Here is a 57,671-nt window from a genome sequence, read left to right as displayed (position 1 = left end):
AAGGGCAATGTAATCACCCACGTAATCACAATGTTCAACGCCATTCCCCAGTTGACGCCTTTAACCCGTTCCGCAGAGCCAACACCTAGTATAGAAGAAGTAATGACATGCGTTGTGCTGACTGGAAAATGAATGAATGTAAATCCAAAAATAATCGTAGCCGATGATAGATCGGCGGCCGCTCCATTTATCGGTTGAATTTTCATAATTTTGCTGCCTACAGTATGAATAATACGCCAGCCGCCTACTGATGTTCCCATCGCCATAGCAAACCCGGCAGCAATACGTACCCACATAGGTATTTCAACTTTTGTCAAATAGTTTGAGGCTACCAAGGCCATGGTAATAATCCCCATCGTTTTCTGAGCATCATTTGTTCCATGAGCAAACGACTGAAGCGCTGCTGTAAATATCTGAAATATTCTGAAGTGTCGATTTGTTTTTATCAGTGAAAAGTTATGAAAGATGACTGTAAAGACTTTCATCACAATAAAACCAATTGTAAACGCCGCAATCGGTGAAAAAATCAACGCTTCGAAAATCTCAATAAATCCTTTGTAGTTTAAGGCACCGAATCCAAGTGCCGATATCCCCGCGCCCGCCAAGGAACCCACAATTGCGTGAGACGAACTACTGGGCACACCAAGATACCATGTAGCGAGGTTCCAAAGAACCGCACTGATCAGTGCCGCCATAACAATGATCAGCCCCGTCGTCTCATCTTTAATAGTAAAAGGGTCAATGATCCCTTTGCTGATTGTCTGGGCAACACCGGTAAATGTGATGGCCCCGAGAAAATTCATCGATCCAGCCAAAATAATGGCAACCCTTGGACGCAGGGCACGCGTGGAAACAGAAGTGGCGATCGTATTTGCCGTATCGTGAAAGCCATTAATAAAATCAAACATAAACGCCAAGAAAACAATCATCAGCGTTAGCGCAAACAAACTTTCCATGATCATATAACCCTTTCCTCGTAAAAAATGAATGCGTGGTTTCCGGAATTGCTCTGTTCTATTCATTGATCTATTGAATCAAGCGCAATTAATACGGAAAGATTTCTCCAAAAAAAGGACACAAAGGGCGAAATCAGGCGTTTCGCATCATGATCGTTTCCAAAGTGTCGGCAACATCTTCACAACTGTCGGCGACGCTTTCCAGCATCTCATATAATTCTTTATACTGAATAATTTTAATCGCATCTCTTTCATTTTTAAATAAATTGGTAATACATTTAACAAGCAGATCATCGCATTGAGTCTCATAATCATTAATTTTTATAACGCTGTTACGGATACCCGACAAATTCTTTTTACTCATTAATGTAATGGCCTGATTAATTTCCTTACAAGATTCGTATAAAATACCGACAAACTCAACCATATATTCATCTGCATGAGAAATACCGTATATTTCAAGCCGCATCGACCATTCTTCAAATCCGTCCAGAACACTGTCCATTTTCATGGCTAATTCTAGGATATCTTCACGCTGCAACGGTGTAACAAAGGTTTTGTTCAAAGCAATGATCAGTTCGTGAACATAGGAATCTCCCTTCCGTTCGTAATTCTTCATTTTCTGGGAAAACTCGTGCAAATCCGCTTCATTCTTAATTTTGCTTTCATCAAAAAATTTAGCAGCATCCTCCAGATTAATTGAAATGATCGAAAGCATATTCAAAAACTTGTCATTTTTCGACAAAAAATGCACAAAGTCCACCTCTCCATATCCTAATTATAATTATTCCTTCAACAAATCGCACACAACCAAGATTCATTACAATCAATTTCAGTGCCTCTGCGACTGAAAAAGAGCCCAAATTCCATTTTAACAGAACACACTGGATTTACAATCCGTTTTCAAATTGTTAAAAAAAGATTAACACATTTTTCGACGTGTTTCACGCACCAAATAGGTTACAGCTAAATCATGTTTTAGATCTTCCCTTTGAACATGTGATCAATACTCAGTTAAATTTCCAATCCATGGACTGAAATCCATAACAACTTCATGGTTGAATCCATTCAATTGACCGTATTTAAAAAAGGTCAGAGTGGAAATGATGGAAATTAATTACAGACCTTTCGTTCAGCACAATTGGAATGACTCTTTACACCGTTTCATTAATTTGATCTATTTACCACCTTACTGAAGCGATGATGCGCGCATTATTGGAAGAAAGCAACATAGAATTTGAGAATTTTGTCAACTCACTCATCAAGAAACACGCGAGCATGTGGGATGCGGTTCAAGATTATTTAGACGCATTAACACATGAGGCCGGTACCCCTTTTTCTATAGCTGTCTATGAATACTTTGTCACCGGATGGCGCAATGAAGAACGAAAAGAATATTTAAAGAATCGTTACTTGAAAGGGCAAACGATATTCTCTCGCCTCTTTAAAGAAGGCGTTCGTCGCGGTGAGTTTAATCCACAGCAGCCCATCGAAGCAATTACTCGTTTTTTCATTAACACAACAGATGGAATTGCACTGGAATCAGCACTGCTCGGGCACAAAACAATTGGCGCCGCTTCTCAAATCAATTCACTCAGTCTCTATCTCAGAGCGGTATTGGGTATTCAATAAAGCAAAAAGGTTCGTTGCATACGAAACATGCAAAGAACCTTTTTTATTTGTGAGCAACTGTAAATCATCGCGTGATAAGCGCCTTTCGCTGCATAAAATCAACGTCTTTATAATAAGTATTTTTCACAAGCACATTTGGCCCAAGGCATTTTACTGCCGGACAATGACAATTCAACGACTTGGCAAGAGGTGTTGTCAGCCAATGCTGGTAGGCATCCTCCAACATTGTTGATTTAATATTGCCCAACGCCGGTGCATCGGCAAAGTCAGTGACAATAATATTGCCATTGAAAATATTGACATTGAGACGAGACCGTCCATCCGGATCATTACGAACCGTTACATTTTTCTCATGATACAAACGTTCCAGTAGTAGGAGATCTTTCTCATTTTTATTGCATGGGTAAAAAGGCAGAGTTCCAAACAGCATCCAGACATTCTGATTACGGCAATCAAGCAAACGGTGAATTCCAGCTCGGATTTCATCAAGTGAGGCAATCTGGAGGCTGCTCGCAAAATCGCTTGGATACATCGGGTGTACCTCATGGCGCTGGCACCCCATTGCTACAACCTGTTCGTGAATACGTTCAAGATGCGGCAGAGTTCGTTTATTAATCATCGTTTCTGCTGAAACAATCACTCCGCGCGCGGTCAATTCTCGCGCATTCTCAATCATGCGATCAAAAAACAGCTCTTGTGCTTCTATTTTCGGCTTCTTCTCCATCACCGCAAACCCGATGTTGGAATAATCCTCAAAACCCCCATAATTAAAGGAAATATGCAGTACATCAAGATAGGGGATAATCCATTCATAACGCGCAAGATCAAGTGTCAAATTCGAATTGATCTGAGTTCTCAAGCCGCGCTCATGCGCATACTTTAAGATGGGCACCACATACTCCTTCACCGACTTAAGTGACAGCATCGGTTCACCGCCTGTAATACTTAACGCGTGAAGATCATTCGCTTCGTCAAGCCGTTTGAAAATCAAATCTAATGGAAGTGCATCCGGATCACGTTTCTGTAATGTATATCCCACCGCGCAATGCTCACATCGCATGTTGCAGAGCGTCGTCGTGGTAAACTCGACATTCGTCAGCTTTAAGTGTCCATAATGCTCCATATCAAAGTAAGCTTCCCACGGATCATTTTCAGGACTGACTGGTGCTGTTCTTATCTGTTCAATTGTCGTCATGCAACTCCTAGCCTTTCAATATGAATTTATACTCTCATACTATACCATATTGAAAAGTTATTTCACCAATTTGTCACATTTTCATTGGATCATCTTCTGTTGGGGCGGCCTTACTCACGCAGTCTGAACACCAGATAAATGCTTTGAGATATAGTCCCTTGTTTCATTGATTCCGCTGCCTTCAATAACAATCAGACATTCATGATCATGTGAAAATAAAATAAAGGAGAGAAGCTCAGACAGGCGATGAACCTTTTGCGCTTCATTTTTCCCATACACATAAATATTTTGATTCCATTGTGTACAGTAACCATAGAAGTCAATAAATTTATTCAGTTTTAGTTCTGTTGGATTAAATTTGAAAGAAACGATGTTTGGCATAGCAGCTGGCACTCCCTTTCGCTTTAATAGGATACCTTTATTGTCACACATTTCGCGTAAATTCTGAACGGGGTTTTTTTGTCGACTGAACACTAGTTTGGAAGAAGCTGTTCACAAAAAATTTATTAACAACGTTTTGTCGCTGCTCTGTTAGAAAACCGGCATAAAAAAAAGCCAGAATTTCACTTTTAAATGAACACCGGCTAATCGTTAAATCTCTCCTTATTTAATAGAAAAGACCAACGATGACAAGGAGAATAAACATGACAACGATGAGAATAAACATACTGCATCCTCCTCTATTTTTCTATATCCTATTCGGTCATGTCCACTTCTGAAACGGCCTTTGCACATTTTTCGACAAAAATTCAGATGTATTTCATTCGGATCGAGAAGTGCCTAGCAGACAAAAGAAATTAAAGACAACACCTTTATTTCGCTGGCATGTCGAAATTTGAGTTCGCCACCTTTTTCGGACATTACTTTAAGATTCCACCATTTTTGAATACGCACGCACTGTGTAGAGATAGTATATAAAATAAATGAAGGCATAGATCCCCATACAGATCACAACCGGTACGATTAAATTTGATTCAATCATTCTAGATAGAGCAAGTAAAGCAACCGAACTGTGTGCGACCCCGACGACAAACGGCAAGGCAAAAATAAATCCGATCTGTTTTGCAATCGTTCCTCTTATTTCCATGTTTGTCAAACCGATTTTTCTTAAAATAGTGTACTGCGTTTTTTCCTGTGCTGCTCCGTTCAGCTGTTTAAAATAAATAATGCTGCCGGTGGCAAATAAGAAAACGAGCCCTAAAAAGGCGCCGAGAAACATCATTAATCCATATGCAACGACAAGATCATGGTAAATACCGTAAAAGCTAAATACACCGGCGTCATAGTACCCATTCTTTCCCTTGATATTTTTTTCCAAATGAGTCATGGCATTTTTAAATTGGTCATCCGATTTTCCTAAATGCTCCTGATCAGAGACATCGATTTGCTCCAGCATCAATGGATTACTCGTCTTTGACAGTTTCTTAAACAGTGTGTCACTAACGACAACAGTGTCTGAGCACGAAAAATTCACCCTTTTGTATCCGATATAATGCACCGTTGTTCCCTTTCCCCGTTTTCCGTAGCTTTCAATGGATGCCAGCTTGCCATTGTGTCCCATGTAGCTTCTGTTAAATTCTTTCTTATAGAATTTGGCCAGCATTATCGCCTCATTTTCGTTAAGCTGTATCCGATCATTTTTTTCATAACGGGCAGCCAATTCATTATAAGAGGAATTGGAAATCACATAAAACTCAGCCGCCCCACCATCCAGCTCCAATAGCTCAACTTCTAACTGGAGTGCCGGAACGGACGCGCGAGACGTTATCTTATGCCGTTTACCTTCCGAACGCAACGTATCCCTCAGTAAACTTTCTGCGCTTTTCTGATACTCCGCAGGTATGAGATATTCATAAGTATGGGGAAAACTATTCTTTGCCCATTCGCCAACCATGTAATAGAAGCTGTAACTCGCTCCTACAGAAACTAAAGTCACCGAACTCATTATTGCAATCACGATCAATATTCGTGCGTTCGCTCTAATTCGATAAGAGAGCTGTGAAATGCCGATAATATTGGTACCTTTATAGTAAATGCGTTTACGTTTCTTCATATTATTAATAAAAAAAGCTGTCAGGAAACGAATCATCAAAATTGTGCCTATGATGACACAGAGTAAAATTAAAAAAGCTCCTTTAGAAAACCCAAGATTTTTCCAAATGACTGAATTCGGGCCCAGAAGCACAACCCAATAACCCACACCGATAAACAGCAATGACGCTGCCGCTTGGATGACCGGCACTTTAGGAATGCGTTCCTTTTTCTTCTCATCATGAAATAAGGCAACAAGCTGAATGTGATAAATTAAACGGTAGCCATAAAGCGATGCTATGGCAATAATGACGAGAAAAACGATCACGGTTTCAAGAACAGCTAGTAATGAAATCGAAAAAGGAACGGTCACAGCACTATCCAACAGCTTCATCAGAACCATGATGAAAAATTTAGAGAGCAGCATTCCGATAAAAATACCAACAACAAGTGACAGCAACCCGAGAAATAAATTTTCACAAAAGAACATCCGTGCGATTTGTTTTTTTTGCAGACCCATAAGCGTATAGAGACCGATTTCTCTCTTACGACTCCTTATAAAAAAACTGTTGGAATAACCTATGAATAAGGCAACAAAAATAAACAGAACAATCGAGGCCAGCTGAAACACGGTGCTGATTTTCACATAGTCTGAGACGGCTGCCTGTGTCTTGTCGTTGTATTGGATGGATACAAAGGTAAAGAAGATCAGAACGCTGAAGATCATTGATCCGAAATAGAGAAAATAATGAAAGAAGTTTCGCGTCATGTTTCGGCGGGCAAGCTTAAAAAAGGTCACTTGCCTCACCTCCTATGGCTGAAAGTACATCGAGAATTTTCTGAAAAAATTCTTTTCGAGACTGGCGCCCACGGTCAAGTTGAGTAAAGATTTCCCCATCTTTTAAAAACAAGATCCGATGGCAGTAGCTCGCGGAAAACGCATCATGTGTCACCATTAATAAAGTGGCCGTCTCTTCTTCATTAAGTCGTGTCAGCATTTGCAGCAGCGTCGTAGCAGATTTCGAATCAAGCGCCCCGGTGGGCTCATCAGCAAAAATCAAATCCGGTTTTACTATGATTGCACGTGCGACGGCTGTACGCTGCTGCTGACCTCCCGAAGCTTCGTAAGGATATTTGTTCAGCAGTTCGTCCAGTCCCAGAATTTCTGCTGTCTGATGCACTCTTTGCTCAATTTCATGCACATCAACCTTTGAAAGTGTCAGTGGCAGTGCAATATTTTCTTCAATGGTTAACGTATCAAGCAGATTGTAGTCCTGAAAGATGAATCCTAAATGATTCCGCCTGAACATTGTCAATTCTTTCTCGTTCATTGCGCCAATATTCTGTCCATTCATTTCAACCGTTCCTCCTGATGGCTGATCAATCGTCGACATGATATTCAGCAGCGTCGTTTTGCCGGATCCGGAGGGTCCCATGACGCCGACGAACTCACCTCGATCAATAGACAGATCAATCGCTCGAATCGCCGTATACATTTGTCCTTTCCGTCCATAAACTTTCTGCAGTCCCTTCGCATTCAGCAGCATGATTATAAACCCCTTTACCGTTTGTCTGTTACTCTCTTACAGTGTAAGTAACAGTGTACCGGAGTTCCCTCGATTTAGCTTACAGTTCAAGCGGAAACCTTACACTTTTGTCACCATGACGCACCGCGTCCAATCTCGGTATAGTCAACATGATCCGGAAATTCAAGTGTAACCGTTGTCCCAGTGCCTGGGACAGAGGCTAGCGACAATTGGTGACCCAGCTTCTTCATCAGCGTGTCGGATAGATAAAGCCCTATACCCGTTGCGTGCTTCGTTTGCCTGCCAAGTGATCCCGTAAAACCTTTTTCAAAAACACGCCGAATATCTTCGGGAGCAATGCCGCATCCGTTATCCTTGATGATCAGCACGCTGCTTCTCGTTCTTCGTTCTCCTGTAATTTTCAAGGATCCCTGTACATTCATATACTTCAATGCGTTGGAGAAAATCTGATCAATGATAAACAGCAGCCATTTTTTATCCGTAAGCACCTGAATCCGCAAATTGTTCATCTCAACTTTTATTCTCTTTGCGATGAACAGCTTGGCGTTTTTCTTGAGCAGCTGACTAATGATCGGCTTTAACTCGTACTCGCTGATGAAATAATCATTCGAAAATCTTTCTGTTCGTGAATAATAGAGAGCACGCTCCACATCACGACTAATCTCATCAAGTTCATCCTCAAACTTGTCGATGAGCTGGTCCTTTGTTTTTTCCGAGCTCGCAGCGAGTAGCATTTTTCCTGCGGCAATCGGCGTTTTCACTTCATGAACCCAGGCAAGGATAAAATCCTTATTCTCTTCAATTTCCGCATGCAATTGATTTATATAATGGTGATGATCCTGATCAATCTTGTGTAACAAATGATGAATCAGCTGCTGTTCTTGTGTTTGCGCGCTTGGAAGAGACAACAACCGATTGTTCGCTGAACATTCGACCGCATCAATGAGTGCCGAAAGATATCGTGATCGCCGACAATAACCGATGAGTAGAAAAAGGATAAAGAAAAAGAAAAGCACAGCATGCAGATAAAATAAATCGCCTGGTTTCATACTCAATGATGGAACGACGATCAGAAAAACTGTGAGGAAAACGGAGGACGTTATATAATAAATAAGCCATGTTCTTTGATCCCATAAATAGCTGATTATTTTCATTGCAGCTGATATCCCTGCCCTTTTTTTGTTTTGATCCAGTCTTTCATTCCAAGCATGTCAAGCTTCCTCCGTAATCGCACCATATTTACAGTCAGTGTGTTGTCATCGACAAAGCTTTCATTTTCCCATAAATCGCGCATGATCTGATCTCGAGAGACAATCGATTCTGCATGTTTCATAAGTGTGTGCATCATTCTGAATTCATTTTTCGTCAACTCAATTGACCGATCGTGATACATAAGTGTATTAGCTGTGAGCTGCAGGAGCGCGCCATGAAACTCTAAAACATGAGGAACGCGTGTTCTGTACGAATAAGTTCTTCGCAGCAGCGCGTTAATTTTTGCTGTTAATACATCCAGATCAATTGGTTTGGTAATGAAATCATCGCCGCCCATATTCATCGCCATGATTTTGTCCATGGCCGTATCACGTGAAGAAATAAAAATAATCGGTACCTTCGATAAGGCACGAATTCGTTGACACCAATAAAAACCGTCGTATATCGGCAAATTAATGTCCAATAAAATTAATTCCGGTTGATAAACAGCGAAACGCTCACTTATTTGTTCAAAATCAAGGACTGACTCTGATTCAAATTTCCATTTACCCAACGCTTCCGCAATCATCTCACGCATGGTCGGATCATCTTCAATGATCATGATTTTGAACATATTTTCACACCTTTCATTTAGATCCATCCGTTCTCTTCCGCTTTTCTGGCGGCTTCCTGCCTCGAATGCGCATCCATCTTCTGAATGGCGGTAGATAAATAATTACGAACCGTTCCATGTGATAAATGAAGTCTGCTGGCGATCTGGCGTGTTTCGAAACCTGAAAATGCTTGGCGCAGAACCTCTTCTTCCCGTTTTGTTAAGGGATTTGTTTTGGAAAAGTAGAGAGCTGAAGCCAATTCAGGGCTGATAAAATGGCCGCCATTGTGAATCAGACGAAGATGCGCGATAAGCTCGTTAATTGGCTCATCCTTTAAGATGTATCCGGCTATCCCGGCCTTCATTGCACGCTCAAGATAGCCAGGACGTGCAAAAGTCGTCACGATCACCGTTTTACATGGCATGTCCGCATCCTGAAGCTGCTCGGCAACTTCGAGTCCGCTCATCCCCGGCATTTCGATATCCGCGATGATCAGATCCGGGTTCCGCTGTTGAACGAGTTCTAATGCTTCTTGACCATTTCCTGTCTGACCGACAATCTCGACATCTTCCTCCATTTCAAGCAGCTGAGCAAGCGCGCCACGAAGCATTCCCTGATCCTCGGCAATCAACACTTTCATTTTTCTTTACCCACCTTTTTTTCATTTAACGGCAGAGAAAAACAAAGCCGTGTTCCTTTATCCTTTGTCTGTAAGTCCAACGTAACCGTACCTCCAATTAAACGCATCCGCTCCCGCATCGTATGCAGGCCGTTTCCTTTTGAATCCTTGCCGCAAATGCCGATCCCGTCATCGTTAATCTCAAGAAATAATTTATGGTCATCAGTCACCGCACGAATGGCACACTTCCGGGCGTTACTATGCCTGACCACGTTGGTGATTCCTTCGAGGAAAGCAAGACTCAGCATCGTTTCATCGTCAATCCGGAGCTGCGGCCACGTCTCAGGTTTATGAATGGTCACTGAAATCCCTTTCGTTTCAAGAAAATGCTTGGTTTCGTTCAGTTCCTCTGCTAAAGAATGGTGACGAGTGGACGCAACCAGCTCCCGCGTCTGATTCAAAGCCGATCGACTGATCTGTTCGATTTCTCCAATCTCCGACTTGGCACGGTTCGTATCCTTCTCAATAAGCCGCAACGCAAGTTCGCTTTTAAGGATAATCATTGTCAACGTATGTCCCAAGGTATCATGAAGATCACGTGCAAATCGACCACGCTCTTGTTCCTTAACAAGGGCGACAATCTGTTCATTTGCCTGAGCAAGCTGATCATGTAGATTTCTTGTCCGATTGTGGCTAAAGATAGCGATCGGAATGGCAATTTCTATTAGAAGAAAGAAAAACTGATCATGAGAAACAAAGGCTAATAAGTTCCCATCAAGAATTTGCGCCACAAACAGAAAAGCTGCGGCAAGTCCCACAATCCCAATTACCAAATCTCTTACACGTTCAATATAACCGAAAAGAAATACAAAACCAATTAAAAAAAAGAGCATGGTTTCGGAGTTCAAAGTGACTGATAGGGCGGCAAGTATGGTAATCGCTAATAAAAAATGAATTAGCAGCACCGTATACTCCAGCCAGTACATTTGGCGAAAGATATAGATAAGGCCGATTCCCGCAATCAATCCAATGACCTGTTCTAGTCGATGATCCGCATAGCTAACAATAATAAAGAATTGAGGAAAGATAATTAATAACCAGAGGTAAGGATACGGGCCCGTTGCTTTTGGAAACAGCTTCAAGTTTCACGCCCTCCCTTCTCTGAGTGATTTTTCTCTAGCATACACAGAAACAGTATTCTCGTAAATAGGATATAGCAACCGCGAGAGAATCCTAACATTTAAATTAAATTACTTGATGAATTTTCCCACAACGCAACAATGCGTTTGCAAAATGGACCTTTTTCTTTTTTGCACGCTTGTAACCAATGCTGCCCATCCTCGTTGACAACGATCTTTCCCTCGTCCAGTACAAGTACCCGGTAATCCTTGAAGCCGTTTAAATCTTGAATCTTATGGGTGGCGTATACGACTGTCTTTCCTTTTTTCTCCTGCAGTCGACGAATAAACCGCGCAATTTGCATTCCGGAATAAGGATCAACACCGGCAGTCGGCTCATCAAAAAGATATAAGGATTTATCGAGCATACAGTAGAGCATAATAGTCAGCCAGCGCCGCTCACCCGGTGACATTTTACCGTATTGCTGATCCCATAAATAAGTAATTTTTTCCCATTCACGATGATCATTGAACAGTTCGCTACACATTTCCGGTGATAAGTCTCGACTTTTATATTGACCGCTCGCGCATAAAATTAATTCAGCAAGATGCTTTCCTTTAATCGTACTTAAAATAGGAACTCCTTGAATCTGATAAAGTATTTCATTTTTGGGGATCGGATTCAGAATAACCGCGTCAACTCTGAGCAAACCTGACAATACATCAAGGAGCGTTGATTTACCCCCGCCATTACGTCCCAATAGAATGTGTATTTTTCCCTGCACGAGATTAAATGATAGATTATCAAAAACCAAACGGTCACCCTTTTTATACTTAAAGTTCAAATGTTCTATTTTCACGCGTATTTCACCTCAATTTCTGAAAATCGGCAAGAACCGCATTTTTTTCACAGCAAAGGCACCGATAAGCAAGTAAAATAACGTCACGGTGATCGGAAGCCACAGCCGGACCGCATGGAACACTGTTACCCCAAACAAAAACCTTGCAATCTGAAATGTATAATCAATCGGATTAACGAATATGAGCAAATGATTGATTTGACTGACCGACAGGAAAATGAAGCAAAAAATCAAGACATTAATTAACGGAGTTATTGTTTCCTGCCGCAACGGCAATGCCGCAAAGAAAAGAAAAAGAGAAAATATGGGCGGACTACAAAGAATAATCAGCAGAATAGATTGAATAAATAGTCTTATTATCGGAAGCCCAAATAAAAGACAACTAAGAATGTCGAGGATGAGTACTGAAATCGAAAGTAAAAGAAACTGAGAAATGAATTTAGCGCAAAGAATTGAACGGACCGATCCCGAGATGAACAGAAACATTTTCAAAAATTGCTCTTCTCTCAAAATAACTAAAGACGGGCCGCTGTTCATGATGGCATAAAGAACAACCATATAGCTGATCCAGTAACCGATATGAGTTTGGACAATCTGTTGATTCGACATATGGAAGATGTAGCCGCGCATTGTATAAATGATTGATCCGACAGGCACACCGAGGGTAAAGATAAAATTAATTTTGTAATACATCAGAACACGCAAAAAATGCTTGATCATCGCGAAACTGTTCATCATTCAACCCTCTTTATTATTGAAATGATACCGCTATACCAAGAATAGCGAATCATCCCCGAAGCGCACAGTCCCAACGATCATCATTTTTTTATGACAGATATCATAATGTCATGTATTATCGATTTTATGAAAAACAAAAAACACAGACCGCTAAGCCTGTGTTTTAAAATTTTTCAATTGGGAATGAATTAGTTAAGAATTCTGCGAACGACACCGCGGAAATGAGATTTCCAATATGGGTTGTTCATGCTCACGATGGCAACACCGGTACTGCTTTGAGAACCTATGAAACGACCGCCGCCAAGATAAATACCAACGTGACCATTCGTTTTATATGTATCAAAGAAAACAAGATCACCGGGACGTGCAGAACCAAAGCTTACTGCACTGCCCTGACTGACCAGCGCACCGGTTGAACGGCCTACGCCGATACCATTTGCGGCAAACGCTGCGTGAACAAATCCAGAGCAGTCAAACTGACCGGCTGCGGGGTTGGAAGCTCCAAACACGTAAGTTGATCTGCCAATAAAACGATTGCCGTATCCAAGAATACCAGAAATTCCACCCGTTGAAACCGATGCCGACAAACCGACAGGCTGAGACTGTGCAGAGTCATTTGACGAACTGCTGCTGTTATTCGACGATTGATCATTTGCAGAAGAATTGTTCGAACTGCCTGAATTACTCGAGTTGCTTGAATCAGCAGAATCATTGGATTCACCGGATGGAGTATAGGACACCGGCTTGATTGATGCACGTTTCAGTTCTTCTGCTGCATTCGTCAAAGAAGCGAGCTGATCAGATACGCTTTCTTGCTTACGATCCAATGCCTTAGAAGCAATTTTTTTCTTTTCCTGCAGAGCGACAACTTCAGTCAAAGTTTTCTTCAATTTTTCCAAGCGCGCGACATTAGCAGCCTGCTTTCTCTCAACACTTGCCTTCTTCGTCTTCACAGCAGCCTGATCATTTTTCTGATCAGTAATAATTTTTTGATCCTGATTCGTAATTGTTGTCAGTGCAAACGTACGATCAATGAAATCCCCAAAATTTTTGGAACCAAGTAAGACATTCAAGTAGTTGACAGATCCACCGTTCTTATAAATTGAAACCAAACGATCCTTCAATAACGCCTTACGTTTTTCAATCCGTTTATTGATTTCCGTTATTTCTGCCTTCAAAGCACCGATCTGATCATTGTTCTGATTAATTTCAGCCTGTCCGTCACTGATTTCACCTGTCAGTTTCAATTGCTTCTTATTCATTTCTGTCAATTCATTTTGAATCGCCTGCTGCTGCTTGTTCAGCTGATCTTTCAATGATTTCTGAGCGGATGTTTTACTATTAATTTCACTTAATGATGGTGATGCATATGTAACTGATGGAGCAATCGAAGTATATGTCAGTCCGAACGTCAGTGCCAGTGTCACGGTTGCCTTTTTCTTATTCATTTTCATGATCGGCCTAGTTCCTCCCCAAAACAATCATTCTCTTTTTTTTACCATACATTTTTATATGATCCTATTATTTTCTCTTTATCGACTTTTTTATTATAGCACCGTACCTTTTCCAACTGATATTAAACTTATATGTCGTAATGAAATATAATTGTAACATTAGCTCGGTTTTTCCCGAATTAAATCATTTATCCTTTGTAATGAAATTGTCATTTAAATAAATTTTTCAGAAAAGCAACTATAGCATCAGCAAAATGAGTGGAATAGGACAATTTAAACACGACATACATTAACTGAGTAGAACAAAATGTGCAGAGGTGAACGCCATGTTCCTTATTTTTGGTTCTGTTTTACTGACAGCAGTCCTGTTCAACCAGCTTAGAGAAAAGCCCTTAACCGGACGACTTTATCGGCAGCCATTAGCCTTATTATTTTGTGCCGTCTGTGCATTATCCACAATGCAGACGTTACCGCTTATTGATTGGATCATGCTCGGCACAACACTTTCACTTTCATTTGGTCTCGGATTGATTCAAGGACGGTTCACCCCACTGCTAAATCATGATGGTGCCTGGTATCTTGCCGGATCCGTCATGTCGGTATTCGTCTGGTCGCTGTCCATACCGGTTCGCTTTGCGCTCAAATTCCTATCCATTCACTACTTATCTTTGACGCCTTCATTAAATGGCTCTTCCAGCTTCATCATTTACTTCATATTTATTTCCGGATTTTTATTTGGCCGCTATACAATGTTAATGGTTCGCTATCCTTCATTGCTGAAAAATGTTGGGAAAAATGAGCAGAAATTAAAACGTCTCCGCAGCGCACGATAAACTTTAAATGTTAAGGCAGTAATTACAGTAACATACCTCAATCTGATGTTCTCGGGTTGATTTTTTTAATCTGTGGATTAGACAAGATTCCACTTCTTTCCTATATATTGTATAAAATTTGCTGAAGGACAAGTTATCACTTCAATTACTAAACATAAGATTAAGTGCACGCAATTCTTGACTTTTAACTAAAAAGATATAGAATTATTGAAGGTTTTACGTGTCTTTTTTTTTTACACATTTTTAACATAGATCATATTAATCCGTATGATATTATTTGGGATTATAACAATTTTATATTCAGATTTGAACCTTACCTTATTTAAATCAATTTTGCCTGATTTCAGGAGGTTGAACAAACGTGAAGCGATTACTTACTGTCGGGCAGCGTATGCTGACAAAAAAATATGCGTTTTTCTTGCTCACAGTCATTTTATTCTGGCTGAAAACTTACTTTGTCTACTTAACTCAATTTAATCTCGGTGTTAATGATAAGATGCAGCAATTCCTGCTCTTTCTCAATCCGGTAAGCTCGGCACTCCTATTTTTTGGTATTGCTGTTATCTTTAAAGGACGTCTGCAGCAATGGCTGCTTATCATTATTAATTTCGTCCTATCGTTCTGGTTGTACGCAAATATTGTCTACTATCGTTTCTTTAGTGATTTCATCACATTTTCAACGATGACTCAATCAACAGGCAATGCCGGTGATTTAGGGGGAAGCGTTGCTTCGCTGATGAATGGGTATGATGTTTTCTTTTTCATTGATACTTTAATTGTTTTTAGTCTTGTTCTCTTTAAAATCGCACGTCCATCTGCTGAACGCTGGAGTGTTCGCACAATTTTTACTGTATTTGTGTCAGCAGTCATGATTTTCATTGTAAACCTAAGCCTTGCGGAAACGGATCGACCTGAGCTGCTCAGCCGAACATTCGACCGCAACTATATTGTCAAATATTTGGGCGCCTATAACTTTGCGATCTATGACACCATTCAGAATGCCCGCTCAAATGCTCAGAGAGCAATGGCAGACAGCAGTGATATTAATGATATTCAAAACTTTACCAAGTCAAATTTTGCCGCTCCAAACCCGAACTACTATGCGAAAGCCAAGGGAATGAATGTTATTTATGTGTCCCTGGAATCCTTGCAAAGCTTTGCCATTAACTATAAAATGCCGAACGGTCAAGAAGTTACGCCTTTTCTAAACAAGCTGACAACCGGTGCTGATGACACTACGTATTTCAAGAATTTTTATCATCAGACTGGTTCAGGCAAGACGTCTGACGCTGAATTCATGATGGAGAATTCGCTCTTTCCTCTTTCACAGGGGCCAGTTTTCCAGATGAAAGGGTTTAATACGTATCAAGCCGCACCGGCAATGATGAATCAGCGCGGTTATGAGACTGCGGTGTTCCATGGTAATGTCAAATCATTTTGGAATCGCGATCAAATGTATAAAACACTTGGTTATGAACGTTTCTTTGATTCTAAGTATTATGATATGAGCGCTGAAAACACAAAGAATTACGGCATGAAAGATAAGCCTTTTATTAAAGAAACTCTCCCTTATCTTTCGAATTTGAAGCAGCCATTTTACAGCAAGTTAATCCTTCTGTCCAACCATTTCCCATTCGGGATGGACAAAGAAGACACAACTTTTCAGCCCGGAGATTTCGGTGACAGTGTTGTTGACAACTATTTTCAGTCTGCCAATTACATGGATCAAGCTGTTGAACAATTATTTACCGACTTAAAAAAAGCCGGTCTGTTTGATAACACAGTAATTATTATGTATGGAGATCATTATGGCCTTTCAGAAAATCATAACGATGCCATGGCGAAAGTGCTTGGCAAGGATGAAATCACACCTTTTGACAATGCCCAGCTGCAGAAAGTACCTCTTTTCATTCATATTCCAAAAATTGCAGGTGGCACTGTTTCGACCTATGGCGGAGAAGTAGATGTAAGACCGACGCTCATGAGTCTTCTTGGCATTAATACCAAGAATTACATTCAATTTGGTACAGACCTTTTTTCAAAACAGCATCGTCAGATTATTCCCTTCCGTAACGGTGATGTTATAACGAACAAGTACTCAATCGTCGGCGGAAATGTCTATGAAAACAGTGACGGCAAACAAGTTGAAGCGTCACTTGGCAAACCATACGAAGATATCGCTAAGAAGATGCTTGATTACTCGGATAAAGTCATTTACGGCGATCTGTTGCGCTTTTATCAGCCTAAAGGATTTATCGCACCTGATGTTTCAAAAATCAATTACAACACAGATCAGAAGATTCCGCCTGATTCGAATTATGGTATTTCTTCCGACGAAACGAAAAAATAACGAAAAACCCTTTGTTAATGTAAATCCTAAAAGTTAGACTTAGTATTAATCTAGTTGCTCGGTGGTTGAAATCCGATAGTCAATCGGACTTTGATTGCCGAGTTTTTCTTTATTTTTCAGCGATGTTAAGCCATAGTGTTAATTAATGGATCATTTGCTGCCTGTTTGATGAATTTTTAGAAGTGAAAGCAAGATTCACTCCGTTTCATCAAACAGACGATCCTTTTGACAAGCCAAAAAGTGCGAAAAGCCTAAGCCTGTCACCACTGAGGCAATAAAGGTGACGAAAAACATAATCTTTTAGCGCAACTTATTTCTTAAAAGTATTGAATGATCGATAAAATGAGTTTGTATTTCTTTTTATTGGTAGCCTGATCTAGTTCTCTGTAGTCGTCTATCGATACTTGCATAATCATTTGTAAGTTGTCTATGATAGTTATAGAAAGAGAGGTTATTGGTTTGCAGACTGTCAAACGCTTGCTTGTAATCAGCGATATGCATGGACAAATCAATGCGTTCAATGCGTTACTTGATAAAATTAACTATCAATCAGAGGAGGATTTGCTCTTCTTATTAGGCGACTATGTTGATCGCGGACAAAATCCAAAAGAGGTAATTAAAAAAGCACGTGCCCTTGAAAAAACAGGCGCAATAACTTTGAAAGGCAATCATGAAGACATGATGGAAAAAGCACTGATCGGACAAAACACAGAAGCTGTTTCTCATTGGGCTGCAAACGGCGGTGCACAAACCTTATCAAGTTATGGCTTATCCATCAAGAATGTCTACAAGGACGTTCAAAATGGAACGCTGTCTTTGCCTGATGAGCTTCAGGACGATTTGGAATGGATTCAGCGCTTAAATGTTTATGCAGAAACAGAACATTACTTTTTTGTTCACGCAGGAGTCGATCCTGAAAAAGAGTTGAAGGATACTGATGAAGCAACCTTTTTATGGATTCGCACACCGTTCTTTGAAGGTTATCAGGGAGATAAGACCGTTATTTTCGGACATACCCCAACTATGAATCTTCATGAAACAAGTGATGTTTTTTTTGGAAAGAACAATATAATTGGCATTGATGGCGGTTGTGTTTTCGGTGGCCAGTTAAACTGTTTAGAACTTCCTTCCAAAACAACATACTGTGTAAAAGAAAAGTCAAACAACAGATTTACGCGCTGACAAAGATCCTCCAGCTAAAATGTTTAAAAAGAGCTTTTCATGCGGATTTATATCCTTTGCATGAAAAGCTCTTTTATCAGTGATTCCGACTCAGCTGAATGGCTCATCATCTTTATGAAGCAGGCTCGTTGCCACTTGTTTTACTTTCTCAACACCGCTGTCCACAAATTCCTTTACAGAAAGATCTCTGCGCATCTCAACCCCGGATTTTGGAGCAAACAGCAACGCAATGGAGGCGCCAATGGCACCGCCAATAATTCCACCAAGCACTAACTCTTTAACGCTGGTACCGCTGCATGAACACTTCTCATTTTCTGAAGACATTAGTATAGCCCTCCCTAACTGCATAAGCTGAATTGGCAGCTGTATACCTACAACTGTAAAGCATGTATCAACTACATCTAGTATACCATGGGATACAATCTCGATCTTAATATTTAAATTTATTTTGTATGGCACAGGATAGATTAGAATTGTATTAACGTATACTTTTTCTTGCCCCGGCGGACGATGACATATTCATGGTCAATTCGATCATCCTGCGTCACCAGTGCATTCAAATCTGTACGGCGCGCTCCGTTAATATAGATTGCCCCATTAGAAATGTCTTCACGTGCTTGACGTTTCGACGATACGACATCGGCTTCAACGAGTAAATCAAGCAGTTTGATAGACACTTTCGACGCTGCATTAAATGTAGGCACATCTTTAAAACCCTGTTTGATTTCTTCTCCGCTGAGCTGAGCAACATCGCCGCTGAACAAAGCCGTTGAAATATGTTCCGCCTGCTTTAATGCTTGTTCGCCATGTACCAGAATCGTCATTTCTTTCGCAAGCGTTTTCTGTGCCTTTCGTTCCTCCGGGTGTTCCTTAACCTCTTTAGCTAATGCCTCAATTTCATCTTTCGTTAAAAACGTAAAGTATTTCAGGAAATTAACAACGTCATCATCCGACGCATTAAACCAGAATTGGTACCATTCATACGGGGTTGTTCGCTCAGGATCCAGCCATATCGCACCGCCCATTGATTTCCCGAATTTAGTACCATCGCTCTTCGTGATCAGAGGGAAGGTCATCGCAAATGCCTGTTCTTCATGACCGCGCTTCCTGATTAACTCCAATCCGGCAGTGATGTTGCCCCATTGATCACTGCCTCCGACCTGCATACGGCAATGCCTTTTCTCATAAAGATTGAGGTAATCAAAAGATTGCAGCAGCATATATGAAAATTCGGTAAACGAAATACCGGCCTCAAGCCTTGTCTGAACCGAATCTTTAGACAACATGTAATTAAGTGTGAAATATTTGCCGACATCCCGTAAAAATTCAATCGTTGACAGTGAATTAAGCCATTCGGCGTTATTAACAAATGTTGCATTTCCTTCGTCAAAGTGAAGAAAACGATTCAATTGATTCTTTAAGCTTTCCGCATAGCTGTCCACGACCTCTTTCGTATTCAATTGACGTTCCGTCGAACGGCCGCTCGGATCGCCAATCATACCTGTACCACCGCCGACAAGAGCAATTGGATGATGACCAGCTTTCTGCAGACGCATCATGATCACAATGACAAGTAAATTTCCCGCATGCAGGCTGTTTGCGGTCGGATCAAAACCGCAATAAAAGGTCAGCGGTCTCTTCAGTGCCTCGCGCAATGCTGCTTCATCCGATACCTGATTAATCAGCCCTCGGTACTTCAAATCATCAATAATATCCATCATTCGTTCAACCTTTCTTGATTAAATTGAATTCCTTCATGCTTAAAAAATAAAAAACGCTCCTCAAAAAGGAGCGCTGATCGCACGGTACCATCCTCGTTAACTGATGAAAAACAGTCACTTAATTAACATTAACGGCTGCAGCCGTCTTCTGCTACTGATCAACTAAATGTTCACAGAAGATACTCAAGGAGGTAATTCGCTGCGTCGCTTGCTGCAAGGCTCGCACCAGACCGCCCGCTCTCTTAAAAGCTGTTTCGACCGCTACTTATTCCTGTCATCGTTTTTCACTATATAATGTATTGTCATTCTGCCACTTTTTTCGATTCCTGTCAAATCTAAAAACAGAGCACTGACTGATTTTTCTCAGTTGCGCCCTGTATAAATTCTTGAAGCCGCAGTACTCTGATAAAAAGAAAAAAGCACTTGCAAGGCAAGTACTAAGTACTTCTTCTCCGATTTATTTATGATTTATGCAACCGTGACTTTGATTTCTCCGTCAACCTCGTCAACATTCATTTTTTTCGCGTCACCATGATCAATCAACAGATCGGATATTTGATCTTCGACCTTTTCTTCAAGAACTCGGCGTAATGGACGCGCACCGAATTCCGGATTGTAACCGAGTTCTGCTAATTTCTTCTTTGCAGCATCTGTAACACTCAGTTCAATGCCCTGTTCAGAGGCTGCCACGCGGATGTCACCTAACATAAGATCGACAATGGAAAGCAGATCTTCTTTTTTCAATGCATTGAATTTGACAATTCCATCCAAACGGTTCAAAAATTCAGGCTGGAAATAGTCTTCTAGCTGCTTGATCATATCTTCACGACTGCTTGTTGTACCAAATCCGACCGATGCGGATTTATTCTTAATTCCGGCGTTGCTGGTCATGATAATAACCGTATCTTTGAAGCTTACCGTTCTTCCCTGGCTGTCTGTCAGGCGGCCATCATCCAAGATTTGCAGGAAGAGATGCATCACGTCTGGATGTGCCTTTTCAATCTCGTCAAGCAAAATAATGCTGTATGGTTTGCGACGGACTTTCTCAGTAAGCTGTCCGGCTTCGTCATGTCCTACATAGCCCGGAGGTGCTCCGATCAAGCGGGACACCGAATGCTTTTCCATATATTCACTCATGTCCAAACGGATCATCGAATCACGTTCGCCAAACATTTCTTCAGCAAGTGTTTTGGCAAGTTCAGTTTTACCAACACCGGTTGGTCCGACAAACAAGAACGAACCAATTGGGCGTGTTGTTTTGCGAAATCCCGTACGATTGCGGCGAATCGCGCGCGACACTTTTTGTACGGCTTCGTCTTGACCGATTACTTTAGCATTAAGACGATCAGCCAGATTGCGCATTTTATTCTGCTCATCAGCCTGCAATTTACGAACTGGAATACCTGTACGTGTCTCAACAATTTGCTGAATCAGTTCATCGTCAACAACCGCATCTTTACCGGTAACCGGCAGTTCAGAGCCATTGGCTTTGATTTTCTCCAGCTGCTCCAACTGTTTCTGATAAGCATGTTCCTGATCACGAAGACGTGCAGCCGTTTCAAATTGCTCATTTTTTGTCGCTTCTGCCTTAGCCGCAGAAATCTCTTCAATTTTCTTCTTAACACTCTCTGTATCTACGGGAGTAAGATTCAAATTAACCTTAGATCCCGATTCATCCATTAAGTCAATGGCTTTGTCAGGGAGGAACCGATCCTGGATGTATCGTGCCGACAGTGCCACGCATGCCTTGATTGCTTCATCCGTATACCGAACATGATGATACTTTTCATACTTCGATTGAATGCCTTTTAAGATTTGAATGGTCTGTTCCTGAGTCGGTTCATTGACAATAACCGGCTGAAAACGGCGTTCCAATGCTGCGTCTTTTTCAATCTTACGGTATTCATTCAAAGTCGTCGCGCCGATAATTTGCAGCTCGCCGCGAGCAAGTGCCGGTTTCAAGATATTTCCGGCATCCATCGATCCGCCTTCTGCAGAACCGGCTCCAACGAGTAAGTGTACCTCGTCGATGAAGACAATGCAGTTCTTGCGCTTTACAATTTCAGACATCAGCTGTTTCATTCTCTGTTCAAATTGACCTCTGATTCCTGTACCCGCAACTAAAGAAGCAACATCAATCAAATAAATTTCTTTATTTGCCAGCTTTGCGGGTACTTTCCCTTCGGTAATCTTTAAAGCGAGTCCTTCAGCGATCGCTGTCTTACCAACACCGGGCTCCCCGATAAGAACCGGATTATTTTTATTTCTTCTGTTTAGCGTTTCAATGACTAATTGTACTTCGCGCTCACGACCGATGACCGGATCAACTTTTCCCTGCCTGGCGGCCTCAGTCAGATTTCGTCCCACCTGATCAAGAAATCCGCCACGGCGGCCACCACCGCCTCCTGTTGTCTTTCCATTCATACCGTCAAAGTTTAATCCATTTTCCTGAGCTCTATTTTCACCGGAAGCCATCGATGGCTGAATGAGACTGCGGAATAAATCATCAAATGCTGACCCACCGCTTTGATTAAAGAAGGATGGCATATTAAAATTATTTCTCATTTTTGCATAACACTCCTCACAAAGATGAAGATGTTTTTGCTGTCCGTTAATCATCACATTCATTTCAACAACTGCTTGATTTAATTTACATTCATCACAAAGCATAAGATCAAACCTCCTTCAGTTTGATTTAATGTCAATTTGGCTCTGTATTTTTCTGACCTTTTTTGACCTTATGACTATATTATAATCTGACCTTCTTTGACTTTCAAGTATAACGAAAAAAAATATTAGAAAAAGTGGTTTTGGCAATCCTTTGGCGCAGGTGAAGCCGCCGTCGCGAAGTCTCAGATGGCCTGGTTTGGTTGGCTCTGCATGCGGTGGCTTTCGTATTGCATACAGGGCGATCCGGATGTCACCTCAAGCAGGCCAGTAGTACCTGCCTCTTTCATGTTTCGCGGTCAACAAAGTGCTTCGTATATATCTCATCTCACTGTCTGTTTTACACCTTTTACTTTGTCGAAAATCATATACTTAATTCTTTACTTGTTAAAAAACCCTTGCAAGGTTACCCCTGCAAAGGCTTTTACAAAATCAGTAAAATTTGATTATTTGACGATCATAACCGGACATTGGGCGAGCTGAAGCACTTTATTGCTGACACTTCCTAAAATCATCTGTCCAAAAGCGCCCATTCCTCTATTTCCCATAATAATTAAATCTTTTTTTGTATCATTTGCATAGTCACAAATTTCTTGCGCCGCAATTCCGTAAAGATGTTTTTTGCGGAAAGTAACAGATGTACCCTTTGACGCTTTTTTTATGGTGTCATCAAGCATCTGATTCCCTTCTCTTTCTTCAACCTCTTTGACATCCGCGTCCAATGACGGACCTACCATGGAATAGAAAGGAAAATAGACTGGAGATGGGCTCACATAAAGTAATGTGATCTCGGCATCCTTCTTTCCCGAAGCGATCGAAACAGCCTCATTTACAGCACGGTTTGCCGGCTCTGAACCATCAACAGGAACGAGAATCTTATACATAGTCACCACCAACCTTCCCAAACTCATTAACTCACTACACTTATACTATACCACCATTCCAAATTTGTAAGCGCATTTTAAGATAAAAATTGCCTAATATTATGACATTTTTTTTACACTTGTAAAATTGATCGCTACTGCTAATTATCAAGAAGAAGCTGCCTCTGTCATTTTTCAGACTTTGAGGCAGCTTCTTTACCAATGTTTATTGCTATTAAAATAAACAATCTCTTATTTAAAAACCGTTTGCACTACTTTCTCCGAAGAGTGACCGCTCTCAAGCGAGCAGAACTTTTCAAAGAATGCGTCAAATCGATCCGAAACTGCAAATTCTGAGGCTGCAATCTTTTGTATCGCTTGAATCACTTCTTCAGTCGTCAGTACAATCGGTCCCGGGGCTTTCTTTTCAAATTCAAAATAAAACCCACGCAAGTGATCACGATAATCGGCAATATCATAGGTGAAGAAAATCATTGGCCGTTTCAAATTCGCGTAATCGAAGAAAACAGATGAATAGTCTGTAATCAAGAGATCAGCGATCATGTAAAGCTCACTGATATCCTCATAGTGCGAATAATCAAAAGCGAATCCTTCATATTCGGACAAATCGAGATGATCGGCAATCAAGTAGTGCATGCGCATAATGATGATGAAATCATTTCCAAGCTCCTTCTGCATGCGTCTTAAATCCAGATCCAATTCAAAACGGTAACGGCCTTTGCCATAGAACTGGTTATCACGCCATGTCGGTGCGTATAAAATAACTTTCTTATCTTTCGGCAAACCGATTCGATCCTTAATTGCATCCATTGCCTCTCGATTATTCTTCTGATACAGAAAATCATTACGTGGATAACCAGATTCAATCATTGTGTTCTCAAAGCCGAATGCGCGAGCAAAAATTTCCGATGAATACCGGTTCGGTGATATTAAATAATCCCACCGAGCAGATTCTGCAAGAAAATTTCGTTTGTATTTCTCGGTATTGGTTCCCGGCATATGCACTTCGTCCATATCCAGAGCTAACCGTTTTAATGGTGTTCCATGCCATGTCTGGAGATAAATCGTATGTTTCGGTTTCGACATCCAAAGTGGCAGCCGCACATTTGTCACCCAATAAGTGGCTCGAGTCATGAACATGAGCCATTTCCATGAAAAACGTTTGACGTAAGGTAACTGATGCTGTTCAAAAAGCTCCGTATATTTTGCATTGGCACTCCAGATCAATTGATATTCCGGACAATGCTCACGCATATACTCATAGATCGCGCGCGGATTGCAGCTATACTGGCGACCGAAAAAGCTCTCAAACATCACTAAGTTCTTTTTCATCGGCAGATGGGAAAGGACTTGAAATGTTCGATGATAGATGGAGGTAAATACTTTGCTTCTTTTAACACGATTCAAACCGCGTCTCACTTTTCCTTTAAATGCACCAGCTATTGTGTATGGTGCGATGCGGAAAACGAGGCTGTGATTGCGATTTCGCTTTACAATCAGACTCTTCTTCAAACCATTCAATTTAATAATATGGCGGCCGGTGATCACTTTATATCTGGCAAGAATTCGTACCGGACGTTCCGAATACAGCATTCCATTCTTCTTGTGAGTCAGCTCCAGCCTGAAATAAAAATATGCAGGTTCTTCGATATCAGCAAACTGCATGGCAATCGGTTTAAGATCAATGGCAAGAGAGAAGCCCGCCCAATCATAATTTCGATTTAAAGATGCGGCAGCTTCCGTTAAATCCGGACGTTCAACATTCTCAGCTCGCCATTCTGCAATGACTTCCTCTTCACTGTTTACAAGCATGACTTTCTTTTGGATATCAGGTCGAGAAAGCACATCAGAAAATGGGAAAACAACATGGCCCTCGAGAGTAAGCATATACGTTCTGCTGATTTCAGCACGATCAATTCGGGCCATCACGTGAACTTCTTCAACACGCAATGAAAGACATTTTCTTTTCGTATAAAACGGAATGAGCATTTTGTCTTGTTCTTCATTATAGAGACTAAACAAATCAAGCGGTTGCAGCGGCCGCAGCGCGCGCAAACGAACAGTCAGGCGAAAACCTTCTTCGAGTTCATTTTGATCAACACGTTCCATCTCCTCAGTTTGGGCTTCATCCAAATCCGAATAAACTTGATCTAATAATGATTGGTCAACAGGTACCGATATGAAAAAATCCCAATAATCGCGTTCAAACAAGCGATCTTGAATGGCCTGAAGTTTGATTTTGATTTGTGCAACCCAATAATCGTTTTCGTCCTTTGTGACGGAATGAACAGGAAATGTAAACGCAGCATCGCCAAAACGATCACATACGTGTATTTCCATGCGTTTTATGTACGTTTCATCTGCCATTGAATTGAAACGAATCGTGACGTTCCATTCTCCCGTACTCGCCTCAAAACGTAAAATTCGCGGTTTTATTAGTTTTTTTATCTGTTTTTCGGCTTGCTCACTGATCATTTCCCCTGCTCCTCCTAGATGTAGTAGGATCTATCCATTCACTTTTACTATTCACGTGTTTTTATTGTTCGTAGTCGATGTGACCGTTATCCCCTTGCTTGTTTAAATAAGCAATAAAATAATCAACCACTCGACTGCTGGACTGACCTGTCGAATAACAATTCCATTTCTCAGAAAAAGCTGCAATTTGACGTGCATTAAACGAATCATGCTTAATCATTTGAATCACTTCCTGAGTCGAGTGTGCAACAGGACCTGGAACCATTTGTTCATAGTTTCCCCATAGTCCCCTGTTTTTTTTATAAGCATTCAAATCGTATGGGAAAAAAATCATCGGTCTTTGCAACAGGGCAAATTCAAAAGGAATTGATGAATAATCAGTTACTAAGAGATCCGTACCGAGCAATAACTCATTCACACTGTCCCAACGGGAACCATCAATGAAAAACTCATGATCCCAACTGAAATCAATCATTTTCCCCCGATCAGAAGGATGCAGACGCAGAATCAGCACATAATCCCTACTGAGCTTCTCTTCCATCATCGTCAAATCGAGTCCAAGCTTCTTCAGAGGCTGATCCCTAAAAGTCGGTGCATATAAGATGATTTTCTTACCTGAACTCATCTTACTCATTGATTTCTTTATCTTCGCCTGTTTCTTTAAATCAAAAAAAAGATCGGTTCGCGGTATCCCCAAGTGAAGAAAATGGGCATCACCTAAACCGAAGGACTGCCTGAAAATTGCCTCCATGGCGTCGGAACCGACAATAATTTTATCAAAGTGCCGATATACGGTTGAAAACCGTGCACGTGCACGCGCAGACCTGAAGGTAACTGAGTGATCTTTTAAACCGAACGTCTTAAAAGCACCGCATGCATGCCAAAGCTGTATGCATAATACACCTTTTTTAAAATCTGCCACCGAAAGAAAGCCGAAATAATTATCAACCACAACCAGCTTCGCTGTTGCCAAATGATATGCTGAACGCGTAAGCTGCCATATATTCGCATTTTCAAACGGGATAACCGTTTCACCTGTTCTGCCGAAATGAACCGTGGCAGTTCTTCCGCGGCACAAAAAAACAATTTCTGCTTCAGTCCCTCTGCGCCTCAATTCATCATAAACAAATTGACCATTGTCAGTATAAGAACAGACAAAAACAATCTTTCTACGCAAGGTAAAAATTTTAAACAGTGTAAAAAGGACTTTAAAAAAAACGAGATAGCAGTTAATCAGAACTTCCTTAGCCATTTTTCACTGAAAACAAATCATGTTTGATCTTTGTAGTTGAGATACCGACCGTACGCGGCAGATAAACAACTTCGCAATAATCTTTCAGAAAATCAAATTTCCCCTTCCAGTCGTCACCCATTACGAAGATATCCACATCATTATCTTGAACGTCGGAAATCTTCTGATCCCAATCTCTTTCAGGAATCACCTCATCGACGTAACGAATTGCTTCAAGAATCAATTTTCGGTTCTCATAGCTGTGGTAGGCCTCTTTATGTTTCACCGCATTAAACTCATCTGTCGAGAGTCCGACAATCAGATAATCGCCAAGTTCCTTTGCGCGTCTTAATAAATTAATATGTCCATAGTGCAATAAATCAAAAGTGCCGTACGTTAAAATTCTTTTCATTTCAATCCGCTCTCCTTAAAAATCACAATGTGCGCAAGCTCATCAATCAACACAGTACCCAGATGTCTGCATCGCATCTATTCTGCCCCAACGAAGTATATCAAATCAAAAATTCAGAGACTATATGATATATGACCTGTCAAACACACTCGTCTCAGTAATTTAACAGAAACTTTAGATCAAAAGCACGTATGAATACAAGCATTCTACATTTTGCGTACCTAAATGTCAATGAGTGCGATCTATTTAAGCCTTGAACACCCACAATTTGCTTAATAAAAAATTGACACTTAAGCCAATGAATGTGCTGATTAATTTGTTTATGTACAAAGGCAGAAACAGCATGCTGCGCATAGCCAGCAAAGTGATGCCCAGTACGGCAAGATTCAGTACAATAAATCGAATCAGTCGTGAAAGCGACCGTTCGGATGCCGAAAAAGTGATTCTGGAATTCCAAACATAACTATTCAGCATGCCGGCGCCATACGACAGAATCTGTGCAGCGGCGTAAAAGATGGAGAAGAAATGTGTGAGTAAAAGAAACACAATAAAATCAACCGCTGTGTTGCTCACACCGACAGCGCCAAAAACAAATCCCTGCTTGATCCACTTCCACTTTATATTCTCTTTTTTTATTTTCTGACTCATGTACTGATCACTGTTCTGAGTGCTCATGAAACGTATCCTTTTCTTTTAATTTTTATCGTTCAGCGTATTGATCTCTATAGTATACCGAGGTCTCTTTTTTGTTTCCGTGAAAATCTTGCCAATATATTCCCCGATGACGCCAACTGCAATAAGCTGCATGCCGCCGATCATCCAAATCGACAAAATCAGTGACGTCCAGCCGCTAATTGTATGATCCAGAAACCAATTAATCAATGCATAAACGCCGATCACGCCTCCAATCAATACAAAAAGAAAACCGATATTCATAACTAATTTAATAGGCACGATGGTGAATGAAGTGATCCCATCAACTGCAAATGCCAGCATTTTCTTCAACGGATACTTTGATTCACCCGCATATCGTTTCTGACGGTCATAATATACTTTGGCTGATTTGAAGCTAAGTAGAGGAATAATGCCTCGAATGAATAGGTTCTCTTCCTGGTAGCGCATGAATTCCTGCACTGATCGCCGGCTGAGCAGGCGAAAATCCGCATGATCCGGAACCAGGTTAACCCCCATCTTAGCCATAAGTCGATAAAAAATACGTGCCGAATTCTTCTTGAAGAATGTATCCTGATCACGCCGTTTTCTTACTCCGTAGACAACATCAAATCCCTCTTGATACTTGCGAATAAACGCAGGAATCGCCCGGGCATCATCCTGCAAGTCGGCATCAATAGTGATGACACAATCCGCTGCTTCATTCACCGTTTCAATACCCGCGATAAGCGCATTCTGATGTCCAAAGTTTCTGCTCAGCCTTAATCCTTGAATGGATGAAACGGTTTGAGCACGTTCACTTACAAGCTGCCAAGTTTTGTCCGAACTGCCATCATCGACAAAAAGAATAAAGCTTCTCCGGCTGATCGTGCCGGTTTCAGACAAAGAATCGAGGATTCCAGTCAACACCTTCATTGTCTCAGGCAGAACCTCTTCCTCGTTGAAACAAGGAACAATAATACTGAGTAGTGGTTCTTCGTTCATAAATATCCGCCTGTCTTTTTGGCAATCATACCGTTTAGCATCGTCATTCCTATGCATTTGCAAACCGTTATTTGTCGGTCATTGCCATTTTAGTATAGCGCTGCACGCGACTTCCAAAAGCAAAATGAAAATCTTTTCATATAATTAATTATTGTTCGTTCGCCGCTCATACATGGGACAATACATCAATTGCAAAGCCGGACCAGCTTTCCATACGATTATAAACATCAGGCTTTCTTAACTCATCAAGTGTATTCCAGCTTCCTTCCAATTTGTCCTTTTCACGAACATCAACACGAGCACCATTCGGCAAATCAATGATGACAAGAACGCCGATGTGTACTCTGCCGACTTCGGATGTATCATCATTAATTAATCCAATTGTTTTCATGTCTGCAGTTTCTGCATCCTGTACAATTAATTCCTCATTGATTTCTCGATCTAAATTACGAGCAAGGACTTGCTGAAAGTCAATTTCACCCTTGACTTCATTCATATGTCCTCCGACACCGATCGATAATTTCCCGTAAAGCCGTTTTTCTCCGCCTCCGCCTAGACGCTTGTATGTAAAGTAGCGTTCGCCTTTCTTCAACACTGCATATGGAATAGGCTGCTTGTATGACGGGTTCTCTTCCGCATCGCCTCGCCGCATAACCAAAAAGTGATCGGACATTCTTTTCTTTAACGTGGCAACCGATAGATCTGACTGCTCCGTTCCTTGAAAAACAAGACTGCTGTCTCCCACTCCGAATAAATCAGATCTTCCTACAACAATTATTTGTTCATCCATTTTTCCCATCAATCATGCCTCCAAATGACAACATACTCAATCACAAGATTGGGGGAATCCTGCGCTCTTGTCAAGCTGTCGACAATGAAATCTTGTGCAGCAACGAATTCAAGCACGAAGTAGGCATTCGTATAGATTCAAGGATTGGGCGTTATTTTCATCGCCAAATACCCTCGGTCAACATAGAATATCATATCTCGTGATAAAGGAGTGACTTGAATGGGCAACTTTGGTTTCGGCGGATATCCGTCAAATGCTCCATATGGTGGTGCTAGTGAAGGCTGCGGCTGCGGTGGCGGCTACCCTTCTTATCCTGTAGGTGGCGTATCCTGCGGCAGCGGGTTCGCGCTCATCGTTGTATTGTTCATCCTGTTAATTATTGTTGGCGCTGCATTTGTTTGCTGATTAACTGATCATGGGAATGCCCGACGGTATCCAACCGCCGGGCATTTTTCGATTCATCAAGTAACCACTTACAAAGATTGTGTTTCTCCGTACAAAGAAGTCCATTTTTCGTGTATAATAAAAAAAGTATAACTTGATTATCTATTTGGAGGTGACACCTGAGTGTTCACAGCAATACTCAGGGCTCATTTGGACGATACCATCGGTTTATTAATCGTCATTTTTTTAATTTTATTAACTGCTTTTTTCGTAGCCGCAGAATTTGCTATTGTTAAAATCCGTTCAACCCGCTTGGATGAATTAATTAAGCTTGGCAACAAGCGTGCTATTGCATCAAAGAAAATTGTAGGAGAGCTGAATGCCTATCTGTCAACAACCCAGCTAGGCATTTCGGTTACCGCGCTCATTCTCGGCTGGATTGGAGAACCGGCAGTTGCCCATCTCTTCAACCCTGTCTTTAAGTGGTTTGGACTGAATAATGCATTAATCCATACCCTTTCCGTGCTGACCGGCTTTTTCCTTATCACGTTTGCCAGTGTGATTCTCGGTGAATTGGCCCCGAAAGGAATCGCGATTCAAAAAGCAGAACAAATCACATTGAACATTGCCTATCCTCTGATCTGGATACACCGCTTACTCTTTCCGTTTGTCTGGCTGCTGAACACATTGTCAAACGGAGTCATCCGTCTGCTCGGCGTCAAACCCGAGGATCAGCACGACAGCGCACTAACTGAGGGTGAATTGAGACTGACGCTTGCAGACAGCTTTAAAAATGGGGAAATCACTCAAGGTGAACTGCGTTACATGACCCGCATTTTTGATTTCGATGAACGAACCGCTCGAGAAATTATGGTGCCGCGAACCGAAATCATCTGCATCTACAAAGAGGATCCTTTCGAGGAGTCGCTTCAAACTCTGCACAATGAGAAGTTCACCCGTTTTCCGCTTGTAGAAGAGGATAAAGACCATGTTGTAGGCATGATAAATATTAAGGATATGTTCACTGATGTACTGAATAAAGATCTTCAGCCAATGGAGAACTATATTCGCCCGATACTTTCCGTACTTGAGACCACGCCGATCCGTACACTTTTTGAACGGATGCAGAAGGAAAGCATCCATATGGCCATTCTGACCGACGAATATGGCGGCACGTCAGGCCTTGTCACGGTTGAAGATATTCTGGAAGAAATTGTCGGAGAGATTCGTGATGAGTATGACGAAGGCGAGGAGCCATTAATTAAGCGCATTAATCCTGATCAGGCGCTTGTAGACGGCAAACTGCTGATCTCCCATGTGAACCGGCAGTTCCAAATCGACATTGAAGAAGAAGGAATTGATACAATTGGCGGATGGATCCTTGCTGAGGACCCCAATGTCAAAGTTGGCTCTACCCTTAATTATGATCAAGTCACTTTTGAAGTGAAGCAAATGGAAGCCCATCAGATTCGAAAAATCATGATTACTAAGGTTAAAACAATTTCAAGTAATTCTTAATCGTTACTTCTACAAATAATAAAAAGAGAAGCAGCAGTCCTCGCTTCTCTTTTTGTTTATTTGTTTTGTTTTTCAATTGCCTGTCTTAAATATATGGGTACATCCAATTCATAGAGACTGCGGTATCGTTCCGATTGGTTGAAGAGCTGATCATGTCTGCCTTGCATGTGCACCTTTCCGTTGTCCATAAAAATTACTTGATCCATTTTTTCGGTTCCGGTCAAGTGATGCGTGATCCAAATTAATGTTCTGCCCTCAAGTGTAGCAAAAATTTTATTTAATAGTGACCGTTCTGTAATCGGATCTAACCCGACCGTCGGTTCGTCCAAAATGACAATCGGCGTCTTTCTTAAGAGTATACGCGCAAGAGCGAGCCGTTCTTGTTCCCCACCGGAAAAGATGGACCCAGCTTCATGCATTTGAGTATGGTAGCCGTCCGGAAGCTGTTCAATGAGCGTATGCAATCCTACCTTTTTCGATACGTTGATGACTTCATCCATCGTTGCGTCCGGACAACCGAGTGTCAAATTATTCAGCACGGATGTGTCAAAGAGATGCGGATTCTGGCTGAGAACCGATATTTGTTTTGATCGATCCGATCCAATTTGATAGGCAGGCACTCCATTTAAAGTCACCGTTCCCTTCTCAGGAACAAGAGTACCGTAAATTAAATGAGCAAGTGTCGTTTTTCCAGCTCCGCTTCGTCCAATAACTGCAAGCTTTGCCCCTTGAGACAGTCTCAGAGATAAATCATGAACCGACCAATCGCCATCCTTTGCATAGCGAAATGAGACATGGCAAAGATCAATAACAATCTTCGCAACAGTCCCTTTCCAATTTTCCTCCGTTTGAATCTCCCTCATCTGGGCCTGAGGCTGCTCAATTTTTTTCAAACGATTCAGTGCATGTTCGTAATGCGGCACTCTTTCGACCGCCTCTGAAAGTGGAATAAGCGCCTCAGAAACTGTAAAGATTACAAGTGCAAATGCAGCAATTAACGTTGGATCAATCATTCCTTCATGAGCAAGACGCCCCGACCATAGAACCAGAAGAACAACACAAAGACCGACAATTAATTGGGCGGCAAAATCGCGCCATTTTCTGAAAGAATGCAAAGAACACTCCGCCGACCGCGCTTCTCCCTCCAGCTGCTCATATTTTTCAAGAAAGCGTTTCTGTCTGCCCGACATCATCCAATCTGCGGCACCCAAAACGGCATCCGTTAACTGTTCATAAAGTTTATGTCTGCTCTGCGAGATGAGACGATGCCTTTTTCTCATCCAGATCAAGGACACCATCGGAAAGATGAAAACAAGGAGAAGAAGATACAGCGCCATAAAACACGCAAAGCCTAAATCAAACAGGCCAAGCAAGGTAATCCATAATGCGTAAACAATAAGCGCAATGCCACCGGGCAGCACGGTTCTTAAAAAGAGATCTTGAAGGTGCTCAATATCATCCGACAGAACACTTAAAAGATCGCCCGTTTTGTATTTTGCCTGAATAAACAAAGCGGATCGCTCAAGTTTTTCATACAAATGCGTGCGCATTTCAGATAGTACTTTTAAAATCGTATTATGGCTTGTCAGTCTTCCCGCGTAATTAAATACCGCTCGAAAGGTACCAAAGGTTCGTACACCAACGATTGGAACGTAAATCATCAGTATATTTTCCGGACGCAGAGCCGCTTTGGAAATCAGATATCCGGACGTAAACAGCAGCCCCGATGCGCAGAGGATTGCCATGAGACTGAGCAGACCGGCAAGAAGCAGGCCTCTCCAGTGTTTTTTTATTGATGGTATAAGCCACTCATTCATCAGATCCCCTCCAGTTGAGCGCGAACCATCGCACAGTATACACCGTTTACTTGAATCAGTTCGTCCTGCCTTCCGGTCTCTGCAATTTTACCGTCTTGAAGGACGATCATCCGATCCATCTGCTCCATCCAGTGCAAACGATGTGTCGCCAGCAGAACCAGCTTATGCTCAAACAAGCGCAGCATCGGTTTCTTCAGCTCGTACTCGGTTTCAATATCCAGATGCGCCGTCGGTTCGTCAAGCAATAAGATCGGACGATCGCACAGAAAGGCCCTCGCCAGCGCGATACGCTGTTCCTGGCCTCCACTCAGCTGCCTTCCTCCATTGCCTATTCGTTCATACAATCCATTTGGAAAACGGCCTACAAGGCTGCCTAGCCCGGCCTCCTCTACAGCACGTATGATTTGCTGCTGCGTTGCTTCCGGCGCATAGAAGGCAATATTATCACGAAGCGACGCACTGAACAGATAAGGATGCTGAGGAAGATATGTCACTTGCTGCCGCCATTCATCAGAGGTAAATGCCGCAGGCTTTCCATTTATCGTTATCGTGCCTGAATCAGCATGTATAAAACCGCCGATCAAGTCAATCATTGTGGATTTACCTGCCCCGCTGGCCCCGATTATTCCTACTTTTTCAAAACCTGAAAATTGCAAGTCCATGTGGTCAAGCGCCCTTTTACTCGAACCCTGATAAACGACCGAACCATTTTCAATAGCCAAAATTGATTGATTCGACCATCGATCAATATGAATTTCACCTGTTGTTATTTGATCTTCTGGTTCTTCTTTAGCATAGGCATTTAATTTTTGTGCGGCTTCCTTGCCATCAAGTGTGGCATGGTAGTCCTGCCCAAGTTCTCGAACCGGCAGAAAATATTCAGGAGCAAGAATAAGCACGATCAGTGCCGGCTCCAGTAGGATATGACCGTCAACCAGCCGGATACCAAGTGCAACCGCGACAAAGGCGATTGACAGCATTGTGAAAAAATCCAGAGCAAATGAAGAGAGAAAGGCGAGACGCAATGTACTCATTGTCATGACTCGGTACTTATCGCTGACGCGATTAATCGTTCGTTTGTGCCTTTTGCTGATGCCTAAGTAGTACAACGTTGGCAGTCCTCTCAATGAATCAATAAAATGGTTGGAAAGCACACGATAGGATGCCCAGCGATCATCCATTTTTTTCTGTGCAGCGAGTCCGAGCAAAATCATAAAAATAATCAATATCGGCATAGTCAGGAGCAAAATAACAGCGGACATTCGATCCTCCCAGAAAACATACGCGAGAATCAACAGCGGAATAATTCCATTCGCCGCCATTTTAGGGACAAAAAGTTCAAGATAGTTTCGGGTTTGAAGCACGCCTTCAAGTGCAAGTGACACCATGGATCCGGTCCCTTCTTTTTTTACCGACCGGGGCCCGGTTTCAAAAAGCTTTTTCAGAAATGACTTTCTTAATTCAGAGCTTGTTCGATCTGCAAAATGATAGCAGGCTTGTTTAATTATGAAGATAATTAAATATCTTAGAACCAGTACACCGAAAAAAAGGAGCAGATCGGAGCTTACACTCGCAATCTGTTTCCCTGAAAAAAGGCCGGATACGCTCCGGCCTAAATATATGGCTTGCAGAATAATACACAATCCTTGAATGGTCGTCAGCAGCGCAGTTAATGCGAAAAGCGGCTTGGCACCTTTATAGGACAACAGTTCCCGATCCATAAACAGGCTTGGCAATACCACCGTCTTCTTGTTACGGGGGCCAAGCGCTCACATCCTTTCCTTTTCCCTCTCTCAATATTCCATATGTTCTTCTTTCGAAACTCTCTTTCTAAATACATAATAACTCCAAATCGAGTAGCCGAGAACAAATGGAAGCAATGTAACCGCAACAATGGTCATTACAGTCAGTGAGTAGGATCCCGATGCTGAATTATAAACCGTCAAATCATAGGCTTTTTTGACGTTGCTGATCATCAGTCTTGGGAACAAACCGATAAACAACGAGCTGATCGTCAGCACAATAACTCCCGCGTTCATTCCAAATGCCCATCCGTCACGCTTCTTACTTAAGAAAAATGCCGAAAGAATCAACAGAATGACGTCCAGCGCATAGATCGGATACAGGACCAGGCCACGTTTCGTAAACAGATCCGTGACAAAGAACGTCACCACAACAAAAGCAATGGCTGCTGCTGCCAATACCCAGAATATTTTTTTCGCCAGTGCACGCGTGCGCGCTTGAATGACATCAGTCGTTCGAAGGCAAATATAAACAAGACCGTGATAAAGACATAAAAGCGTGATTAATACACCGCCAAGGGCTGAGTATGGATTGACAATGCTCGTAAATGTAGCATGCATGTTCATGTTTTTATCAATGGGGAGCCCATAAACGAGCGTTGAAAAAACCACACCCCATAAAAATGGGCAAAGCAGACTGGCAATAAAAATTGCCCAGTCCCAAGTACCCGCCCATTTTGGATGATCGACCTTCGCTCTGTACTCAAATGCAGTTCCGCGTGCAATCAGGAGCAACAATAAAAACACGAGCGGAACATAAAAACCGCTGAACAGCGTTGCATACCAGTTTGGAAAGGCCGCGAACATCGCACCGCCTGCCGTAATCATCCATACTTCATTTGCATCCCAGAACGGTCCGATCGTATTGATCAACACGCGCCGTTCTGTCTCATCCCGTGCGACAAATCGCGTGGCCATGCCGACGCCAAAGTCATAGCCTTCAAGGAAAAAGAAACCGATAAACAAGATCGCTATTAGAAGAAACCACAATTCATTCAGTAACAATGTGATATCCCTCCCCGTCAAACGGATCGTTTGATTGATTCGTTACTTTATTGTCAAGTGAAGGTCCTTCCTTAAACGTGCGTACAAACAGATAAATCATGACAACTGCCATAATCGAATACATCCCGATAAATGCAATGATCGAGAAAAGCAGTTCCCCTGCTGAAACATTAGGTGACACACTTGCTGCCGTCTGCATGTAACCAAAAACGGTCCAAGGCTGACGACCAATCTCTGTCATCAGCCAACCGGTTGTGCTGCCGATAAAAGGGATGGCGATCGCTGCAACCATGGTGCGCAAAAACCATTTGTTGTTCAGAAGTTTCTTTCTCCAAACAAGAAATACACCGACAATACCGAGCAGACAGAGCAGCCCGCCCATAACCGTCATGATCCGAAACGTCCAAAACGTTGTTTTAACTGATGGGATATAATTGCCAGGACCATATTTTTCCACGTATCTCTTTTGAAGTGTTTCGATTCCTTCTACACTCCCACTGAATTTTCCGTATGACAGGAAACTCAATAAATAAGGAATTTTTATTTCTCCCGTGTTTTTATGATTCTTTGTATCAATATTTGCAATAACCGTCCATGGAGCCGGATCTGCCGTATCTTTCCAAGTGCCTTCACTTGCAGCCATTTTCATCGGCTGCGTCTTTACCAGATACTGTGCCTGCGAATGTCCGACAAGTGAAAGCAGAACACCGGACACGAGCCCGATCACTATGGCAATTTTAAATGATTTTAAGTAGAAATCCACACGGTTTCTTTTCAACAATGCAATCGCACTGATGCCGGCAACAACAAAAGCACCGGTCGCGAAGGAGCCGAAGATTGTGTGCGGAAATTCTACCCATAGCTGAGGATTTGTGAGAAGTGCCAGAAAATCATTCATTTCCGCCCTACCATTATTAATATGAAAACCGACCGGGTGTTGCATAAATGAGTTTGCAGTCAGAATCCAAAGGGCCGATAAAGTCGTTCCAGCCGTAACCAGCCAAATGCAGGTAAGATGAACTTTTTTCGACAGTCTGTCCCACCCGAACAGCCAAAGGCCAATAAATGTAGACTCCATAAAGAAGGCCAGCAACGCTTCAATCGCAAGAGGCGCTCCGAAGACATCCCCCATAAATCGCGAATACTCGGACCAGTTCATCCCGAATTGGAACTCTTGCAGAATCCCCGTCACAACACCGATCGCAAAATTAATTAGAAAAAACTTTCCCCAGAATTGAGTCATTTTCTTGTAAATTTCATTATTCTTGACAACATACATGGTTTCCATGATTGACACAATCAGTACTAGACCGATGGACAACGGAACAAAAAAGAAGTGGAAAATGGTTGTTGCCGCATACTGAAATCTCGCTAAACTCAATACGTCCATACTCTCTCCTCTTTTCAAGTTGGTGACCTTTCACTCACGTCACCATTTATCTATAAGGACATAAAGCTTATTCCCGACTTTTTCAATCGGGTTTAAAAATAAAAAAGTGTAACAGATGTCACATTCCACCTCTTACTTTACAACTTCCATAGCATACTTTTCGTATTATTTCATGACAATTTTGTGAACAAAATATGGCACATTTTTTGCTGTTTTGTGACAAACAGGACTAACGTTAAGATGAAATTTTTCAATTACAGGCGTTTTTTCAACAAGAATAACGCTTCTATTTGGCCCTTATAACGACAATTTCCGATCTAAAATCTGTTTTTCGGTAATGCAAAAAGATCCGGCATAGTGCCGGATCCTGATAAATTCAAGATTCATTAATCTCTTTTGTTAAAATAGGCATTCAATTGTCCACGAATCATGCGTTCTCTCAGCTTATTATCATAACGCTTGCTCTCTTTTTTCTGCATTTCTTTGCGCAGCTCGGAGGTCTGCATACCGTCTTCCATTTTATTAGCTATGTCCATAAGCGCTTCCACATCGGAAAAAGAATACTTCCGATTCCCCCGCTCTGTTCTCTCAGGGAAAATCAATTTTCTTTTTTCATAATAACGGATTTGACGTTCGCTGAGGCCTGTGAGCTCACAAACAGTTCCGATCGTGATGACTTTTTTGTATAAATATGCGTCCTTTGGAGAATGCGTCACCATTCATTTATCATCCTCTCTTCGCAACCAACATGACTCATTAATCACGAAACATTTTGTAAGATAATATTACATCATTATTTCACTTACATCAATCAATATGTAAGAATTAATGACAAAATATTGGACGAAATCATGCATTCCGTTTAAAATAATAATTAAGTTCTGTACTGAGAATGATCTTAGGAGGCATCCCAATGGAACAAGATAAAGCAACAAATTTAGCAAAACGAATTATTCAGTTGGATTTGAAACGTGATGAATTACTTGAAGAATTGATCATGGTTAGCGGTAATGACGCACTTGAACTATTGAGGCGGGTCCAAAACGCATAAATAGATTTTTTTATACAAAAATGAACTATAAAATCCTAAAAAGTCAGAGGATGTTAGTATAAGCCATTCGGCAAATGAAGGAACTTTTGCTAAGCACGCGTATGTCCGAACCTAGACTATCCGCAACCGTCGCAAGGCGCTTTTAATCTGTTTCCATGCGATCATTTTTATGAAAAACAAGGGGTGTGGGTGATGTCCAATACGCTCACAAGAAGCTATGAAGAAAAAAAAAGTGATCTTATCAGCAAGATGCTTGATCACGGTATTTTTAAGTTCAAAAATCATCAACTTTACGAGCTTTCCTTAACCGAGCTTGAGAACGTTTACCAAAAACATTTGAGAAACAACTAAATAATTAAGAAACAAGCCAGAGGATTTGCTGCCTCTGGCTTGTGTTGTTCAGACCGATACGCACGGCCAGTATACATCATTCTCTAAGCAAAAACGAAGCATCCATGGCCATGGTCCGTAGCCAGATTGGATATTGATATGCCCTTGCTCTGGGAAAACCAAACAAGGTACATGAAAATCAAAATACTGTTTCATTTTGTCTTGAGGCAGAAAATGATCATTTGTTGATAAAATTAATAACGATTTCTTTGCGACTTTTTGCAATACAGTCTTATCCTTTGGAAGCGGAAAAAAGTTCTGAATCTCTGGTTTGTCCAAATGCTCAGATGGCGGACAGACCATGATTAATCGATCCACCTTCCTTGCATCATGCCGTGACGCATAATGAAGCCAGAGAATACAGCCTAAACTATGTGTTACCACAACCAGAGGTTCATCCCTAGGAATCTCGTTCATTGTCTCTTCAAGGCAGTCAAGCCACGCTCCTCTTACCGGATGCTCCCATTGAGGAAGCTGCGGAAACCAGACACGCGCTCCCCTTTTCTTCAATTCTTCAGTCAGCCACTCTTGCCAGTGCCCGCTCGTACTGCCGCCAAGCCCATGTAGCACAAGAAAACAGGTCATATTCAGCACCTCATCAGTTAATCGCGTTACCTTATTCGAAAACTTGGTTTTGCCAATCCTCTGGCGAAAGCAAAGCCGCCGCCGTGGCGGTCACTGATGACCTAGCTTCATCCCACCACAGGACGTATTTCACAGGATGATAACTTTCGCGTTGCGTATGGGACATACATGTGCTCAGCAAAAGTTTCTTTATTTGCCAGGCCACTTGCACTCGATTCCGTTCATATTTTATACTTTTTATTTGTGTTAAAACCAACTTTATAACATTATATCATTAGAAAACATGGCTTCGTCAAGCCACTGAGCGGCGAATCCTTAATTGCACTTCCACATTCCTCTAAATTTTTATATTTTCTTATTTGTACCAAAAAAGCGAATCTACAAGATCAGGATTCGCTTATTTACAGTTGGATTGAGAAACACGTTTTTCTTCATCATCCCTCACTCGATGAGCAAGCCGGCTTGATGCGTCAGCCGCAATGCTGGCAATCAAATCGTCAAGGAACGTGTTGACTTTCCCCTCTTTTTCAAGATCCAGCCGGCCGATAATCTTAGGCTTTACCTTATCCAGATAGCCAAAGGTCGTCGCCGCAATACTGCCAAAACTGGATACAGCACCTAATGCAATCGTTTCATCCACACCAAATAGGCCTTCATCTTGATCTACAAGTGACTGCAGAGGTTCAGACAGCAATTTTTTTTCAGCCAGCCGATCAAGTTCTATTCCCACGAGAATTGCGTGCTGCAACTCCCTTTTGGCAAGTACGCCCTGAACATTCTCCACACATGTATCAATCGTCAATCCGGACATAAAGGGTTTCTGTAAATCTAAAACAATTTCTGCAATATCCTCAATGGTAACACCGCGCTCTTCTAAGGCCGCTTCAACGGCATTTGCGATGGCCTCAGAAGTTACTCTTTTTTTATTCGCCGAATAAAAAGTTGCACCTTTTGGCAGACCAGGTGCGTAGGTCATACTTTTCGAATAGGATTGTTCACTCATTCATCTTTTCTCCTTCCAAAAACAGATCAAGACATAGTATTGACCCGTCATTCTGTACATTATTGTATTTTCATATACAACTGATTCAAAAAACTGCACAAAAACAGGATGCAGCTGAAAAAATACATAAAACTCAGGTATTGATCATCTAAAATAAGTTGCTTTATTCCCCTGCTTAACGCCAAAAATTGCACAAACTGCCTTCTTCATTTTATGCCAAAAAACGAAAATAAATGACGGAAGAATAGAAAAGTCACAAAAGTATCGCAAAAAACACGTCAAAATGGGGCGCCCGCGATCAAGACTCCGCACCGTTATCATAGCGCAATCACCTCGTTTCAAGCAAGAACGAATATCAGTGCTTACTTTTTACATAGAAAAACGCAATTTTTCTTTATTCAGACATGCGCACTATTTATCCTGTATAAAATCTGCTTCATTCTCAAAAACTAAATGAAGTTTGCGATTAACACAACGGCTCGGCATTCGAAAGGCGGCATGTGTACATGAATGAATTTATCTCTATTTGCGTTGAATTAAGTGTCGGATTATTCGCCCTGCTTCTTCTGACAAAAGTCATGGGTCGGGCGTCACTGTCTGAGTCGACGCCATTTGACTTCATTTCAATGATTGTTGTCGGCGATTTTGTCAGTGATGCAATCTATGATCCTCAAACCCATGTCTTCAAGGTCATTTTCACCATTCTGTTCTGGGGCATTTTGATCTATCTTATTGATATTATTACGCTGAAATACCATCAGTCACGTGGCTTCTTTGAGAGCCAGCCAGCTCTAATTATTAATAAAGGTCAAATAGATCGGGAAATCATGAAGAAAAATCGTGTAGACATGAATCACTTGCAGATGCTTCTGCGCGATCGGGATATTTTTTCGTTACGGGAAATTGAGTTTGCGATACTGGAGCCGAACGGCAAAATTTCTGTTCTCCGAAAATCAGAGTATGAACAAACAAAACGCAAGGATCTGAAGCTCGCTAATCAGGCAGTTTCTCTTCCAATCACATTAATCAGTGACGGAACGATTATTGAGAAGAATTTGCGTTTAATCGGTAAAACAGAAGCGTGGCTTATTGACGAACTGAAAAGGCACTCCGTCGATGAGCCGGATCAAATTATGGTTGCCGAATGGCGAAATGAGGATGGACTGTTCATTCAAAGGATACGGTCGTAAACAAAAAACACTGATCCGAAATTTAATGCGAGCAATGCTCATCATCCCAGATGTTGAACCTGACCACCATGTCATCTGCCATTCAATCAATATCGCTTTTCTGCTCATGAAATGATGTATTTACAACGATTTCATTGCCACATTTGACCTTATATACATCGTCACCAAAGAAAACAAAGCACTCAATACGCACAGAATCCAAGTAACTGTGATCAACAGGAATTTGAAAATTAGTAAACGCCGTCGATTGTCCCGGATTTATAATTATTGGATCCGATGGTCTCACCCATATTTCTCCGGACTGATTCTTCTCGCTTCCTCCCTCCATGTCCAAAATAACCCATACATTTTCTTCTTGCTCGCTTTGTTCCAAAGGTGCATCTTCTTCATGAATGACATGCCCTTTTAATGCCGCAATATCTCCCGGATGAAAACGAAAACAGATTGTCGGTGTATCCAAAGACAGCGCGCCGGTATTTTCAATGAGCACATCGCCTTGAATTAAACTTTTCTTCCCGCTAAGAATCCAAACGTAATTGATATAGGAAATTGCTCCGTACTTTTCCTGTTGATGACCGTCATTGCTTGGGGCGGGAATGGGTTCTGTTTTTTTGTGTTCGTTCTTTAACCGATGTTCCAGAATAGCAAGCCGTTTTTCATAGACTTCAATACGTCTGTTTTTATCGTTAATTTCTGTTTGTACTTCGCCAAGCAAACGTTCATATCCCTGGACACGATGTCTATATTCATCACTTGACAAGTCCGATGCTGCGCGCTGATTCTGTTTAAGCAGTTCAATGGTTGCTTCGGCGGTATCAAGCTTTTTTTGAATCTCTTGTTCACGCTGCTTCAGAGCCACATAATCCTTATTCAGAGCGGCTAGTTGGTTCTTGAGTTTCTCATAATTCTTATCTATATCCTTCGTCTTTGCCGTCTTTTCACTCAGCTCTTTTTTTAACTGCGCGACTTCTTCCTTAGCGAAGATCATGCTTTGCTCCAATTTCAGCGCCTTATTTCGATAAAATTTCTGCCTGTCTTCCAATGAAGCCATTGCTAACATGTCCTTTTGGCTGGTCATGGTCGGCGCCTCCCGAAAAATGTCATCACTGAAACCAGTATATGAGGAAAGAACTCGTCCATTGCTTGTTCCTCTTTTTTTCTCTGCATGAGCCGCATTTAGTTGAAAAATAAGAAAAACCGGGCAAAAAACGCCCGGTTCTGAATACACTCCAGTTGCTCGCGGGCAGTCCGGGAGCCTCCTCAACAAGTCAAATGTCTGCGGGATCTCCCCTGACCTGCACTGAGACCACTGAAAACTGCCGATTTTAAAAAAATGGACTTTTTTGGGGTCACAATAGTCTCCCCATAAAAAACGTCGCTTAGAAGCGAATCTGAGCGCTCATTCTTCATCTGCAAATTTTTGATTTTAAAATGTTGGACTTTTTCAGTAGCTTCCCTTCACTCCCTCAAGAGTCCTGCGCCCCTCAAGCGAGTCAAGAATGTTTCTTAACTTTTTAGAAAACTTGGTGAGGCCAAGTCTCAGCTCATCCGCTAATCGTTTATCTTTGTCACTCTGTACTTTCTTTTTGTACAAAAAAATAGAGAGTGAACAAATCACTCCCTACGTCCGATCATGCTTAACCGAGGTCTATTTTAATCGTTCCTTCATCAACTTCGACTAATCCGGTCGCAAACGTTACGTTTCCGCTCTTTTTACTGATAATCTTCAGACTGAATTTATCTTCACCGTTTCCGTCAGCCAGATCAAGTTCAAATCCTACTTCTTTGCTGTCGGCATGACCGACGCCGGCAATCTTTAAAATTGAATAGCCGTTTTTCTCAAAAACATCAAGTGAAGAAGGATCGAATCGGTCGGCCTCAAATGTAAAGTCCTTATCATGCTTGTCATCATCCGGATCTTCATATTTGAATTTCAGACTGCTGTCATCTAGATCATCACTGTCAATCGCGACTTTTATAGCTGCGCGACCATCATACTCGCACTCATCCGTTACAGGTCCGGATGCTTCTCCTCGTGCAATAACCTTATGATTCTTTCTTGGGAAAATGTCGTCACATTCTTTCGGAAATTCCGGTGTCGGGCACGGATCATCAAAATCCGGATCATCGACACGAATATCATTGCCGCGCGGTTTGCAGAATTTCGCCTGAACGGACAGCTTAACTTCTGCCTCAACCTGAATATCCGCACAGAAAAATACTTTCAATTTAATGAACGGCGGGAATGGTCCATTGAGAATAACCGAATTATCCAGGATGCGCGCAGAGATTTTCGATACTCTGCAAAGAAGATCTGTTCCTTTCGGATAGCAAAGCGCAAATGGTTCAAGAGCGCTGACATCCGTTTTCAGTTTCGTGACCACTTCTCCCTCTCTGTCGACGACAAGAACAGTAATGGTTGCCGTAAACAGAATCGTGACAAGCTGAGCGTTCACTTCTTGCCCATAAAGATGTCCTTCAACAGATTGTTTCCCACCAACCTGCTCACAAAAGAAATCTTTATGCTCGCCTTTTTTTACCCCACTGTCATCGAGCGGAAATAATGGCGGAGTTTTCGGTGTTTTAACCACCACACGCAGTGGTCGTCTGCTTGGGTCGGCCAAAGCGCATTCAATGTCTTCGAGCTGCGCGTCGGTAAACTGAAGTTTTAATTTTGTACCGATTTTGTCCGTTACCCAGTCGTAGACCTTGGGAACTCTGATACATTCATCCTTAAGCCTGCTTTTTGGCTTGGAGATTAGTTTACTTCCCATGCAAAACCTTCCTTTCTGTCAAATATAAAAAAACATGGTTGGTTGTTTCCCTACATAGTATGGGTATGGTACGGGGATTGGCACAATTATGGCTGCCCATTTTTTGTGCGGATAACTAGAAAAATTCAACGAACGGTTGTTGGAGCAGATTCTCATCTATAGTGAACTTTTCTTTTTTGAGCACATAGTGCGGAGGTGTCCGAAAAATATCGGAGGTGAACGAATTGAATGAAAATCATGAAGCACGGGAAAAGCAGGAATTAACTTCTGCCCGGCACATAAAATGGCCGGCATGGCCGAGTAAGAAAAAGACTGTGTCTCCGGATCAGAGGCAGCGGGCAGAAAAACAGGATCCGATCGAAGACCGGAAAAATCATTTTTCCCCCGCATTTGATGAACAGGATGCAGAGCCGGATGGTGAGTTGATTCAGCCCTTTCATCATGAGGAGGATGATCCGAATTCTGTTGAAATTGATCCCTTCCATATTAACAGTGGTGATCGCCCGTACGATCCACCGCATTCTGAATAAAATGGTGAAGGCCAAAGAAAAAGGAGATGTGTTCGGTGAGTAGAGAAGAAGCTGATGGACGAATTGATGAAAATCAGTCGAAGAGCAAAGCCGATGATTTTTTTGCGAGGCCGAAGAAAAGAAAAAGCGGCTGCAGCACTTGCGGTCGTGTAACCTGGCGGCCGAAAAACAACTAAAGAAAAAAACGGCACCAGTCCTCTCTATAGAGAAGCGGGTACCGTTTTTTTCTGTTCCACAAATGAAAACATGGAATATGGAATTAGTGTAATAGAATCATGAATTCGCCCAGACAAAATCATGATGCTGCTATTTAGATGCTGATAATGTTGAACCCGGCGTCAACATGGATGGTTTCGCCGGTAATATTCTTAGAAAGATCGCTGAATAGGAAAAGTGCGGTATTGCCGACGTCTTCAGGACTAATCGAGCGACGAAGCGGTGCTTTCTCCTCAATAACTTTCAGAACGCCATTGAAATCAGAAATTCCCTTTGCCGACAATGTGCGGATCGGCCCTGCAGAAATGCCGTTTACACGAATATTATCCTTGCCAAGATCACTCGCCAAATACTTTACGCTTGCGTCCAAGCTGGCTTTCGCCACACCCATGACATTATAATTTCTTACGACGCGTTCGCCTCCAAGATAGGTCATGGTAACGACGCTCCCGCCTTCCGTCATCAATCCTTTCGCTTCTTTGAGCACGGCGGTCAATGAATAAGCGCTGACATTCTGTGCAAGCAAGAAGCCGTCCCGCGTCGTGTTCATATAATCTCCGTCAAGTTCTTCTTTTTTGGCGAACGCGATGCAGTGTGCCAGGCCGTCAATCTTGCCGATGTCTTCTTTGATTTTTTCAAAAGTCGCTTTGATCTCTTCGTCAACCGTGACGTCGCACGAATAGAAAAGGCTATCCTTTCCATCAAGCGTTGCCGCCAGCTTTTCCACAGGTTCGCGGAAACGTTCGTTATTGTACGTAAAAATGAGTCTGGCTCCAGCACGATCAAGTGCCTGCGCGATGCCCCACGCAATACTGCGCCTATTGGCAACGCCCATAACCACATATGTACGCCCTTTAAGAGTTAATTCCATGTCCAATCCTCCCTCGTAGATCACGTCAATCCAATCGTTATTATATCATGAAAGAACGCCCGCGTCCTTTTACGTACAAAAGGGCGCACCCATTGATTTGCAAAATTCGTTAGAAAAAGGAATGGGTAGGCGAATACTTTATGTGGCCATCGTTAGAGAACAGTATAGCCGCACTTTACTTGATCCATCTTAATGTTTCTTTTTTTTATGCTTTACGCTATCATGATTAAGTATTACTCATGAATCACTATGGTTACCCCACGAAACTTTTTAGAAGAAGGACAGACTCATGTTAAATAGAGATTCCCTTGCAAAAATAGATTATACGTTATTTTTTATTATCTTCTTGTTCGCCTGCATCAGCTATTTATCAATCTCCATGGCTCCGCTCAAATCCGGAGCGCCTGCTCTGGGCATGGCTCACCGCCAGATTGCATGGTATATCTTCAGTACAATTGTCGCCATTGGGATCATGTTCTTTGATTATGACCGTCTGAAACGGATGCACTGGATTTTCTATGGAATCGGCATGGCGCTGCTACTCGGTCTTACTTTCGCACAACTGGGCGTGCCGATTCCGATGGTTGATAAATCACACGGTGCCATGAGCTGGTACGCGCTTCCGGGCATCGGACAGCTGCAGCCTTCCGAATTCATGAAATTATTTATGATCGTCTCCATAGCAACAACGATTGATAAACATAATGAGGAGTATTCGATTCGCGGATTAAAAGAGGACATGTTACTGCTCGGCAAAATTGCGCTTGTATCCTTTCCGCCCTTTTTGCTGGTTTTTGCTCAGCCGGATCTTGGAACCGCACTCGTCATGTTCAGCATTATTGTTTCCATGACTTTGGTCAGCGGAATTAACTGGAAACTCATTGTCGGCATTTTGGCAGCGATTATTTGTGGATTAGCTTTTTTCGCCATCAGCTGGTTCCACTTTCCCGAAATCGTTAATATTTTTCTTCAATCGCATCAAAAAAATCGTTTTTTAGCTTGGCAGGATCCTGAAAAATATTCCGATGATTTTGGCTATCAGCTGATCCAGTCGCTTAAGTCAATCGGTTCCGGAGAATTCTTCAATTATCGGTTTAACTCGGCAATCACCTTGCCTGAATCCTATAATGATTTTATTTTCGCTGTGATTGGCGGAAGCTTTGGTTTCGTGGGTGCGGTAACGGTCATTCTGCTGTTCTTCTTGTTTATTTCCCGCGTAATCAAAGCAGCAGTTGAAACGCATGACCCATTTGGAAGCTATATTTGTACCGGGATCGTCGGCATGGTCATGTTTCAAGTATTTGAAAACATCGGCATGACCATTCAAGTCATGCCGGTTACCGGGATCACCTTGCCATTTCTAAGTTATGGAGGAAGCTCACTGCTTTCCAGCATGATCTGCGTCGGCATTGTTCAAAGCGTACGCATGCAGACACAAAAGTTCATGTTTTCCTAACAGCCGCAGTCAGTGGCTGTTTTTCTCACAAATAGAAAACTGCAAAAGATTGGCATTGAGAGCGATTCATTAAAAATAAGTTGGGGAAAATAATACTGAATACATTTATCGAGGAATGATGCACATGTATGACGTGATTGGAGATATCCATGGCTGTCTTACAGAGTTTATGCTATTGACTGAGAAACTGGGTTACCAATGGGACCATCATCTGCTCATCCACCCTGAGCAACGAATGCTTGTTTTTGTCGGTGATATCACGGATCGCGGTCCGGCTTCCGTTGAAATGATTCGAATTGTCGCCCATTTAGTGGAACAAGGTCTTGCCTTGTATGTCCCCGGCAACCATTGCAATAAGCTCTATCGGCTCCTCATGGGACATAACGTACAGGTGACTCACGGCCTTGAAACAACCGTACAAGAACTCAATCGATTGGACAGCCAGCAGCGGGAACAGATCTCGGCACAATTCATTGCTCTTTACAGAAAATCGCCGCTGATTCTCTACCTCGATCAGCAGCGATTAGTTGTCTGTCATGCAGGCATGCAGGAAAAAAATTTGTTTAAGCCGCTCACGCGCGCGATGAAATCGTTCGCTCTGTACGGCGATACGACAGGAAAGAAAGATGCGAAAGGACTCCCCGAACGACGTGATTGGGCAAGAAAGTATCATGGAGATCCTTTAATCGTATACGGCCATACTCCGGTGTCAAGGCCGCGCTGGAAAAATCATACACTGAATTTAGATACCGGATGCGTGTTCGGCGGCATGCTGAGCGCGCTGCGCTACCCGGAAATGGAACTGGTTGCCGTTCCATCCTCCATGCCGCAAATCTCGGATCGCTTCAGATCATTTCCAGATTGATCGGCTTTGCTAGAAGTGTCAGCATATCGTCTGGGCACTGTTTGTGCAGGTGGATGAGTTCGCCGGTGAACGGATGGATAAAGGACACTTCAAAGCTATGCAGCGCCTGACGATCCAGCCGTTCCAAGCTGCCGCCATACAGATCATCACCTAGGAGCGGGTGCCCGATCGAGGCAAAATGAACACGGATCTGGTGTGTTCTCCCTGTCTGCAGCTGCACAGCAACGAGTGTCCAATCATTAAATCGCTCAAGCACCTTGTAATGCGTGATTGACCGTCGACCATTCTGCCAATCAACCATTCGTTCAATTGCGCTTCCGTCCCGGCGGCCAATCGGTGCATCGATTACGCCTTGATCCTGTTGCATGATTCCCTCGACAAATGCTAAATATCTGCGATGAATCTCTTTCTTTTTCTGCATTTTAAAAAAACGTTCATGACTGAATCGATGCTTCGCAACCAGCATCAAGCCGGAGGTGTTACGATCCAGCCGATTAATAATATGAACGGTAGACGCAAGATTCTCGTCTTTAAAATAACGCAGCAAACCGTTTGCCAATGTTCCGGACGGATACTGATGAGACGGAATAACAGGGATTCCTGCCGGTTTGTTTACAATCAGGACCACATCATCTTCATAGACAATATCAAGCTGCATGGACTCATCAGAAAGAAATTCACTTGGAGTCTCCGGCGGAAAAACAATCGTCAGCTGCTCACCCCTCTGAAGCACGTGACGCACAGAGCGTTCCCTGCCATCCACGAGTAATTTGCCGCCTTTATATTTAATTGCAGACAACGCACGCCGCGACACTTTGATTTCTTTTTTTAGATAATCGCGCATAACCATTCCCTGTTCGGCAGAACTGATGGTTTTTACGATGGTGTAACATTGCTTCTCCATTTTATTCGGAACCTGCTGTTCCTCATTCACGTCCTTATCTTAAATAACTAGCCAATAAACGAATCGCGCACACGCCGCCAAAATGGAAAGCGTCGAAAACGTGCGAAGCGGATTTTTTCTTCTGCGACACCAAATTCGATCTGTTTCACTTGATCGTGAACGCCTGATAAATAATCCACTGAAAGTGTAAAGGATCGGTCAGTGACCGGCATCACTTGACAGCGGTGGTGTTCAGGCAATATAAGCGGTGAACCCACAGTTCGGTAAACTCGATTATTAATCGATGCAATTTCCGTCAGCTGAATCGAAGAAAGCGAGGGGTGAATGATTGCTCCGGAAAGTCCTTTATTGTAGGCAGTGGAGCCTGTTGGTGTTGAAAAACAGAGCCCATCTCCTCTAAAGCTCTCAAACTTTTCACCCTTGATCATCACATCCGCAACAAGCAGCCCTTCAACACTTCGCACCGTACATTCATTTAATGCCAAAAAATGTTTTGACTCTGTGCCATCCACAAAATCAACAGCAATACGCAGAAGCGGGTATTCGACCATGTCGAAGGTTCTTTCAATGACCGATTGAATAAGATCGTCAACCTCCTCAGCAGTCCAATCGGCATAAAAGCCCAAATGTCCGGTATGAAGTCCTACGAATGCCGTTTTACTTAAGCGATCCGAATAACGATGAAAGGCTTGAAGCAGCGTACCGTCACCGCCAACTGAAATGACGAGATCGGGTTCCATGTCATCATAAATGAGTTTGTGCACGGTCAACTGCTCGAAAATACGCTTCCGCAGCGCAGACGAGAGCTCATCCCCTCTTTTTTCGATCGCAAATTTTTTTAAGCTGCCGGCAGGAACACTCTTTATGTATCGCGGTGTTTGTTCCATCTCACCATAACCTTCTTCCAAGTTATTCATTGCGGTCCCATATGCCGCTCCATGACTTATTCTTCATTAGCATTTTTCTGAAGAAAGCGCAGCTGAGCAACACGAATTTCGTCTCTTATTTGGGACATTTCCTCATCCAGACGAAAGGCAGCTTCAGCAGCACGAAGCAGCCTTTTTTTTACATCAATCGGTATTTTACCATTGTATTTATAGTTCAGCGAATGCTCAATCGTCGCCCAGAAATTCATTGCCAGCGTGCGTACCTGAATTTCAACCAGAATTTTCTTCTCGCCGCTCACTGTCTGCACAGGATATTGAACAACAACGTGATAAGAACGATAGCCACTTTTTTTCTTTTCATTAATGTAGTCACGTTCTTCAACGACAACTAAATCCGTACGGCTGCGAATCAGTTCGACTACCCGATGTATATCATCTACAAATTGACACATGACACGTATCCCCGCAAGATCCTGCATTTGTGTATTCAACTGAGTCAGCGGCATTGCTTTTCGCCGCGCTTTTTCCATAATACTCGGTATCGGCTTCACTCTGCCTGTAACAAATTCAATCGGTGAATTTTCCGAGGTCACCTCATAAAGATCACGATAGCCGCGCAATTTAATTTTAAGCTCGTCTACCGCTTGTTTGTAGGGCGCAAGGAATATATCCCACTCCATTCCAATCACTCCATCTGGTCAAAGACAAGAACAACGTGTCGTCATAATGCTGTTCTTCCACCTGAAAATTTACTACGGTCAGTTGTTTCTTCACACCCATTATGTCATAATTTAGAAGAAGTTACGAGTATCTGCTTTAGCACCATAGATGAAGGCGGGGAGTAAGAAAAATGGCTCAGGAATTGGAAATTGAATATAAAAATATGTTGACAGGTGACGAGTTTGCCAAACTTTGTACGGCGTTTGGATTAAAAACATCCTCGTTTTTCAAACAAGTCAATTATTATTTTGACACCCCCACCTTCGCTTTGATGGACAAAAAAACGGTTCTGCGTATCCGAGCGGTTGGAGCGCAGTATGACTTTACATTAAAACAACCGCATAACGGCGCCATTCTTGAAACCCATCAAGAACTTGATGATGAGGAAAGCCGGTCCATGATCCAGCTTGGGATCGTCCCTTCCGGTGAAATCGAACAGGCGGTCACAAAGATAGGCGTGGATGCAGATCAGCTTGTGCTCATTGGCGAATTGACGACGAAGCGCTGTCAATTCCCTTACCGATCCGGTAAGTTGTTTTTAGATCACAGTCTTTACTTGGATCATAATGATTATGAATTAGAATACGAAGCGGCAGGACAAGGTTCAGGAGCGGACAGCTTCAATGCATTGCTTCTTGAACACTCAATCCCCCGCAGATCTTCGAAAAGTAAAATGATTCGTCTTTTTCAAGCAACACAGGAAAAAAGGAGCTGAACCGACAATGTCTCTTGATTCAAACACAATTGCTCAACTTCTATCAATGTCAGTGATGTCCGGCAATCAGATTTTCTCTGATCAATCAAATTTATCGTCCGGACAAACGAATAATCAATACACCAATCTGTTCAGCACATTACTTTTATTGATGATGAATAGGAACAGTACAAGTACACTGGGCAGCAGCCCTTTAGAATCAGCATCCGCGGCTTCTGATTCGTCACTGTCCACAAATTCAAATGCAGCAGCTGATCGTCTGTTGTGGCAGCAGCTTTCCTCCTCTGTCTCGCCACTAGCAACACAGGGCACCTCTTCCACTGATGCATCTGATTATAATGAAACCATTCAGAAGATGAGCAAAAAATACGCGGTTGATGCAAAATTAATTCGATCGGTTATTGATGCCGAATCCGGCGGCAATCCAAACGCCACCAGTGTGGCAGGCGCGCAGGGTCTCATGCAGCTGATGCCTGCAACAGCAGCAGGACTGGGAGTGACCAATGCCTTTGATCCTGTTCAGAATATCGAAGGCGGAACCAAGTATCTGCGCCGGCTGCTTGATCGTTATAATGGAAATTACTCGCTCGCTTTGGCTGCTTACAACGCAGGATCAGGCAATGTAGAAAAATACGGCGGAATTCCTCCATTTGCCGAAACACAAGCCTATGTGAACAAAATTATGAGCAAATTCCAAACTGCGAGCGTGTGAAAGGCGGTATCCTCTCATGGATGAAGAAAAGTTGAAGGCTCTTGAAGCAGAAAAACAGCAGCCATTAATCGGATCAAATATTTGGGTGCTCGTTCCAGTGGTCGCGATCATCATGTGGGGGCTGCAAAATATTTTTTAAATACTTGCCCCGGCATTTTTTAGTAGTATTTAATCATGCAGCCTATTCATTAGATAACCCCATGCGGTTACTCCTTTTTCACTAATAGAAATGACAATCAGGTCGACATTTGTCGAAGGACATTAATATCGTGTAAATTGTATAAATTATTTGTAATTATCAAAATTTGAAAGCGTCTTCCACTTCTGATCGTGCTATACTGAACGCTGAAAAACGATCTTGCAAAATGGAGGCGTTTAATCATTGAAATCAGTTGAATTGATCGATGTCACAAAAACGTATGGAAACGGGTCGGTGATCATTAAGAATCTGAATCTCAGTATTCAATCCGGTGAATTCTTTGTTCTGGTCGGCCCGTCCGGTTGCGGTAAAAGTACTATTCTCCGGATGATTGCCGGCTTGGAAGGTATGACGTCGGGTACCCTGCTGATCGGCGGCAAACCGGCTAATCTGCTCCCGCCCAGCAAACGCAGCCTGTCGATGGTCTTTCAGAATTATGCGCTTTATCCGCATCTGACCGCCCGGGAAAACATCATTTTTGGTTTGAAAGCACATCGAATCGGCAAAGACATTGTCGAAAAAAGACTGCGTGAAGCAGCAGAAATGCTGAATCTCGCTCCCTGCCTCGACCGCAAACCTCGGCAGCTCTCGGGTGGGCAGCGTCAACGTATCGCTCTGGCACGTTCAATTGTCAGTGAAGCACCAATTTGTCTGATGGACGAGCCGCTTTCAAATCTCGATGCGAAGTTGCGTGCCAGAATGCGTTCAGAAATTCGTCGGATTCAGCGAAAAATCGGCACGACGATGATCTATGTCACCCACGATCAAATCGAGGCGATGACCATGGGTGACCGAATGGCAGTACTCCATGACGGCACCGTTCAGCAGATCGGTCGGCCAATCGACGTTTACAATCATCCTGATCATACATTTGTTGCCTCATTCATCGGTTCGCCACAGATGAACCTGATGCCAGCCGTTTATGATGATGTACAGAAAATACTGCGGATCGGCGCAAGCTGGACAATCACCCGCGAATTGCCAATCGCCGGCGGTGAAGTCATCCTTGGCATCCGTCCTGAAAATATCCATCCCGCCACCCATCCTGCTTCTGCACAAAATAAAGCCATTCATTTTTCCGCCAACATTATCGATACGGAAATTTTAGGAAACGAGACTCAGCTAACCTTCTTGCTTGACCATCAGACTTGGACAGCCAAATGGGAGGGGCAATGGACCATTCCGGACCAAAGTGCGCAAGAAATGGTTATTTTACCTGAAAATCTGTTAGTTTTTGATCGGAAGGACGGTCACATACTCTACGATCCAAAACGTTCGCAGAAAGTAGAAGAGGTGACCGTCTGATGGTCATGGAGCAAACTGAAATCAAAGAAGGGGCCGATTTTCCGGCAACGAACGCGCGTGAACAGCCAATTAACCGTCTTTTCGGCACCCAGCCGGCAGCCTGGCTGTACTTGCTGCCTTCATTGATCCTATTTGCCGTCTTCGTTTTTTATCCATTATTCCGGACACTTCAATTAAGTTTTTTTCTATCTGACAGTAAGGGTCTGCCGACTGTATTTGTCGGCTTCAATAATTATGCTCGGCTACTTAGTTCACCGGAATTTCTAGCCAGTGCGGGCAGCACACTTTTATTCGTTCTGTATACTGTTCCGACGACAATTATTCTAGCGTTGATTCTGGCATTGCTGGCGAATGAGAAGTTAAAAGGGATCGGCTTTTTCCGTACCATTTTTTCCTCAAGTATGGGCATCTCTGTCGCCGCTTCATCAGTCGTCTGGTTGTTCATCTTTAATCCCTCGGCCGGCATTCTCAATCGTCTGCTCAGTCTGCTGGGTGTTACAGGAATCAACTGGCTGGCCGACCCAAACTGGGCCTTATTCTCGGTATCTCTGACGACAATTTGGCTGCATCTTGGTTTTACATTTCTGATTTTACTTGGCGGCCTGCAAAACATCGACGAACATTTATATGAGAATGCACAGATCGAAGGATGCGGCTATTGGTACCGGCTGCGGCGCATCACGTTGCCGATGCTTTCACCAACTTTATTCTTCGTCATTACGGTGTCGATGATCGATGCATTTCAGACCTTCGGACAAATCGACCTGCTAACGAAAGGCGGACCAGGCAATGCGACCAATTTGATCGTTTACTCAATCTATCAGAAAGCATTCATTAATTTTGATTTTGGAATGGCCAGTGCCGAAGTCATTGTGCTTTTCCTCTGCATTTTGCTGATTACGGCACTGCAATTTAAGTTTGGCGAAAGGAAGGTTCACTACCAATGAAACGCATCAAATTGATTAGCCTATACACTGTATTAACCATCCTGTCGCTGATCTTATTTTTTCCAATGCTCTATGCCCTATCGGCCAGCTTTATGAGCGCTCAGGAAGTATTGCTCGGTCATTTTTTTCCGCATCAGCTGCATCCGGAAAACTACTTGGAGGCTTTTCGCGACGTACCCTTGCTGCGTTTTCTGTTTAACAGCATCATTATATCGCTGATTGTCACATTTGGCGTGCTGATCGTTTCCGGAATGGCTGCCTACGCTTTCGTTTTCCTTCACTTCAGAGGACGAAGACTGCTGTTTATATTGTTTATTTCAACGATGATGATCCCTTGGGAAACGTCGATGATCCCCAACTTCGTCACCGTGCAGCATCTTGGCTGGATTAACCGCTATGCCGGATTGACTGTCCCGTTTTTCGCTTCGGCGTTCGGCACGTTTTTGCTTCGCCAGTATTTTAAAACAATTCCTGAAGAAATGTGGGAAGCCGCACAGATTTCTGGCATCGGTCATTTTCGCTTCTTCGTGAAAGTCGTTCTTCCAGTCTCCAGAACCAGTCTTGTGACACTCGGCATTTACACTTTTCTAACCACTTGGAATACGTATCTTTGGCCGCTTTTAACCACCACTGACGAGCGCGTTCGACCGCTGCAGATCGGGTTGCGTCAACTGCAATCACAGGAAACCGTTAACGATTGGGGTGTCGTCATGGCGGCAGCGTTGATCGTCGTTGTACCTACACTGATTGTGCTGTTCATCGGGCAGAAACATTTGCAGCAAGGCTTAACCGACGGAGCTTTGAAGTAATATTTCGCAGAAAGGAAGATCAAGGTGAAACATTTTAGGTTGATCTTAAGTATATTCGTAATCATACTGGTGCTCTTGCTCGGTTGCTATTCGATTAACTCAGCCGCCGCACCGGAACCCGGACGCACCGAAGTTGTCTTCTGGCATTCGATGGGAGGCGTTGCCGGACAGACGCTGCAAAACATTATTAATGATTTTAACCAGTCACAGGATAAAATTTATGTCAAACCTGTCTATCAGGGTTCTTATGAAGAGTCGTTAGCCAAATTCCGTACGATCGGCGGGACAAAAGACGTGCCGGCAATCGTTCAAACTTATGAAGTCGGTACAAAATTCATGATCGACAGCGGCTATATCACCCCGGTTCAGTTTTTTATCGATAAGAATCATTACGATACAAGCGCGCTGGAGAAAAATATTCTCAGCTTTTATACGATTAACGGCAAACTGTATTCAATGCCGTTCAACTCGTCGACACCGGTACTGATGTACAATGCCGATGCATTTAAAAAAGCCGGGATCAATCCGAACAAACCTCCGATGACTTTTTCCGAAGTTGAGGCTGATGCAAAAAAACTGACGCAAACAGATAAAGGAATGGACGGATTTTCCTTCCTGAACTATCCGTGGTATTTTGAAGAAATGCTGACGACACAGCGCGGCTACAATTATGATCATGCCAACGGACGGACAGGATCAATCACCAGATCATTGGTCAACAGCCCGAAAGGTGTACGTATCTTCAGTTGGCTGCAAAAGATGCGAAAAGAACATTTGCTGGCCTATTTCGGTACCAACGGAGGCAACGAACAAACCGCTTTTCTGACTGGCAAACTTGGCATGTACCTCAGTTCATCCGCCAGCGCTGCACAAATCATTCAAAACGCTCCGTTCAAAGTCGGTATCGGTTTTCTGCCGCACGCTGATGGCGTGAAACCGCAAGGAGTGGCAATCGGTGGTGCATCGCTCTGGCTACCGAAGGGCCCGTCAGCAAAAACACAGCAGGCAGCATTTACTTTTATGAAATATCTGGAGTCGCCTGCCGTGCAAGCCAAATGGCATGTCGGCTCCGGCTATTTTCCAATTAACACCAAAGCCTATGATGAGCCGTTGCTGAAAAAGACGTATAAAAAAATCCCTCAGCTGAAGGTTTCCGCCGATCAGCTTCACAGCACCGTCACCTCCTATTACACACGCGGCTTTCTGACGACAATCACTCCGCAGGCACGTATGGAGCTGCAGCAGGCAATCGACAGCGTCATGAACGGTCAGGCACCGAAAAAGACACTTGATACAGCCGCAAACTCAATTACGGACATCATCACACAAACCAACCGTGCCAATCAAAAATAGCTCATACATGTGTAAAAACCGTACCTGAAGAAGCACACGGTTTTTAACGGGATCTTGAAACAACAGACAACTATATCTTTAATGATGGTCAATTAATAAAAAAACACCCGATGCCAG

Annotated in this window: 56 protein-coding genes, 1 pseudogene and 1 other annotated feature (1 of these 58 running past the window's edge); of the genes and pseudogenes, 20 read left to right on the top strand and 37 right to left on the bottom strand. The window is 42.6% G+C overall.

Translation table 11 applies throughout. The features are described from left to right. Together NIE88_RS10710 and NIE88_RS10705 are read right to left on the bottom strand one after the other, a co-directional pair. Positions 1-956, bottom strand: partial view of an inorganic phosphate transporter gene (locus tag NIE88_RS10710; protein ID WP_253062000.1) — the 5' portion only. It extends 52 nt beyond the left edge of the window; the window shows 956 of its 1,008 coding nt (coding positions 1-956); it begins with the start codon at positions 954-956; its stop codon lies beyond the left edge, outside the window. Between the two features lie 133 nt (positions 957-1,089). Continuing rightward, on the bottom strand, positions 1,090-1,710 hold the full coding sequence (locus tag NIE88_RS10705) for a DUF47 domain-containing protein (protein WP_253062119.1): 621 nt from the start codon (positions 1,708-1,710) through the stop codon (positions 1,090-1,092). Positions 1,711-2,171: 461 nt separating this feature from the next. Between NIE88_RS10705 and NIE88_RS10700 the strand changes: the two genes are divergently transcribed. Further along, positions 2,172-2,588 carry a hypothetical protein gene (locus NIE88_RS10700; protein WP_253061998.1) on the top strand — a complete coding sequence of 139 codons (417 nt, stop codon included), beginning with the start codon at positions 2,172-2,174 and terminating at the stop codon, positions 2,586-2,588. 64 nt (positions 2,589-2,652) lie between these two features. Here the strand turns inward: NIE88_RS10700 and yfkAB are convergent, their stop codons facing one another. From yfkAB to NIE88_RS10640, 12 genes and pseudogenes are all read right to left on the bottom strand, one after another. Continuing rightward, entirely contained in the window at positions 2,653-3,783 is a 1,131-nt protein-coding gene (gene yfkAB, locus NIE88_RS10695; RefSeq protein WP_253061996.1) for a radical SAM/CxCxxxxC motif protein YfkAB, read from the bottom strand. 114 nt (positions 3,784-3,897) lie between these two features. Beyond that, entirely contained in the window at positions 3,898-4,164 is a 267-nt protein-coding gene (locus tag NIE88_RS10690) for a hypothetical protein (RefSeq protein ID WP_253061994.1), read from the bottom strand. 226 nt (positions 4,165-4,390) lie between these two features. Continuing rightward, a pseudogene (locus NIE88_RS10685) lies at positions 4,391-4,456 on the bottom strand (YjcZ family sporulation protein); the annotation flags it as partial. A gap of 192 nt (positions 4,457-4,648) precedes the next feature. Then, positions 4,649-6,613 (bottom strand): ABC transporter permease, encoded by a 1,965-nt coding sequence (locus tag NIE88_RS10680; RefSeq protein ID WP_253061992.1) that lies wholly within the window; start codon positions 6,611-6,613, stop codon positions 4,649-4,651. Beyond that, a complete protein-coding gene (locus NIE88_RS10675) occupies positions 6,600-7,367 on the bottom strand; it encodes an ABC transporter ATP-binding protein (RefSeq protein ID WP_309247033.1) in 768 nt (255 codons plus the stop codon). The genes NIE88_RS10680 and NIE88_RS10675 overlap by 14 nt, the downstream gene beginning before the upstream one ends. Before the next feature lie 104 nt (positions 7,368-7,471). Then, positions 7,472-8,515 (bottom strand): sensor histidine kinase, encoded by a 1,044-nt coding sequence (locus NIE88_RS10670; RefSeq protein WP_253061988.1) that lies wholly within the window; start codon positions 8,513-8,515, stop codon positions 7,472-7,474. Next, the gene (locus NIE88_RS10665) at positions 8,512-9,186 is read right to left on the bottom strand and encodes a response regulator transcription factor (protein WP_253061986.1); all 675 of its coding nucleotides are present in this window, start codon (positions 9,184-9,186) and stop codon (positions 8,512-8,514) included. The genes NIE88_RS10670 and NIE88_RS10665 overlap by 4 nt, the downstream gene beginning before the upstream one ends. Positions 9,187-9,203: 17 nt before the next feature. Then, positions 9,204-9,806, bottom strand: coding sequence for a response regulator transcription factor (locus NIE88_RS10660; RefSeq protein ID WP_253061984.1), 603 nt, complete (start codon positions 9,804-9,806; stop codon positions 9,204-9,206). Then, a complete protein-coding gene (locus tag NIE88_RS10655; protein WP_253061982.1) occupies positions 9,803-10,927 on the bottom strand; it encodes a sensor histidine kinase in 1,125 nt (374 codons plus the stop codon). The genes NIE88_RS10660 and NIE88_RS10655 overlap by 4 nt, the downstream gene beginning before the upstream one ends. A 98-nt stretch (positions 10,928-11,025) precedes the next feature. Beyond that, on the bottom strand, positions 11,026-11,763 hold the full coding sequence (locus tag NIE88_RS10650; protein ID WP_253061980.1) for an ATP-binding cassette domain-containing protein: 738 nt from the start codon (positions 11,761-11,763) through the stop codon (positions 11,026-11,028). 12 nt (positions 11,764-11,775) lie between these two features. Further along, a complete protein-coding gene (locus NIE88_RS10645; RefSeq protein ID WP_253061978.1) occupies positions 11,776-12,498 on the bottom strand; it encodes a hypothetical protein in 723 nt (240 codons plus the stop codon). A 191-nt stretch (positions 12,499-12,689) separates the two neighbouring features. Further along, entirely contained in the window at positions 12,690-13,955 is a 1,266-nt protein-coding gene (locus NIE88_RS10640) for a coiled-coil domain-containing protein (protein ID WP_253061976.1), read from the bottom strand. A gap of 326 nt (positions 13,956-14,281) precedes the next feature. On the opposite strand from NIE88_RS10640, the gene NIE88_RS10635 reads away from it, so the two are divergent. The 3 genes from NIE88_RS10635 to NIE88_RS10625 all read left to right on the top strand — a co-directional run bounded on the left by NIE88_RS10635 (position 14,282) and on the right by NIE88_RS10625 (position 18,320). After that, positions 14,282-14,788 carry a hypothetical protein gene (locus NIE88_RS10635; RefSeq protein ID WP_253061974.1) on the top strand — a complete coding sequence of 169 codons (507 nt, stop codon included), beginning with the start codon at positions 14,282-14,284 and terminating at the stop codon, positions 14,786-14,788. A 391-nt stretch (positions 14,789-15,179) separates the two neighbouring features. Then, a complete protein-coding gene (ltaS, locus tag NIE88_RS10630) occupies positions 15,180-17,138 on the top strand; it encodes a lipoteichoic acid synthase (RefSeq protein ID WP_253062118.1) in 1,959 nt (652 codons plus the stop codon). A 459-nt stretch (positions 17,139-17,597) separates the two neighbouring features. Further along, positions 17,598-18,320, top strand: coding sequence for a metallophosphoesterase family protein (locus tag NIE88_RS10625; RefSeq protein ID WP_290446422.1), 723 nt, complete (start codon positions 17,598-17,600; stop codon positions 18,318-18,320). A gap of 90 nt (positions 18,321-18,410) precedes the next feature. On the opposite strand, the gene NIE88_RS10620 is transcribed toward NIE88_RS10625, so the two are convergent. From NIE88_RS10620 to NIE88_RS10575, 10 genes are all read right to left on the bottom strand, one after another. Then, positions 18,411-18,644 carry a YtxH domain-containing protein gene (locus NIE88_RS10620; protein WP_253061972.1) on the bottom strand — a complete coding sequence of 78 codons (234 nt, stop codon included), beginning with the start codon at positions 18,642-18,644 and terminating at the stop codon, positions 18,411-18,413. A gap of 143 nt (positions 18,645-18,787) precedes the next feature. Continuing rightward, positions 18,788-20,038 (bottom strand): tyrosine--tRNA ligase, encoded by a 1,251-nt coding sequence (tyrS, locus tag NIE88_RS10615; protein ID WP_253061970.1) that lies wholly within the window; start codon positions 20,036-20,038, stop codon positions 18,788-18,790. A gap of 66 nt (positions 20,039-20,104) precedes the next feature. Continuing rightward, positions 20,105-20,328, bottom strand: a binding site (T-box leader). Positions 20,329-20,509: 181 nt separating this feature from the next. Beyond that, positions 20,510-22,711 carry an ATP-dependent Clp protease ATP-binding subunit gene (locus NIE88_RS10610; protein WP_253061968.1) on the bottom strand — a complete coding sequence of 734 codons (2,202 nt, stop codon included), beginning with the start codon at positions 22,709-22,711 and terminating at the stop codon, positions 20,510-20,512. Between the two features lie 443 nt (positions 22,712-23,154). Then, entirely contained in the window at positions 23,155-23,592 is a 438-nt protein-coding gene (locus NIE88_RS10605) for a universal stress protein (protein ID WP_253062116.1), read from the bottom strand. A gap of 231 nt (positions 23,593-23,823) precedes the next feature. Continuing rightward, complete coding sequence (locus tag NIE88_RS22420) at positions 23,824-26,067, bottom strand: CDP-glycerol glycerophosphotransferase family protein (protein WP_290446421.1); 2,244 nt, start codon at positions 26,065-26,067, stop codon at positions 23,824-23,826. A gap of 61 nt (positions 26,068-26,128) precedes the next feature. Continuing rightward, positions 26,129-27,319 (bottom strand): CDP-glycerol glycerophosphotransferase family protein, encoded by a 1,191-nt coding sequence (locus NIE88_RS10595; RefSeq protein WP_253061966.1) that lies wholly within the window; start codon positions 27,317-27,319, stop codon positions 26,129-26,131. After that, complete coding sequence (gene tagD, locus NIE88_RS10590; protein ID WP_253061964.1) at positions 27,312-27,710, bottom strand: glycerol-3-phosphate cytidylyltransferase; 399 nt, start codon at positions 27,708-27,710, stop codon at positions 27,312-27,314. Before tagD ends, NIE88_RS10595 begins: the two co-directional genes overlap by 8 nt. Before the next feature lie 246 nt (positions 27,711-27,956). Next, complete coding sequence (locus tag NIE88_RS10585; RefSeq protein WP_253061962.1) at positions 27,957-28,385, bottom strand: GtrA family protein; 429 nt, start codon at positions 28,383-28,385, stop codon at positions 27,957-27,959. An 18-nt stretch (positions 28,386-28,403) separates the two neighbouring features. Next, positions 28,404-29,366, bottom strand: a complete 963-nt coding sequence (locus NIE88_RS10580; RefSeq protein ID WP_253061960.1) for a glycosyltransferase family 2 protein — start codon at positions 29,364-29,366, stop codon at positions 28,404-28,406. 166 nt (positions 29,367-29,532) lie between these two features. Beyond that, a complete protein-coding gene (locus NIE88_RS10575; protein ID WP_253061958.1) occupies positions 29,533-30,165 on the bottom strand; it encodes a hypothetical protein in 633 nt (210 codons plus the stop codon). Between the two features lie 210 nt (positions 30,166-30,375). Between NIE88_RS10575 and NIE88_RS22415 the strand changes: the two genes are divergently transcribed. Together NIE88_RS22415 and NIE88_RS10565 are read left to right on the top strand one after the other, a co-directional pair. Next, a complete protein-coding gene (locus tag NIE88_RS22415; RefSeq protein WP_290446420.1) occupies positions 30,376-30,561 on the top strand; it encodes a YjcZ family sporulation protein in 186 nt (61 codons plus the stop codon). A gap of 162 nt (positions 30,562-30,723) precedes the next feature. Then, a complete protein-coding gene (locus tag NIE88_RS10565; protein ID WP_253061956.1) occupies positions 30,724-32,058 on the top strand; it encodes a hemolysin family protein in 1,335 nt (444 codons plus the stop codon). 56 nt (positions 32,059-32,114) lie between these two features. On the opposite strand, the gene cydC is transcribed toward NIE88_RS10565, so the two are convergent. The 5 genes from cydC to NIE88_RS10540 form a co-directional block, all read right to left on the bottom strand. Then, entirely contained in the window at positions 32,115-33,875 is a 1,761-nt protein-coding gene (gene cydC / locus NIE88_RS10560; protein WP_253061954.1) for a thiol reductant ABC exporter subunit CydC, read from the bottom strand. Further along, positions 33,875-35,611 carry a thiol reductant ABC exporter subunit CydD gene (gene cydD, locus NIE88_RS10555; RefSeq protein ID WP_309247032.1) on the bottom strand — a complete coding sequence of 579 codons (1,737 nt, stop codon included), beginning with the start codon at positions 35,609-35,611 and terminating at the stop codon, positions 33,875-33,877. Before cydD ends, cydC begins: the two co-directional genes overlap by 1 nt. A 57-nt stretch (positions 35,612-35,668) precedes the next feature. After that, on the bottom strand, positions 35,669-36,682 hold the full coding sequence (gene cydB, locus NIE88_RS10550) for a cytochrome d ubiquinol oxidase subunit II (RefSeq protein WP_253061952.1): 1,014 nt from the start codon (positions 36,680-36,682) through the stop codon (positions 35,669-35,671). Beyond that, positions 36,669-38,072 carry a cytochrome ubiquinol oxidase subunit I gene (locus tag NIE88_RS10545; RefSeq protein ID WP_253061950.1) on the bottom strand — a complete coding sequence of 468 codons (1,404 nt, stop codon included), beginning with the start codon at positions 38,070-38,072 and terminating at the stop codon, positions 36,669-36,671. Before NIE88_RS10545 ends, cydB begins: the two co-directional genes overlap by 14 nt. A 386-nt stretch (positions 38,073-38,458) precedes the next feature. Next, positions 38,459-38,791, bottom strand: coding sequence for a MerR family transcriptional regulator (locus NIE88_RS10540; protein ID WP_253061948.1), 333 nt, complete (start codon positions 38,789-38,791; stop codon positions 38,459-38,461). A 194-nt stretch (positions 38,792-38,985) separates the two neighbouring features. Here NIE88_RS10540 and ykzB point away from each other — a divergent pair, with 194 nt between their 5' ends. Beyond that, positions 38,986-39,123: a protein YkzB gene (gene ykzB, locus NIE88_RS10535; protein ID WP_253061946.1), complete on the top strand. Its 138-nt coding sequence runs from the start codon at positions 38,986-38,988 to the stop codon at positions 39,121-39,123. Between the two features lie 192 nt (positions 39,124-39,315). After that, positions 39,316-39,474 carry a Fur-regulated basic protein FbpA gene (locus NIE88_RS10530; RefSeq protein WP_253061944.1) on the top strand — a complete coding sequence of 53 codons (159 nt, stop codon included), beginning with the start codon at positions 39,316-39,318 and terminating at the stop codon, positions 39,472-39,474. 48 nt (positions 39,475-39,522) lie between these two features. On the opposite strand, the gene NIE88_RS10525 is transcribed toward NIE88_RS10530, so the two are convergent. Together NIE88_RS10525 and NIE88_RS10520 are read right to left on the bottom strand one after the other, a co-directional pair. Then, complete coding sequence (locus NIE88_RS10525; protein ID WP_253061942.1) at positions 39,523-40,098, bottom strand: RBBP9/YdeN family alpha/beta hydrolase; 576 nt, start codon at positions 40,096-40,098, stop codon at positions 39,523-39,525. Between the two features lie 397 nt (positions 40,099-40,495). After that, positions 40,496-41,074 carry a phosphatidylglycerophosphatase A family protein gene (locus NIE88_RS10520; protein ID WP_373689428.1) on the bottom strand — a complete coding sequence of 193 codons (579 nt, stop codon included), beginning with the start codon at positions 41,072-41,074 and terminating at the stop codon, positions 40,496-40,498. 533 nt (positions 41,075-41,607) lie between these two features. On the opposite strand from NIE88_RS10520, the gene NIE88_RS10515 reads away from it, so the two are divergent. Further along, positions 41,608-42,291, top strand: a complete 684-nt coding sequence (locus NIE88_RS10515; RefSeq protein WP_253061938.1) for a DUF421 domain-containing protein — start codon at positions 41,608-41,610, stop codon at positions 42,289-42,291. Between the two features lie 82 nt (positions 42,292-42,373). On the opposite strand, the gene NIE88_RS10510 is transcribed toward NIE88_RS10515, so the two are convergent. Both NIE88_RS10510 and NIE88_RS10505 read right to left on the bottom strand, forming a co-directional pair. After that, the gene (locus NIE88_RS10510) at positions 42,374-43,369 is read right to left on the bottom strand and encodes a hypothetical protein (RefSeq protein WP_253061936.1); all 996 of its coding nucleotides are present in this window, start codon (positions 43,367-43,369) and stop codon (positions 42,374-42,376) included. 559 nt (positions 43,370-43,928) lie between these two features. Continuing rightward, positions 43,929-45,065 carry a BMQ_0737 family morphogenetic spore coat protein gene (locus NIE88_RS10505; RefSeq protein WP_253061934.1) on the bottom strand — a complete coding sequence of 379 codons (1,137 nt, stop codon included), beginning with the start codon at positions 45,063-45,065 and terminating at the stop codon, positions 43,929-43,931. A 224-nt stretch (positions 45,066-45,289) separates the two neighbouring features. Between NIE88_RS10505 and NIE88_RS10500 the strand changes: the two genes are divergently transcribed. Together NIE88_RS10500 and NIE88_RS10495 are read left to right on the top strand one after the other, a co-directional pair. Continuing rightward, positions 45,290-45,595 carry a hypothetical protein gene (locus NIE88_RS10500; protein ID WP_253061932.1) on the top strand — a complete coding sequence of 102 codons (306 nt, stop codon included), beginning with the start codon at positions 45,290-45,292 and terminating at the stop codon, positions 45,593-45,595. 35 nt (positions 45,596-45,630) lie between these two features. Next, positions 45,631-45,771, top strand: coding sequence for a hypothetical protein (locus NIE88_RS10495; RefSeq protein ID WP_253061930.1), 141 nt, complete (start codon positions 45,631-45,633; stop codon positions 45,769-45,771). A 134-nt stretch (positions 45,772-45,905) separates the two neighbouring features. On the opposite strand, the gene fabI is transcribed toward NIE88_RS10495, so the two are convergent. Then, complete coding sequence (gene fabI / locus NIE88_RS10490; protein WP_253061928.1) at positions 45,906-46,682, bottom strand: enoyl-ACP reductase FabI; 777 nt, start codon at positions 46,680-46,682, stop codon at positions 45,906-45,908. Positions 46,683-46,971: 289 nt separating this feature from the next. On the opposite strand from fabI, the gene NIE88_RS10485 reads away from it, so the two are divergent. After that, positions 46,972-48,138, top strand: a complete 1,167-nt coding sequence (locus NIE88_RS10485; RefSeq protein WP_253061926.1) for an FtsW/RodA/SpoVE family cell cycle protein — start codon at positions 46,972-46,974, stop codon at positions 48,136-48,138. A 124-nt stretch (positions 48,139-48,262) separates the two neighbouring features. Continuing rightward, a complete protein-coding gene (gene prpE / locus NIE88_RS10480) occupies positions 48,263-49,003 on the top strand; it encodes a bis(5'-nucleosyl)-tetraphosphatase PrpE (protein WP_253061924.1) in 741 nt (246 codons plus the stop codon). Here the strand turns inward: prpE and NIE88_RS10475 are convergent. Genes NIE88_RS10475 through yjbM form a run of 3 tightly spaced genes read right to left on the bottom strand, consistent with a single transcriptional unit; the run spans position 48,984 to position 51,474 of the window. Beyond that, the gene (locus NIE88_RS10475) at positions 48,984-49,907 is read right to left on the bottom strand and encodes an RluA family pseudouridine synthase (RefSeq protein ID WP_253061922.1); all 924 of its coding nucleotides are present in this window, start codon (positions 49,905-49,907) and stop codon (positions 48,984-48,986) included. The genes prpE and NIE88_RS10475 overlap by 20 nt on opposite strands. A 47-nt stretch (positions 49,908-49,954) precedes the next feature. Further along, on the bottom strand, positions 49,955-50,794 hold the full coding sequence (locus tag NIE88_RS10470) for an NAD kinase (protein ID WP_253061920.1): 840 nt from the start codon (positions 50,792-50,794) through the stop codon (positions 49,955-49,957). Between the two features lie 56 nt (positions 50,795-50,850). Then, complete coding sequence (gene yjbM / locus NIE88_RS10465) at positions 50,851-51,474, bottom strand: GTP diphosphokinase (RefSeq protein WP_290446418.1); 624 nt, start codon at positions 51,472-51,474, stop codon at positions 50,851-50,853. Positions 51,475-51,644: 170 nt separating this feature from the next. Between yjbM and NIE88_RS10460 the strand changes: the two genes are divergently transcribed. The 7 genes from NIE88_RS10460 to NIE88_RS10430 all read left to right on the top strand — a co-directional run bounded on the left by NIE88_RS10460 (position 51,645) and on the right by NIE88_RS10430 (position 57,554). Further along, positions 51,645-52,229 (top strand): CYTH domain-containing protein, encoded by a 585-nt coding sequence (locus tag NIE88_RS10460; RefSeq protein WP_253061916.1) that lies wholly within the window; start codon positions 51,645-51,647, stop codon positions 52,227-52,229. A 7-nt stretch (positions 52,230-52,236) separates the two neighbouring features. Continuing rightward, entirely contained in the window at positions 52,237-52,941 is a 705-nt protein-coding gene (locus tag NIE88_RS10455; protein ID WP_290446417.1) for a lytic transglycosylase domain-containing protein, read from the top strand. A gap of 16 nt (positions 52,942-52,957) precedes the next feature. Next, complete coding sequence (locus NIE88_RS10450; RefSeq protein WP_253061914.1) at positions 52,958-53,080, top strand: hypothetical protein; 123 nt, start codon at positions 52,958-52,960, stop codon at positions 53,078-53,080. Between the two features lie 243 nt (positions 53,081-53,323). Then, positions 53,324-54,445 carry an ABC transporter ATP-binding protein gene (locus tag NIE88_RS10445; RefSeq protein ID WP_253061912.1) on the top strand — a complete coding sequence of 374 codons (1,122 nt, stop codon included), beginning with the start codon at positions 53,324-53,326 and terminating at the stop codon, positions 54,443-54,445. Further along, positions 54,445-55,392, top strand: a complete 948-nt coding sequence (locus NIE88_RS10440; RefSeq protein ID WP_253061910.1) for a carbohydrate ABC transporter permease — start codon at positions 54,445-54,447, stop codon at positions 55,390-55,392. Before NIE88_RS10445 ends, NIE88_RS10440 begins: the two co-directional genes overlap by 1 nt. Then, positions 55,389-56,201: a carbohydrate ABC transporter permease gene (locus NIE88_RS10435; RefSeq protein WP_253061908.1), complete on the top strand. Its 813-nt coding sequence runs from the start codon at positions 55,389-55,391 to the stop codon at positions 56,199-56,201. Before NIE88_RS10440 ends, NIE88_RS10435 begins: the two co-directional genes overlap by 4 nt. Before the next feature lie 24 nt (positions 56,202-56,225). Next, positions 56,226-57,554 (top strand): ABC transporter substrate-binding protein, encoded by a 1,329-nt coding sequence (locus NIE88_RS10430; protein WP_253061906.1) that lies wholly within the window; start codon positions 56,226-56,228, stop codon positions 57,552-57,554. Positions 57,555-57,671 lie beyond the last annotated feature (117 nt).

It is taken from the genome of Sporolactobacillus shoreicorticis (genome assembly GCF_024125445.1).
Lineage (GTDB): Bacteria > Bacillota > Bacilli > Bacillales > Sporolactobacillaceae > Sporolactobacillus > Sporolactobacillus shoreicorticis.
Note: the sequence above shows the minus strand (reverse complement) of the source record. Positions and strands in the feature narration are given on the sequence as shown.

Excerpts from the sequence above, each read along its gene's own strand:
- NIE88_RS10525 (WP_253061942.1), bottom strand. The coding sequence starts at position 40,098 with ATGACCTGTTTTCTTGTGCTACATGGGCTTGGCGGCAGTACGAGCGGG.
- NIE88_RS10610 (WP_253061968.1), bottom strand. The coding sequence starts at position 22,711 with ATGCTTTGTGATGAATGTAAATTAAATCAAGCAGTTGTTGAAATGAAT.
- NIE88_RS10515 (WP_253061938.1), top strand. The coding sequence starts at position 41,608 with ATGAATGAATTTATCTCTATTTGCGTTGAATTAAGTGTCGGATTATTC.
- tagD (WP_253061964.1), bottom strand. The coding sequence starts at position 27,710 with ATGAAAAGAATTTTAACGTACGGCACTTTTGATTTATTGCACTATGGA.
- NIE88_RS10505 (WP_253061934.1), bottom strand. The coding sequence starts at position 45,065 with ATGGGAAGTAAACTAATCTCCAAGCCAAAAAGCAGGCTTAAGGATGAA.
- NIE88_RS10645 (WP_253061978.1), bottom strand. The coding sequence starts at position 12,498 with ATGAACAGTTTCGCGATGATCAAGCATTTTTTGCGTGTTCTGATGTAT.
- cydC (WP_253061954.1), bottom strand. The coding sequence starts at position 33,875 with ATGAATGAGTGGCTTATACCATCAATAAAAAAACACTGGAGAGGCCTG.
- NIE88_RS10435 (WP_253061908.1), top strand. The coding sequence starts at position 55,389 with ATGAAACGCATCAAATTGATTAGCCTATACACTGTATTAACCATCCTG.
- NIE88_RS10580 (WP_253061960.1), bottom strand. The coding sequence starts at position 29,366 with ATGAACGAAGAACCACTACTCAGTATTATTGTTCCTTGTTTCAACGAG.
- NIE88_RS10605 (WP_253062116.1), bottom strand. The coding sequence starts at position 23,592 with ATGTATAAGATTCTCGTTCCTGTTGATGGTTCAGAGCCGGCAAACCGT.
- NIE88_RS10530 (WP_253061944.1), top strand. The coding sequence starts at position 39,316 with ATGTCCAATACGCTCACAAGAAGCTATGAAGAAAAAAAAAGTGATCTT.
- NIE88_RS10450 (WP_253061914.1), top strand. The coding sequence starts at position 52,958 with ATGGATGAAGAAAAGTTGAAGGCTCTTGAAGCAGAAAAACAGCAGCCA.
- NIE88_RS10440 (WP_253061910.1), top strand. The coding sequence starts at position 54,445 with ATGGTCATGGAGCAAACTGAAATCAAAGAAGGGGCCGATTTTCCGGCA.
- prpE (WP_253061924.1), top strand. The coding sequence starts at position 48,263 with ATGTATGACGTGATTGGAGATATCCATGGCTGTCTTACAGAGTTTATG.
- NIE88_RS10575 (WP_253061958.1), bottom strand. The coding sequence starts at position 30,165 with ATGGGAAAAATGGATGAACAAATAATTGTTGTAGGAAGATCTGATTTA.
- tyrS (WP_253061970.1), bottom strand. The coding sequence starts at position 20,038 with ATGGATATTATTGATGATTTGAAGTACCGAGGGCTGATTAATCAGGTA.
- NIE88_RS10460 (WP_253061916.1), top strand. The coding sequence starts at position 51,645 with ATGGCTCAGGAATTGGAAATTGAATATAAAAATATGTTGACAGGTGAC.
- NIE88_RS10640 (WP_253061976.1), bottom strand. The coding sequence starts at position 13,955 with ATGAAAATGAATAAGAAAAAGGCAACCGTGACACTGGCACTGACGTTC.
- NIE88_RS22420 (WP_290446421.1), bottom strand. The coding sequence starts at position 26,067 with ATGATCAGTGAGCAAGCCGAAAAACAGATAAAAAAACTAATAAAACCG.
- NIE88_RS10545 (WP_253061950.1), bottom strand. The coding sequence starts at position 38,072 with ATGGACGTATTGAGTTTAGCGAGATTTCAGTATGCGGCAACAACCATT.
- NIE88_RS10690 (WP_253061994.1), bottom strand. The coding sequence starts at position 4,164 with ATGCCAAACATCGTTTCTTTCAAATTTAATCCAACAGAACTAAAACTG.
- yfkAB (WP_253061996.1), bottom strand. The coding sequence starts at position 3,783 with ATGACGACAATTGAACAGATAAGAACAGCACCAGTCAGTCCTGAAAAT.
- NIE88_RS22415 (WP_290446420.1), top strand. The coding sequence starts at position 30,376 with ATGGGCAACTTTGGTTTCGGCGGATATCCGTCAAATGCTCCATATGGT.
- NIE88_RS10520 (WP_373689428.1), bottom strand. The coding sequence starts at position 41,074 with ATGACCTACGCACCTGGTCTGCCAAAAGGTGCAACTTTTTATTCGGCG.
- NIE88_RS10670 (WP_253061988.1), bottom strand. The coding sequence starts at position 8,515 with ATGAAAATAATCAGCTATTTATGGGATCAAAGAACATGGCTTATTTAT.
- NIE88_RS10470 (WP_253061920.1), bottom strand. The coding sequence starts at position 50,794 with ATGGAACAAACACCGCGATACATAAAGAGTGTTCCTGCCGGCAGCTTA.
- fabI (WP_253061928.1), bottom strand. The coding sequence starts at position 46,682 with ATGGAATTAACTCTTAAAGGGCGTACATATGTGGTTATGGGCGTTGCC.
- ykzB (WP_253061946.1), top strand. The coding sequence starts at position 38,986 with ATGGAACAAGATAAAGCAACAAATTTAGCAAAACGAATTATTCAGTTG.
- NIE88_RS10660 (WP_253061984.1), bottom strand. The coding sequence starts at position 9,806 with ATGAAAGTGTTGATTGCCGAGGATCAGGGAATGCTTCGTGGCGCGCTT.
- NIE88_RS10635 (WP_253061974.1), top strand. The coding sequence starts at position 14,282 with ATGTTCCTTATTTTTGGTTCTGTTTTACTGACAGCAGTCCTGTTCAAC.
- NIE88_RS10540 (WP_253061948.1), bottom strand. The coding sequence starts at position 38,791 with ATGGTGACGCATTCTCCAAAGGACGCATATTTATACAAAAAAGTCATC.
- ltaS (WP_253062118.1), top strand. The coding sequence starts at position 15,180 with ATGCTGACAAAAAAATATGCGTTTTTCTTGCTCACAGTCATTTTATTC.
- NIE88_RS10475 (WP_253061922.1), bottom strand. The coding sequence starts at position 49,907 with ATGGAGAAGCAATGTTACACCATCGTAAAAACCATCAGTTCTGCCGAA.
- NIE88_RS10585 (WP_253061962.1), bottom strand. The coding sequence starts at position 28,385 with ATGAGCACTCAGAACAGTGATCAGTACATGAGTCAGAAAATAAAAAAA.
- NIE88_RS10595 (WP_253061966.1), bottom strand. The coding sequence starts at position 27,319 with ATGGCTAAGGAAGTTCTGATTAACTGCTATCTCGTTTTTTTTAAAGTC.
- NIE88_RS10510 (WP_253061936.1), bottom strand. The coding sequence starts at position 43,369 with ATGACCAGCCAAAAGGACATGTTAGCAATGGCTTCATTGGAAGACAGG.
- NIE88_RS10455 (WP_290446417.1), top strand. The coding sequence starts at position 52,237 with ATGTCTCTTGATTCAAACACAATTGCTCAACTTCTATCAATGTCAGTG.
- NIE88_RS10620 (WP_253061972.1), bottom strand. The coding sequence starts at position 18,644 with ATGTCTTCAGAAAATGAGAAGTGTTCATGCAGCGGTACCAGCGTTAAA.
- NIE88_RS10485 (WP_253061926.1), top strand. The coding sequence starts at position 46,972 with ATGTTAAATAGAGATTCCCTTGCAAAAATAGATTATACGTTATTTTTT.
- yjbM (WP_290446418.1), bottom strand. The coding sequence starts at position 51,474 with ATGGAGTGGGATATATTCCTTGCGCCCTACAAACAAGCGGTAGACGAG.
- NIE88_RS10665 (WP_253061986.1), bottom strand. The coding sequence starts at position 9,186 with ATGTTCAAAATCATGATCATTGAAGATGATCCGACCATGCGTGAGATG.